Below are 56,102 nucleotides of genomic sequence, written 5' to 3' on the forward strand. Positions count from 1 at the left end.
GTTCTGGCGCGCACGCCGCGTCGTGTCGAGGGCGCACGGGCGCCCCTCTGAAGCGTTGGTCGTGCGACCGAAGTGTTCGGGTGACAGCACTCGGAAGGCTCACCGTCGACACCCGGCATGAGGCTGGTGACAATGCCGTCGTACCGGTCTACGGTAGGGAAAAAGGTGCCGGAGAAGTCACCTCTTCCGTCGGGTGACAACCGGTATCGGAAGCAGGAGGTTGCCATGGAAATCAACATCTTCGGACTCGGCGTGGGCATCACCGATCGCTTTCGGGAATATGCGACGGAGAAGGCCGCCAAGATCGCTTCGCTCGCGGAGCGAGCTCTCTCGCTGGAGATCAAGGTCTCCCGCCACAACGAGAAGTCCGGAGGTTCCAGCGGCGACGACCGCGTGGAGTTGACCCTCATCGGGCCCGGGCCCGTGGTGCGGGCCGAGGCGACCGCCGCCGACAAGTACGCGGCGTTCGACCTGGCGATCGGGCGATTGCTCGAACGTGTGCGGCGTGCCAAGGATCGCCGCAAGATTCATCGCGGCCAGCATCGACCGCCCTCGGTGCGCGAGGCGTCAACGGTCGGCCTCGGCCGAGTGGATGTCACGCCCGCCCCGGTCGCGGTGCTCGAACAGGTGCGCACGGGCGCCGTCCCGGTCGTGGCCGACCAGGAGAGCGCCGAGGAGGCCGAGGAATACTGCCCCGTGGTCATCCGCAAGAAGGTGTTCGCCTCTGTGCCGATGAGCGTGGACGATGCGCTCTATTACATGGAGCTGGTCGGGCACGACTTCTATCTGTTCATCGACGAGGAGTCGAACCGGCCGTCCGTGGTCTACCGGCGCAAGGGCTGGGACTACGGGGTGATCGCTCTCGATGAGAACGCAGAAGAGCTGCAGGAGGTGGCGACGGCCTCGCGCAAGCTCGGCCGCGGCTGAGCGGCGACGTCTGCCGGCCCGCTGATCGCCCGGCCGGCCGGCGGAGGGACGTCCGGCGCCGGGAGCACATCGTCGCTCCCGGCGCCGTTGTGCTCGCCCAGGGCACGCACAGCCGGTGTCCGGTGATCGTCAGGTCACAGCCCGGTAACATGGGAGCCGTCGTCGATCCCGAGAGGCGACCCGTCCGTCCGGACGACGGATGCCTGCGGGCATCCCCCACGAAACACTTGGAGTGCATCAGTGGCCTCAGTTCTCGAAAGGGTGTTGCGTGTCGGCGAGGGCCGCACGCTCCGGCGGCTCGAGGCGTATGCCCGTGCCGTGAACGCGCTCGAGGAAGACTTCCAATCCCTCACCGACGAGGAGTTGCGCAACGAGACCGCAGAGCTGCGGGAGCGTTACAGCAACGGCGAGTCTCTCGACGATCTCCTGCCGGAGGCATTCGCCGCCGTGCGCGAGGCATCCGTCCGCACGCTCGGCATGCGTCATTTCGACGTGCAGATCATGGGCGGCGCCGCTCTGCACCTCGGCAACATCGCCGAGATGAAGACCGGTGAGGGAAAGACGCTCGTGGCCACGACCGCGGCCTACCTGAACGCGATCGCCAGCCGCGGGGTGCACATCATCACCACCAACGACTACCTCGCCAGCTACCAGGGCGAGCTGATGGGCCGCGTCTTCCGCGCGCTCGGCATGACGACCGGCGTGATCCTCGCCGGCCAGACGCCCGACGAACGACGTGAGCAGTACCTCGCCGACATCACCTATGGCACCAACAACGAGTTCGGGTTCGACTACCTGCGCGACAACATGGCGTGGCAGGCGTCCGACATGGTGCAGCGCGGGCACTTCTTCGCGATCGTCGACGAGGTGGACTCGATCCTCATCGACGAAGCGCGCACTCCGCTGATCATCTCGGGACCCTCCAGCGGCGAGGCGAACCGCTGGTTCACCGAGTTCGCCCGCCTTGCGACGCGGCTCGTGGCGGAGGTCGACTTCGAGGTCGACGAGAAGAAGCGCACGGTGGGCGTGCTCGAACCGGGCATCGAGAAGGTCGAGGACTACCTCGGCATCGACAACCTCTACGAGTCGGCGAACACGCCGCTCATCTCGTTCCTGAACAATGCGATCAAGGCGAACGCTCTGTTCAAGCGCGACAAGGACTACGTCGTGATGAACGACGAGGTGCTCATCGTCGACGAGCACACCGGTCGCATCCTGATGGGCCGTCGGTACAACGAGGGCATCCACCAGGCCATCGAGGCCAAGGAGGGTGTGCCGGTCAAGGCCGAGAACCAGACCCTCGCCACGGTCACGTTGCAGAACTACTTCCGCCTCTACAAGAAGCTCTCGGGCATGACGGGTACGGCCGAGACCGAAGCCGCCGAGTTCATGTCGACGTACAAGATCGGCGTGGTGCCGATCCCCACGAACAAGCCGATGATCCGCAAGGACATGCCGGACCTCGTCTACAAGAACGAGGAGGCCAAGTTCGCCCAGGTGGCCCAAGACATCCAGGAGCGCAACAAGAAGGGCCAGCCCGTGCTCGTCGGCACGACGAGCGTGGAGAAGAGCGAGTATCTGTCGCGACTGCTCGCCAAGAAGGGCGTGCGGCACGAGGTGCTGAACGCGAAGAACCACGCGCGTGAGGCGGCGATCGTCGCGCAGGCGGGCCGTCTGGGCGCCGTCACCGTGGCCACGAACATGGCCGGTCGCGGTACCGACATCATGCTCGGTGGCAACGCGGAGTTCTTGGCCGTCGCCGAGATGAACGCGCGCGGCCTCAACCCGGTCGAGACCCCGGAAGAGTACGAGGCCGAGTGGGATGGCGTCTACGAGAACGTGAAGACGAAGGTCGACGAGGAGGCCAAGAAGGTCATCGACGTCGGCGGCCTCTACGTGCTCGGCACCGAGCGGCACGAGTCGCGCCGCATCGACAACCAGTTGCGTGGACGTTCCGGCCGCCAGGGAGACCCGGGCGAGAGCCGGTTCTACCTCTCGCTGACGGATGACCTGATGCGTCTGTTCAACGCGGGCGCGGCCGAGAGCCTGATGGGGCGCAGCAACGTTCCCGACGACCTGGCGATCGAGTCGAAGGTGGTGAGCCGCGCCATCCGTTCGGCTCAGTCGCAGGTCGAGGCGCGCAACGCCGAGATCCGCAAGAACGTGCTCAAGTACGACGACGTTCTCAACCGCCAGCGCGAGGCGATCTACGACGACCGCCGGCGCATCCTGGAGGGCGACGACCTGCACGAGCGCGTGCAGAAGTTCCTCGACGACGTCGTCTCCGAGGTCATCGACCAGCACACGGCCGAGACCAACCCCGATGACTGGGACTTCGACGCACTCTGGTCCGACCTGAAGGTGCTGTACCCGGTCGACATCACCATCGACGAGGTCATCGCCGAGGTGGGGAACAAGGGGCGGGTCAACCGCGAGTACATCAAGCGCGAGGTGCTCTCCGACGCCAAGCTCGCCTACGAGCGTCGTGAGGAACAGCTCGGAACGCCGGCCATGCGCGAGCTGGAGCGTCGCGTCGTGCTCTCGGTCATCGATCGCCGCTGGCGCGATCACCTCTACGAGATGGACTATCTGAAGGACGGCATCGGCCTGCGTGCGATGGCGCAGCGCGACCCGCTCGTCGAGTACCAGCGCGAGGGTTACTCGATGTACCAGCAGATGATGGGCGCCATTCGCGAGGAGTCCGTCGGGTTCCTGTTCAACCTCGAGGTCGAGGTGACCCAGGCGGCCGGCGAGATCACCGAGGTCGAGGCGAAGGGGCTCGCGCCCGCCGCGGACGAGCAGCAGAGGCTCAGCTACTCCGCCCCGAGCGACGACGGCAGCGTCGAGGTGCGCAACCAGCGCGGGCAGGTCGAGCGCGCGGCGACGGAGCGCGCAGAGCGTGCGCGCCGTCGTCAGCTTGCGGCACAGGAAGACGAGCAGGCCGCGCGAGAGCAGCAGACGGCCTCACGCGGCGCTTTCGGTCAGCGATCGGATGACGGCGCTGAGCCGATGAATCGTGCCGAGCGGCGTGCTCAGGAGCGCCGCCGCCGCTGAGAGGGTCGGATCAGAGCACGCTGATGGCGGATGCCCGCCAGCGCCGGTCGAATCCCTCCAGCCGGATCGCCACCGCGCGCACCCTCGCCGGATTCCGCACGATGACGGTCGCTTCGATCACGCCGTCGCGCGGCTCGCTGACATGCGTGCTCAGCACGCTGAGCGCGGGTCTGGCGGCCGCGACGCCCTTCACTCGTCTCGCTCGCTCCGCCAACACCGTGCGGTGAAGAAGCGACGTGAAGACGTCATCGGTCACCCAGCGGGTCAGCTGCTCGACGTCTCGTGCGCCCGCCAGCACCTCGAGGATGCACCGAGCCAGGTTCGTGAGGAGAGGTTCCGGATCCGGCAGCTCCACCCGGCGCGCGGGCTGTGCCATGAAGAAGTCGTCGCCGTCGGCGTAGACCGCCGGAGCACGAGCATCTTCACGCACGGATCCGCCCCGTTCGGGCAGCGGTTCCTGAGGTGAAAGCGACGACGACAGCTGACTCATCGGCTGGCTCCCTGCGGTCGGGTGCGGGGGAAGGCGAGACGCATGCCCCACCTTTGGGGGTGTTTGGCATGTCACTCAACCAGCGGTCAGACAGGAGAGTCCACGGCGTTCCTGCCCTGTTGACAACCCCCGGGGTCTGCGGCCCCAAGCCGGTATTCTGGCCGGTCATGCGCTGGGACAACCTCTTCGACGATCTGGAGAGCCAACTCGAGCACGAGCTGGGCGTCGAGGAGCTCGAGCTCCGCGTCGAAGAGGAGCGGCTGCGGCTCGGCAGACTCACGTTGCGCTCCCGGCTGCGCGCGGCATCCGGTGCCGACGATCGCGGGCCCGCGTCAGCAGCGCGCCGACCCGCCGGCGAGGTCCGTCTCTGGCTCGTGGACGGCAGCGTCGTCTCGGTGCGGCCGACGACGTTCGGGCGCGACTGGCTGTCGGGCGAGCTCGTCGGCGCTGCGACGGCCACGAACGCCCAGGCACGCGCGAGCGGTGCGATGGACGGGAGCCGCGCGATGGACGATACGGCCCGCGCGATGGACGCAGGCGCCGCGATGCGCGCGAGTGTCAGGGGCGGGGCATCCACCGGCCTTGTGCGAGTGCGGGCGCTCGTGCCGCTGCACGCCATCGCCTCGGTGGCGCTCGACGAGGAGGCGCTTGCCGACAGCCTCGACGGCGAGGCGGAGCAGGATGCCGCACCCGGCCAGCCTTCCGCGCCGCGCCTGATCGATCGCCTCGGTTTCGCATTCGCACTGCGCGACCTGGCGCGACGCCGCGCCGCGGTTACGGTGACGACGGCGCTGGGCGTGCTGCACGGCACCATCGACCGCGTCGCGAAGGATCACTTCGATCTCGCGCTGCACGAGCCCGGTGTGCCGCGCCGGGACAGCAACGTGCGAGGAATAAGGCTCGTCCCGATGTCGGCCGTCGTTCTGGTGCGTGCGTGACGAGCGATCCTGGCGCGCTGGAATCCTGAGCGGTGAAGCTGACCCTGAGCGGTGATGCGATCCTGAGCGCGATCTGACCCTGAGCGGTGATCTGGCGGGGATCGAGCGGCGCTCTACCGGCCGTCTTCCGGCCACACGATGCGACCACCGGACAGCTCCGGGATCGCCGCCAGATCCGACTGCTCCCACAAGGCGCGACGCCGCGTCTCCTCGTACATGGCCGCGATGTAGGCCTCGAGCTCGACGCGTTCGATGCGCCAGGCTCCGGGGCGGCCGACGCGGATCGCGGGAAGCTCGCCCGTCTCAATCAGGCCGACGACCTCGGAAGGCGCGACATTGAGCACTTCGGCGGCATCTGCCACCGTCAGGAAGCGCGTCACATCGTCCGGGCGGTCGGCGGCGGTCATGTCTCCGATTATGGCGGCACACCCGGGGGACAACCCGAGCATGTGGATAACTTTCCCACGACTTGCCCAGGATCGGCACCATGGGAGATCACGGCAGGTGCGCAGCAGACCCCGCAGCGCACGACAGCGCCGCACGACAGCGCAACATGACGGCAACGTCGCAGCACGAGGAGGAGCGATCGCGGATGGCACAGTCGACGGATCAGAGGGCGCGAAGATTCTGGATCGATCCGAGATTCGTTCTCGGCGTCGCGCTCGTCGTGGCGTCGGTCGTCGGAGTCAGCGCGCTCCTGGCGGTGCAGAACCGGAGCGTTCGGGTCTACGCGGCCCGCAGCACTCTCGTCGCCGGCGACCTCGTGCGAGCGGCCGACCTGCAACTCGTCAGCGTGCGCGTGCCCGCAACGTCCCACTACCTGGGCGAAGGCGCTCTCCCCGACGACGCGATCGTGGTGCGATCCGTGCCGAAGGGCGATCTGATCCCGCAGGCCGCTGTGACGGGGCAGACCGACGCGAATCTGACGAGTATCGTCGTCGCCTCCTCCGGACCGGTCGCCGGAGCGGTGGTGCCGGGGACGATGGCGGACGTCTGGTCGGCCGATGCCGCGGACGACGAGGACTACGTGCCCCCGGTGGTGCTGGTCTCCGGCGCCGTGGTCGTCTCGGTGGCCGACGACGACTCCCTCGTGGCGGGCCGAGGATCGGTCTCCGTCGAACTGCGCGTACCCGCCGGACGCGTGGCATCCGTGCTGCAAGCGATGGCGGACGGCCGGTCGTTGTCGGTCGTCCCCTCCAGCGCCCGAGGCGACGAACCCTCCGACACGGACGGGCCCACGCCGACCCGCACCCCGACGCCCACCGCGCCGGCGAGTGAGCGACCGAAGGGGAGCCGCGGATGACCGTGCTCGGCCTGTGCCTCGATCGACGGTCTCAGGAGCGGTTCGTCGCCGAAGCCGCCGCGTCGGGCTACCTCGTCGGAGCCCGCGTCGCCACCGGCCGCGAGTTCCTCGCCGCCATGGACGCCGCACAGCTCGACGTCGCCGTCGTCTCGGCGAGCCGCGGTCGCCTGTCTGCCGACCTGGTGGCCGCCTGCGATCGCGGGGGAATCCGACTGGTCGTGCTCGCCGCGGGCGAGAGCGAACGCCGGCACGCGCTCGCACTCGGGGTCTACGACGCTCTGGATGCCGCCAGCGACTGGGCGAGGATCGAGCCGTCCCTGCGCGGCGTGCGCGCCGTCCCCTCCCGGACCGGCGGTCCCATCGGAGCCGAGGAGCCGTCCCGCGTGATCGCCGTGTGGGGACCGGCGGGAGCGCCGGGACGCACGACGACGGCGATCACCATCGCCGCCGAACTCGCCGCGCTCGGGCACAGTGTCGTGCTCGCGGACGCCGACCCGTACGGCGGCGCGAGCGCACCGGCACTCGGCCTGCTCGACGAGGCGCCGGGATTCGCGGCGGCGTGCCGGCTGACGGCATCCGGCTCGCTGACTCACGACGAGCTCGTTCGCGTCGCGCAGCGCTATGCGAGCCCACGCGGAGCGTTCTGGGTGCTGACCGGCATCGGGCGTGCGGCCCGCTGGCCCGAGCTGACCGCCGACCGGGTCGAGGGCGTGCTCGCGCAGTGCCGCACCTGGGCCGAGTACACGGTGGTCGATGTCGGGTTCAGCCTCGAGACGGACGAGGAGATCACGAGCGACCTCTTCGCGCCGCGCCGCAACGCCGCGACGTTGACCGCGCTGCGCTCGGCGGATGACGTGATCGCGGTCGGCCTGGCCGACCCGGTGGGGCTGTCGCGGCTGTTGCGGGCCTACGGCGACCTCGTGGAGGCGGCGCCCGAGGCCAGACAACACGTGATCGTGAACCGGGTGCGAGCATCCGCCGTCGGTGCCGACCCGTTCGGCCAGGTGGCGTCGACCCTGCAGAGGTTCGCCGGGGTGCAGGCGGCCGCCATGGTGCCCGACGATCCCGCCGGGTTCGATCTCGCCGTGCTGACCGGCAGAACCGTGCGGGATGCCGCACCGAAGTCGCCCGCGCGCGCTGCCGTGCGCCGTTTCGTGGAGCGCGAACTGGCGCCCATCGTTCCCACCGAGCACGGCCGGCGTCGGCACGCGGCGCGGCCGCGCCCGGTGAGCGAGCCCGCGTGACCGAGGTGCGCTCACGGCACCACGGCGCGTCGCGCACGAGGCCGGTCACGCGCTGGGCCGGTCTCGCGTGCGAACCACCGATACGGAGCTGACCTGAGCGCGGGCTCCGCTTGGCGCTCGCCGGTGCACGGAGCAGTGGCGGCGCGCTCTTAGACTGAAGCGATGTCCACGCTCAGTGATCTCGTCGTCGCGCACGGCCGTTCGACCTCCGAAGATATCGAGTGGCTGCACCTTCTGGTGGGCGATTGCCAGTTGCTGGCCGACCTCGCGTTCGCCGACATCGTGCTGTGGGTGCCCACCGACGACGGATTCATCGCCGTTGCGCATTCCCGGCCTTCGAGCGCGGCGACACTGTTCTACCGTGACTTCGTCGGGCAGCCGATCCGCGCGGAGTGGCGCGCACTGGCCACCGAGGCGTTCGACGCCGGGGCGATCGTGGACTCGCACGCACCCGATTGGTACGAAGAGATGCCGACTCGGGTACGGGCGGTCCCGGTGTTCCGACGAGTGTCGGCATCCAGTGCCGAGGTCGTCCCCACCCCGATCGCCGTGATCACCCGCCACACGAACCTGAGCGAGGCGCGCACGCCGAGCCGGCAGGAGCTCACGTTCAACGCGTGCGCCAACGACCTCTTCGGCATGATCGCCACCGGTGACTTTCCCGATCTGGGTGCGCCGTCGGGGCCGCGCAGGGGAGCGCCGCGGGCATCCGACGGTCTTCTTCGCCTCGACGTCGACGGCGTCACCACGTTCGCCAGCCCGAACGCGTTGTCTGCTTTCAATCGCATGGGCTTCTCCGAGGAGCTCGAGGGGGAGTCACTCGCCGAGGTGACGACGCGCCTGCTGATGGGCAACACGGTGGTCGACGAGTCGCTGCCGTTGGTGGTGACGGGCCGCGCACCCTGGCGCACCGATATCGAGGCGCGGGGGGTGACGGTGTCGCTGCGCACCATCCCGATCCGCACACACGGGGAGCGCACCGGGGCGATCGTGCTCTGTCGCGATGTCACGGAGATGCGCCACCAGGAGCAGGAACTCATCACGAAGGATGCCACGATCCGTGAGATCCACCATCGGGTGAAGAACAACCTCCAGACGGTGGCCTCGCTGCTGCGCATCCAGGCGCGGCGGACGCACTCCGAGGAGGCGCGGGAGGCGCTCGGACAGGCCATGCGACGCGTGGCCGCGATCGCGGTCGTGCACGACACGCTGTCGGAAGGGCTCGCGCAGATCGTCGACTTCGATGACGTGTTCGACCGCGTTCTTCTGCTCGTCGCCGAGGTCGCGAGCACGCACAACACGACGGTGCACCCGAAGTCGAGCGGAAGCTTCGGCGAACTGCCGAGCGAATACGCGACGCCGCTCGCGCTGGCACTCACCGAGCTCGTCACGAACGCCGTGGAGCACGGGCTGGCGGGACGCTCGGGTGAGGTCGAGATCATCGCGGACCGCTCGCCGGACACCCTCACCGTCAAGGTGAAGGACAACGGCTCCGGTCTGCCGGAGGGCAAGGTCGGCGACGGGCTCGGCACGCAGATCGTGCGCACGCTCATTCAGGGCGAGCTGAGCGGGACGATCGACTGGCACACGATGGTGGGCACCGGAACAGAGGTCACCATCGAGGTGCCGCTGCGCTACCTGCGCAAGGCCTGACGAGGTCGGTCGACCACGGCGGCAGAGCGGGACTCCGGCGCGACAACCGGCGATTCACGTCGCAGTCACGGGTGACGGGGCGCCGAGGACGCCCAGGTTCGCGAACCGAAGCCCGGGGAGGGCGAAAGCTCAGGAAGCGCGGCGCGCGCGGGCCGCGCGGCGCTTGAGCGCGCGACGCTCATCTTCGGAAAGACCGCCCCACACGCCCGAGTCCTGGCCGGTCTCGAGGGCGTACTGCAGGCAGGCCTCGGTCACGGTGCACCGGGCGCAGACGGCCTTGGCCTTCTCGATCTGCTCGACAGCCGGTCCCGTGTTGCCCACCGGGAAAAAGAGTTCCGGGTCGGCTGTCAGGCAGGCGGCTTTGTCGCGCCAATCCATGAGGGTGCTCCTTCAGTTGCATGCGTCACACGACGCCGGGCGTGACCGAGTGGTCGGAATCGGGTAAGCGCCAAGTCTCGGAGCCCTGATCGGGGGAATGGATGCCGGACGCACAAGATCACGGATCTTGCTTTGCGTTGGACGTGAGTTCCTCAGAAACGGACACCTGCCCACCGCCCTGTGAGCGTCAAACTCGACCTGGAAATGCTCGCATACTGGTAGTGCCAAATCAAGAGTTTTCGAATGGGATAACGCTGTGAACACAGACCGGGAACAGTCGTCTGCGACGGACGGGAGCCGGCCGCAGGCATCCTTTCCGGCTCTCCTCGGATGCCTCGTCGCGCTTCTTGCACTCGAATCGCTGACGCTCGTGGGCCTCGTGGTGTGGCTGATCGTCGAGGCGGTGTCGTCGGCCGCGGCCGACACCGCGAGCGGCATCGCGCTGCTCGTGATCGCCGCGCTCTGCGCCGTGTGGGTGTGCCTGACGACCGCCGCGGCGGCACGACGTCGCTCGTGGATGCGCGGCTCCAGCATCACGTGGCACCTGCTCGTGCTGGCGGTCGCGATCGGGTGCTTCACCGGAGTCACCGCGGTGCCGCAGGCGGGCTGGGTGCTTCTGCTCGTCGCCGTGCTGGGCATCGGCCTGGTGCTGGTCCCCTCCGTCACGCGAGCGACTGCCGCCGACGTGCAGCCGGTGGGGACCGACGAGGAGTCGGCGAAGCAGCAGAGGCGCTGAGCGGCGATACGGCGTTGTTCAGGCCGCCAAGCCGAGCTTCTTGCGCAGGGACGCGACGTGGCCCGTGGCCTTCACGTTGTACAGCGCGAGGCGCAGAGTGCCGTCCGCGTTGACGACGAAGGTGGAGCGAAGCACGCCGGTCATCAGCTTGCCGTAGAGCGACTTCTCGCCGTACGCGCCGTACAGCTTGTGCACCGCGAGATCCGGGTCGGAGAGCAGCGGGAAGTTGAGCCGGTCGCGCTCGCGAAACTTCGTCAGCGTCGCCGGGTCGTCCTTCGAGACGCCGAGCACCTGGAAGCCGGCGGATGCCAGTGAGTTGATGTTGTCGCGGAAGTCGCAGGCCTCCTTCGTGCAGCCGGGCGTCATCGCGGCGGGGTAGAAGTACACGATCACGTCGTGACCGGCGAAGTCGTGCAGCGACACCTCCTCGCCGTCCTGGTCGAGCAGGGTGAAGTCGGGTGCTGCGTCGCCCGTGGAGAGGCGGAAGGAAGCCGTATCGGTCATGCAGTCCACGCTAATGGGCTGGCCGCGGTCCAGCGGCCGGTGCCGATCGTCAGCCGAACGTGGCCAGCAGCCGCTGCAGCGAGTCGAGCCGCGCGTGGCCGCGTTCGCCGAGCTCGCCGGCGTCGACCGCTTCGACGATGGCGCAGTCGGGAGCATCCGGCAGATGCGTGCAGCCGCGCGGACAATTCTCGGCGATGGCGGCGAGGTCGGTGAACGATCGGAGGATGTTCGCCGGATCCACGTGCCCCAGTCCGAAAGACCGCACCCCTGGCGTGTCGATGATCCAGCCTCCGCCGTGCGGCGTGCGCAGCCGCAGCGAGACCGTCGACGACGACGTGTGGCGGCCACGCCCGGTCACCTCGTTCACGTGGCCGGTCGCGCGGTCCGCTCCGGGGACGAGTGCGTTCACGAGCGTCGACTTGCCCACGCCCGAGTGACCGACCGCGACCGTGTCGTGACCGGCCAGAGCGCGGGACAGGGCGTCGAGCGGGATGCCGGCCGCGGCGTCCGCAGACCCTCCTGCCGTCGTCGAGAGGAAGACCGGAAGGTCGAGTCCGGCGAAGTTCTCCAAGAACGGTGCGGGGTCGGCGAGATCGGTCTTCGTCACGCAGAGCAGCGGCGCGATGCCGGCATCGTAGGCGGCGACCAGGTAACGATCGACGAGCCGCGTACGAGGCTCTGGGTTCGCCGCCGCGACCACGATGAGCATCTGGTCGGCGTTGGCGACGATGATGCGCTCGACGGCATCCGTGTCGTCGGCGCTGCGGCGCAGCAGCGTGTGGCGATCACGGATGCGCACGATACGGGACAGCGTGCCCGTCTCACCGCTGGTGTCGCCGACGATGTCGACCCGGTCGCCGGTGACGACCGGCTGTTTGCGCAACTCGCGGGCACGGGCGGCGATGGCTTCGTGCTCGTCGGGCGAGTCCTCGTCGACGAGCACGGTGTAGCGACCCCGGTCCACACCGAGCACGCGAGCCTCGACGGCGTCGTCGTGCTCGGGCCGTTGCTTCGTGCGCGGCCGGTTGCCCTTCGGGTTCGGACGCACGCGCACCGACGACTCGTCGTACTCTTCGTACGGCTCGTCCTCGTCGTCGGTGTCCCACCAGCTCACCCGGCCGACACCCCTCTCAGCCCGCCGCTGTGCCGACGTCGCCGTCGAGCATCGTCCGCCAGAGCTGCGTGAACTGGGGAAGCGTCTTGTGCGTGGCCTCGACGTTCTCGATCTGCACGCCCGGCACCGCGAGGCCGATCAGGGCGCCGCTGGTGGACATGCGGTGATCGTCGTAGCTGTGCCAGAGCCCGCCGTGCAGCGGCTGCGGCATGATGCGCAGGCCGTCGTCGAGTTCATCGACCTCGCCGCCGAGTGCGCGGATCTCGGTGGCGAGCGCTGCCAGCCGGTCGGTCTCGTGGTTGCGGATGTGGCCGATGCCCGTGATGGTGCTGGGCGAGTCGGCGAGAGCCGCGAGAGCAGCGACCGTCGGGGCGAGCTCGCCGCCCCTGGTGAGGTCGAGGTCGGCACCGTGGATGCCGTCGCCTCCGCGCACGGTCAGCGAACCGTTCGCGCGCTCCACGGTGGCGCCGAAGGAGGGCAGGATGTCGGCGAGGTGAGCACCGACCTGTGTCGTGGCATCCGGCCAGCCGATGATGGTGACGCTGCCGCCCGTGACCAACGCGGCCGCGAGGAACGGCGCGGCGTTGGAGAGGTCGGGCTCGATGTCGAGGTCACGGCCCTCGATGGGGCCGGGCTGCACGTTCCAGGAGCCGGTCGCCGCCGACGAGACGGGCACTCCGCGTCGGCGCAACGCGTCGATCGTCATCTCGATGTGCGGCAGGCTGGGCAGTCGCTCCCCGACGTGCGTCAGCTGCAGCCCCTGGTCGAAACGGGCCGCCGACAGCAACAGGCCGGAGACGAACTGGCTGGACGCCGATGCGTCGATCTCGATCGCCCCTCCGGCCACGCTGCCCGTACCGTGCACGGTGAACGGAAGCCCACCGCGGCGGTCATCGTTCACATCGACGCCCAGTGCACGCAGCGCCGCGATGATGCCGCGCATCGGTCGGGAACGCGCGGAATCGTCAGCGTCGAAGGTGGTCGGACCGAGTGCGAGCGCAGCCACGGGCGGCACGAATCGCATCACCGTTCCGGCCTGGCCGCAGTCGATAGTGGTGCTCCCCGTGAGCTCTTCGGGGGGCGTGATGCGCCAGTCCGCTCCGAACGGGCCCGAGCCCTCCACGTTCTCGATGCGGGCTCCGAGCGCGCGCAGCGCGGCGACCATGTTCGCGCTGTCTTTGGAGTGCAGCGGTGCACGGAGCAGGGAGGGGGCATCCGCGAGCGCGGAGAGCACGAGCTCGCGGTTCGTGATCGACTTCGATCCCGGCAGGCTCAGGCTGGCTCGCACCGGTTCCGTGGCGGTAGGCGCCGCCCACAATCGCTCCGGCTCATCGGGAGCTCGATCGCCGTATGGATCGAAGTCCGGAGAGGAATATTTCGAGATCAACATCGATTGACAACAGTACCGGCGCCGTGCGAATGGATGCCGATCACACGACACGAGAGGAGAGTGCGGCATGCCCGAGGCGCTGCTCGACGCACCTCTCGTTACTCCGCTCCTCCCGCTCCGGAGCCTGCGTGACGGGCATCCGTGGCACCAGGGGCGACGGGCGGCGGTCAGCCTAGACTGGGCCGTGATGTCGAATCCAACCGAGGAATCCTCCCCGAGCAAGGGCGACCTGTTCGAGGAGCAGGCGCTGCCCTTCATGGATCAGCTGTATGCGGCGGCGTTGCGCATGACGCGCAATCCGGCCGACGCGCAAGATCTCGTGCAGGAGACGTTCGTCAAGGCGTACGCGGCCTTCGGCCAGTTCAAGCAGGGCACGAACCTGAAGGCCTGGCTGTACCGCATTCTCACGAACACGTTCATCAACACGTACCGCAAGAAGCAGCGCGAGCCGTATCAGAACGCGATCGACGAGCTGGAGGACTGGCAGCTCGGCGGTGCGACCTCGACGACCTCGTCGACATCGCGGTCCGCCGAAGCAGAGGCGATCGATCATCTGCCGGACTCCGACGTGAAGAATGCGCTCCAGGGGATCCCCGAGGACTTTCGCCTCGCGGTCTACCTGGCCGATGTCGAAGGCTTCTCCTACCAGGAGATCGCCGACATCATGAAGACCCCGATCGGCACCGTGATGAGCCGTCTGCATCGTGGCAGGCGGTTGCTGCGGGAGCTGTTGACGGATTACGCGCGCGAGCGCGGTCTGAGTGCTGTGCGCAACAGCGACGCCGATCCCGAGACGGCGAGCACGAAGAAGACCCGCGCCGTGCAGAACACCGGGAGCACCAAATGAGCGACTGCGGTTGCACCAAGGCCAAGAAAGACCTGGAAGAGTATCTGCACAACGAGCTGCAGGCGGATGACGCTGCAGACATCCGCGAGCACCTCGAGAACTGCTCGGACTGCCAGAACGAGGTCCACGTCGGCGTCGTACTGACCGAAGTGGTGCAGCGCGCGTGCAAGGAGACGGCGCCCGAGGAGCTTCGGGTGCAGGTACTGGCCAAGCTGCGGAGCATCCAGGCCACGCACTGACGGGGCTTCGGTCCCGTGTCGCGGGTCGGACGGCGCCGCTTCGACGCGCGAGGCGTGCTCAGCGGGTCCGTGCCTTCCGGGCTCGGCGGCGCAGCACCAGTGCAGCCGCTCCCGCGATCAGGGCGATCAGCGCGAGAGCCAGAGGCGTCGCGAGGTTCGAGCCGGTCGTGGCGAGATCGCCGGCGGCGGCCGTCGCACCCCTTCCGGCGCCGGAGGCCCCGCCTTCTGCCGGCTCGGCGGCCGTGACGGTGAGGGAGGCGCTGGCGCTGGCGTCCCCCTGCGTCGCCACGACTTCATGCGCGCCGGCCGCGGTGTCTGCGGGGATGGTGGTCGTGATCGCGAGGTGACCGGCAGCATCCGTCGTTCCGGTGGCCAGCTGCACGGGGTCGGAGTGCAGTGTCAACGTCACGTCGCTGTTCGGCGAGAATCCGTCGAGCCTGGCGGTGATCCGGCCTCCAGCCGCGACGCTGGAGGCATCCAGCGCGATGGTCGGCGTGCTCACGCTCCCGGTGGGAAGGTCGATGACCCATCCCTGCTGCGCGAGCGGAGCCAGCACGACCGCGAGCGGGGTGCCGTCCATGTGCGGTGCCTCCTCGCCCCCGTAGGTGGTGACCGTGATCGGCTTCTGGTCGGTGCCGTAACCCCAGAACGGCGTGCTGGATGCCGCGCAGTCCGTTCCCGACTTCACGTGCACCGTCGCTCCCGGTGCGAGTTCCGTCTGACGGAACTGCTCCAGCGAGTTGAACGGGGTCTTCGCGCTGCTTCCGTCACCGGCGGTCGGTGCCGAGCAGTCGAGGTAGACGTCGCTCGCACGTCCCGGGTCGTCGGTGAGCGTCTGGTAGAGCGAGACGTTCGCCAGGGAGTAGACGCCCCGCGCCTTCGTGATCGAGACGCGGAACTTCTGGGCAGTGACGGCGGATCCGAGCGAGAGCGAACGGTAGACGCCGATCGTGCCCGCCTGCGCGATCGTCTTCCAGGCCCCGTCGACCTCTGCGTCGACGGTGAAGTGCTCGACGCTCTGACCGTGTGCGGAGGTGTCCTCACTCAGCGTGATCGTGTTGACCGTCCGCGCCGAGCCCAGGTCGATCGTGACCGAACTCGGGTCTGCGTCGGCGCTGGCCCATGAAGTGCGGCTGTTCCCGTCGGTGATTGCATTCGTCGTCGACCCGTCGGCGGTCGTGGCGGGAATGCCGAGGGCGTTGTCCTTCGTGTAGGTCTTGCGCAAGTCGGCGGCGAAACCGTCGATCGCCGTCACGCTGGAACCGGCGAAGGATCCATCGGTGGTGGGCGGCACGTTGAGCAGCATGATGCCGTTGTGGCCGGTGGAGACCTGGAAGCTGTTCAGCAACGACGATGGGCTCTTGGGCTGGTCGCCGGGATGTGCGAACCATCCGGCCGTGAGCTTCATGTCCGCCTCGGCCGGCCACCAGTGCAGCTTGTCGGCCTGGCCGGAGGTGACGGCGGCGATCAGCGAGTCGTCCGAGCCGAGCTCGCTGTCGGATGACGGGTTCACCGCCTTGATCAGGCCACCGTCGCCGGCATCCGAGATCGGCAGTACGCCCCACTCGTCGTCGCGGGCGACACCCTGCTCGTTGCCTACCCAGCGCACGTCGCGGCCGCCGACGGCGATGACGGCGTTCGGCTGAAGCTTGTGGATCAGGTCGTAGAAAGCGCCATAGTCGAAGATCTCGTCCTTCGTCGTGTTGCCCTGCGAGCCGTCGAACCACACCTCGTTGACGGTCCCGTACTCGGTCAGCACCTCGTAGAGCAGGTTCAGGAAGTACGCACCGTAGTCGGTCGCCTGGTAGCTGAAGGTGGGGATGGCCTTACCGGCGCGGTCATCGCCCGCGACGAGGGTCGGAATGGTGCGCTGCGTCGGCGTGCTGCCGTTGCCGTACACGCCGATGTTCTCTTCGTGGGAGTCCGCAGGGGAGAGATAGACCCCGACCTTCATGCCGTACTTCTTCGCGGCGTTCGTGAAGTCGCGCAGCACGTCACCCTTGCCGTCCTCCCACGGTGAGGACGCCACGCTGTAGTCGGTGTAGCGCGACGGGTAGAGAAGGAACCCGTCGTGGTGCTTGACCACGAGGATGGCCTGCCGGAAGCCGGCGTCCCGCAGCTGCTTGACCCAGGCATCCGCGTCGATCGGGCCCGTCGGGTCGAACCGTGCGGGATCCTCGGTGCCGTTGCCCCACTCCTGGTTGTAGAACGTGTTGATGCCGAAGTGCACGAACGCCGTCAGACGCAGTTCCTGCCAGCTCAGCTGCTGGTCGGTGGGCCGCACGAGCGTCGACTTCGCGAGGATGTTCGCGTCGCAGTCCGCGGACGTCACCGTGATGTAGTTCGCCGGGTCCAGCGTGATCGGGTCGCAGGTCTGCGACGTCAGGCTCTGATAGGTGAACGCGGATGCCTGGAAGTCGCCGTTCAGCACCGCGAACCTGGTCTTCTGCACGGTGCCGGAGAATCCGCGATCGGGGGCCTGTGAGGAGAACTCGTTGCCGATGCTGAGCGTGCCTGTGACAGCGCTGCTGCGCGTGGACTCAGCGGTGCCGGTGACGGTGGACAGCTCCTTGCCGTCGAGCCAGGCGATCACCCGCGTGGAATCGCTGCCCGGAACATAAGCGAGAGAGAGAATGTGCTGCTCACCCGATGTCGGGACCGCCGTGGTGGCGATGAAGTCCTTCCACGCACTGCCGATGTGAGCGCTGAACCCGTAGCGCAGCGATCCGTCCTGGTACCGCGCGAAGAGGTTGCCGCCCACGGCCACGAGTGTGGCGAGGCTTCCCTGATTCGCGGCCGGGGTGAACGCCGTCTCCACGACGAAGCCCGTGTCGAGCGATTCGTCGCCGAACACCGGGTCGGATGCCGTGAAGTCCAGCCCCTGCTTCCCGCCAGCCAGTGCCGCACCACTCGACGAGACCGATTCGGATCCTGTCCGCGAGGCGAGCGTTCCGTCAAGCGTCTCGTTCGGCGTGGCCGTGTACATCCCGTTCTTCACGACACCGCCGTACGAGACATCGAGCAGATCGGTCGTGACGGGTTTCGGCTGGAACTCGTAGGCGTTCGGCGAATATGCACCGGTTACGGCGGCCACACGCGCCTTCGAGACCGTCCCGACGAACCCGCGGTCGAGACCAGCCGGGTGCACGTCGTTGCCGATGCCGATGCGGTTCGCCACCGCGGCGTTGACGGCGGCCCTGGCCGAGGTCGACACGGTCGTGAGCTCGGTCCCGTCCAGACTCACGTGGAGTTCGGTGGACGTGTCGCCGGGCAGGTACTGCAGGGAGAGCACGTGGTCGGCGCCCACCGTGGGGTAGGTCGCCGTCGCCCGATGCTGGGTCCAGATGCCGTCGGAGACGGAGTCGAAGCCGTACTGCAGTTTGCCGGAGGAAGCGCGCACGAAGAAGTTGCCGTCGGCGGAGAACAGCGTCGCGAGGTCGGCGGGCGCCGCCGACGGAGCGAACTCGAGCTCCGCGAGGAAGCCCTGCGTCATCTCTGCCGAACCGAGGTCGAGCGAGTCGGGGGCGAAGTGCACGCCCTGCTCGCCGCCGGCGAGGGTGACACCGCCGCCCGCGACCTGGGCCTCGTCGCCCGTGACGGCGTTCAGCGCGCCGTGCATGATCTCACCGCCGGTCGTCGTGTAGGCACTCGTGCCGACGAACGATCCGGAGAAGCCGACGTTCAGGGCATCGGAGTCGGCCGCCGCGGCAGGCGAGGCAGTGATTGTGAGCGCAAACATCGAGACGCAGGCTACTCCGGTGGCGATGCGGGCGAGGATACGTCGGGACGATTTCTCTCGGAACGGTGTGCTCACGCGGACTCCAGTGTCGATCGTGCGGCAAAGATCGGATGTTTGGGAAGTCTAGGAGCGAGCAGCGGGCTCGTCAAGAATGTTTTCCATAACACGGCGCTCTGACGTGACCGATACCGCTGGTCGCTTGTGTGCGGCGAGCCAGCCGTCGCTCGACAAGAGAGCAGCAGCGCGGCGAGACGGCGGCTGCGAGCCGCTGCTTCGCCGCGCTGCTGCTGTCTCGCGGGAAGGGCCTGGGAACGAGCCGTCTACAGTGCGACGGCCGCCTTGACCAGTTCGGTCTGCTCCTGCGCGTGCCGCTTCGCCGACCCCGTTGCCGGGGAAGCGGACGCGGCGCGGGAGAACACGCCGAGGGGCGGCAGTCCGTTCTTCACCGCCTGCAGCGACACATAGCTCCAGGCGCCCTGGTTCTCCGGCTCGTCCTGCAGCCAGAAGAACTCCGCGTTCGGGTACTGCGACAGCACCGACTTGAGTGCATCGCCCGGGAACGGGTAGTACTGCTCGACCCGCACCACGGCGACCCTGTCGTTCGGGTTCTTGTCGAGCTCCGCCTTGACGTCGTAATACACCTTGCCCGACGTCAGGATGACGCGGGCCACCGCGCTCTTGTCGAGCCCGCGGACGTCGTCGATCACCGTGTCGAAGGTGCCCGAGGTGAAGTCTGCGACGTCGCTGGCCGCGCCTCGCAGTCGCAGCATCGCCTTCGGGGTGAAGACGATCAGCGGCTTGCGCGGTCGCGAGTACGCCTGACGGCGCAGCAGGTGGAAGTACGAGGCCGGCGTGGAGGGACGGGCGACGGTCATGTTGTTCTCCGCGCACAGCTGGAGGAACCGTTCGATGCGAGCCGACGAGTGGTCGGGCCCCTGACCTTCGTAGCCGTGCGGCAGCAGCAGCACGAGTGACGAGCGCTGGCCCCACTTCTGCTCGGCCGACGAGATGAACTCGTCGATCACGGTCTGAGCGCCATTCGCGAAGTCGCCGAACTGCGCCTCCCAGAGCACGAGCGCGTCGGGGCGTTCGACCGAGTAGCCGTATTCGAAGCCCATGGCCGCGAACTCGCTGAGCAACGAGTCGTAGATCCAGAACCGACCCTGGTTGTCGCTCAGGTTCGCCAGCGGCAGCCACTCCTGGCCGTTGACGCGGTCGTGCAGCACCGCCTGGCGCTGCACGAACGTGCCGCGGCGGGAATCCTGTCCGACCAGGCGTACCGGCGTTCCCTCCAGCAAGAGGGAGCCGAGAGCGAGCAACTCGCCCATCGCCCAGTCGATGCCGCCGCTGCGTGTCATCTCGACGCGCTTGGTCAGCAGTTGCTGCAGCTTCGGGTGCACGGTGAAGCCGGCGGGCTTGTTATCGAACGCCTGGCCGATGGTCTGGATGACGGACTCGGTGACGCCGGTGGTCTCGAGGTCGCCGCTCGCGGCATCCTGCTGCGCATCCGGACGCTCGAGGTCGTTGATCGCGTCGGGGTCTCCGGAGACCACCGGGATGGAGCCGGTCTGCGCCGCGTGCGTCTCCGCGAACGCGCGCTCGAGGCGCTCCTGGAAGTCCTTGTGCGCCTCCTCGTACTCCTCCTCGGTGATGTCGCCGCGGCCGACGAGAGCCTCGGTGTACAGCCGACGCACGGAGCGCTTGGCCTCGATGAGGTTGTACATCAGCGGCTGCGTCATCGACGGGTCATCACCCTCGTTGTGACCGCGCCGGCGGTAGCAGATGATGTCGATGACGACATCCTTCTTGAACTCCTGGCGGAACTTGTACGCCAGTTCGGCGACGCGCACGACGGCCTCCGGGTCGTCGCCGTTCACGTGGAAGATGGGCGCCTGGATGGTCTTGGCGACGTCTGTCGCGTAGACCGAGGTGCGGCCCTCGCTGGGCGGCGTGGTGAAGCCGACCTGGTTGTTGATGTTGATGTGGATGGTGCCGCCGGTGCGATAGGCCCGCAGCTGCGACATCTGCATCGTCTCGACCACGACGCCCTGACCGGCCATCGCCGCGTCGCCGTGGATGAGGATCGGCAGTGTGAGGAACGTGCCTGCGGGGCGCCGGTCCTGCTTGGCGCGAACGATGCCCTCGAGCACGCCGTCGACCACCTCGAGGTGCGACGGGTTGGCTGCGAGGTACACCGCGATCTCCTCGCCGCCGAGGCCCGTGAACGTGCCCTCGGTTCCCAGGTGGTACTTGACATCGCCGGAGCCGCCGACCGTGCGCGGGTCCTGCGCGCCCTCGAACTCGCGGAAGATCTGGCCGTAGGTCTTGCCCGCGATGTTGGTCAGTACGTTGAGGCGGCCGCGGTGCGCCATGCCGATGGCGACCTCGTCGAGACCGTCTTGCGCGGCTTCCTGCAGCACCGAGTCGAGCAGGGCGATGGTCGACTCGCCGCCCTCGAGGCTGAACCGCTTCTGGCCGACGTACTTCGTCTGCAGGAACGTCTCGAACGCCTCGGCCTCGTTGAGCTTGCGCAGAATGCGCAGCTGCTCGTCGTGGGTCGGCTTCTCGTAGGGCACCTCGACGTGGTCCTGCACCCACTTGCGCTGGGCGGGGTCCTGGATGTGCATGTACTCGATGCCGATGGTGCGGCAGTACGAGTCGCGCAGCACGCCGAGGATGTCGCGCAGCGTCATCTGCCGGCGGCTGCCGCCGAACCGGCCGGTGACGAACTCGCGATCGAGATCCCAGAACGTGAGGCCGTGGCTGGAGATCTCCAGGTCGGGGTGCGTGCGCTGCTTGTACTCCAGGGGGTCGGTGTCGGCCATCAGGTGCCCGCGCACGCGGAACGCGTTGATCAGCTCTTGAACGCGGGCCGTCTTGTCGACGGCGCTGGCGAGGTCGACGCTGATGTCTTCGGCCCAGTGGATCGGGTCGTACGGGATGCGCAGCTCCGCGAAGATGTCTTCGTAGAAGTCGCGCTGGCCGAGCAGCAGCTCGTGCACGACCTTGAGGAACTCGCCCGAGCCCGCGCCCTGGATGACGCGGTGGTCGTACGTGCTCGTGAGCGTGATGGTCTTGCCGATGCCGAGCGTGACCAGCGTCTTGTTGCTGGCCCCCTGGAACTCGGCCGGGTACTCGAGCGCGCCGGCGCCGATGATGCACCCCTGGCCCTTCATGAGTCGCGGCACGGAGTGGACGGTGCCGATGCCGCCCGGGTTGGTGAGCGAGACGGTGGCGCCGCTGAAGTCGTCGGCGGTGAGCTTGTTCGCCCGCGCGCGCTTCACGAGATCCTCGTAGGCGGCGAGGTACTCGCCGAATGTCAAGGACTCCGCACGCTTGATGGCGGGAACGAGAAGCGCCCGGGAGCCGTCCGGCTTCGGGACGTCGATGGCGATGCCGAGGCCGACGTGCGCGGGAGCGATCACCGACGGCTTGCCGTCGACGACGTCGTAGTAGACGTTCTGGCTCGGGAACTGCTTGAGCGCCTGGATGAGCGCCCAGCCGATGATGTGCGTGAAGCTCACCTTGCCGCCACGGGTACGACGCAGGTGGTTGTTGATGACGATGCGGTTGTCGATCATCAGCTTGGCCGGAATGGTGCGCACGCTGGTCGCTGTCGGGACCGTGAGGCTGACATCCATGTTGCTGGCGAGAGCCTTGGCCATGCCGCGCAGCGGTTTCACGACCGGCTGCGGCTCCTCCTCGGCGGCTTCGCCGGACTTCACGACGGATTGCGGCGCGGTCACCGGCGCATCGGCAGGAACGGGAGCGGGGCGCGGTGCCACCGATGTGGTGCGCGCGACGGGCTGAGTCGAGGGCGACTCGGAGGACGGCACGACCGGCGAAGCCGGGGCGGCCGGCGCAGACGGTGCCGCCCCTGCTGCGGCCTGCGAGACCTGCGCGGTGCTGGCGGGAGCCGCTGTCGCGCCCGCTGCTGAGTTCGCGGGCGCGGAAGGCGCCGGTGCGGAAGGAGTCGGTGCGGAAGGAGTCGCCGCAGCACTCGCGGGTTCGGACGGCGCGGCAGGAGCCGCATCCGCCGCCGATGCAGCGGCAGAGGCGTCCGTCACGGGCGCCGCGGGCGTCTTCGCCTTGCCGGGCGTGTAGGCCTCGAGGATGGGCCACCACGACTTGTCGACCGAATTCTTGTCGGCGATGTACTGCTCGTACATCTCGTCCACGAGCCACTCATTGGCTCCGAACTCTCCCGACGCTCCTTCGTCTGTTCCAACACCGGTCAACTGGCTCGACACAGCCGTTCGCCCACTCTCTTCGTTGATTGTCACAAGCACCGGATGCGGTCACTTCAGGGCACAGGTGACAGCCGTTCCGGCCAAGAGGAAAGCCTAATCGAATCGACACGACGCTGCCCGCGGAGCACCTGAGCGCAGGCACCCGGCGAGGCGGCTGGATGCCGGTGGTCGCCCGCTCTCGTCGCGCCCGTCCGCGGATCGGTGGCGCCGATCCACAGGTCGCGGGCGCCCGCACCCTGTGCGGGCGCGTCGACGGCGGCTCTGTCACGGTACGGTCACGATCCGCCGAGTTCCCGCTCGGGCAGCGGGGCTCTTCCCCCACCGGCAACGCGGCAGCGTCTCCCCAGGCACTATTTCAGGTCATACGGTGCCACATCGATATACCTGCGGCCTGATCGGATATGTCCTGAGTTAGAGACGGCCGAGACCGAGTCACAGACGGCCAGAGGTACTGGGGAGCCGGCACGATGATGCGCAGCGTGCCGGCCACACCGGTGCGTCGCGTGTCGGTGCGTCGCGCCGGCGTCGGGCCGGCACGGCCGGTACTGCGCCAGCACAGCCGGTACCGCCGCGACACAATGGACGCGAGACGAGGAGGCGCGGCGATGGTGGGGGAGACGGAACGGGAATCTGCCCGATCTGATGCTGCCGGACCTGATGCTGCCCGATCTGATGCTGCCGGACCTGATGCTGCCGGACCTGATGCTGCCGGAGCCATGACGGTCGGGTCCGATGCCGCCGGCGTCGAGGACGGTGCGCGTGCGACCGACGCGGGCGGGGCATCCCGCCTCGAGCCGGTGTTCGAGTCCGTCGGGGACTCCGTGTGCTGGCTCGAGCGCGTCTGCCCGGACTGCGGCGCCCTGATCGAGGAGCGGCTGCCGGCATCCTGCTGGCGTTGCGGCGCCACCGTCGGCTGAACAGCCGGGCAGCTCGGTGGGTCGGCTCCGCCGTGCGGTTCAGCTGACCAGAGCCGTAGACCGGACGAGGCCCACATCCGAGCCGCGGCCGGGTCAGTGGTGCGGCTCAGTCGGCCAGCGCCGCCGCGACCAGGGCGCGCAACTCGGGCACGAGCTCGCCTTCGAACCACGGGTTCTTGGCGCGCCAGCCGATCGTGAGCGGTGAGGGATGCACGATCGGCACGACGACGGGAGCGTTGTCGCGCCACGATCGCACGGTCTCCGTGACGGAGAGGGAGCCCTTCGGCGGCTTCGGCAGGTAGTACTTCTGCGCGTGCGCTCCCGCGAGGATGGTCAGCCGCACGTTCGGCAGCAGCTCGAGGAGCGGCGGATGCCAGCGATCGGCGAACGCACGTCGCGGTGGGGCGTCGCCCGAGCCCGATTTTCCGGGGAAGTAGAAGTCCATCGGAACGATCGCGAAGGCATCCGGATCGTGGAAGCGAGCCCGGTCGACACCGAGCCAGCCCAGGAGGGTGTCACCGCTCGGATCGTTCCACGGGATGCCGGTCTCCTGCGCCCGTCGCCCGGGTGCCTGCCCGACAAGCAGAATGCGTGAGGCGGGCGAGGCGGCGAAGACCGGCTCCCAGCCCAGAGCAGTGAAGTGCGCGTTATCGTCGTCGCCCATGATCGCGTCGCGCAGAGCGATGATCCCCTCGCCGACCACCGCGGGCGGCAGGGACGGAACTGGCGGGGACGGGACTCGCGGCGACAGGGCTTGCGGTGACGCGACTCGCGGCGACAGGACTCGCGGCGACAGGACTGGCAGTGACGGGACTGGCACGGAGGCAACTTCCGACGGAGAAGCTGCCGACGAAGGAACGACGGGGGACGGAGCGGCCGACGAAGGAACGACGGGGGACGGAGCGGCCGCGGAGGCGACAACCGGAGAGGGAATGACAGGGGAGGGCATGCCCGGGGATGCGAGACCCAGCGAAGTCGGGTCTGACGCGGTCGCGCTGGTCTCGGGCACGCCAGCAGGATAGCCCTCATGCCCGGGGCATCCGCCGGTCGGCCGCTGCCGGGACCGAATCGCCACGAATGGCTTAGCGTGGGCCTCATGCAGTTCTATGGCACGGCGCCGACGCACGACCTGACGTATTCCGACGTCTTCCTCGTGCCGAGCCGCTCGAACGTCACCAGTCGCCTCGATGTCTCGTTGGACCCCGAGGACGGCACGGGAGCGCGCATCCCGATCGTCTCGGCGAACATGAACTCCGTCACCGGCCCGCGGCTCGCGGCCACTCTCGCCAGGCGCGGAGGACTCGGAGTGCTGCCGCAAGACATGCATCCGCAAGACCTGGAGGCCGCGATCGACTGGGTCAAGGCGCAGCCGGTCGAGTTCGACTCGCCGTTCGTGATGAGTCCCGACGACAGCGTCGCCGATGCCCTCACCGCCGTGCCGCCGCTGGCCGGCCACGGCATCGTGCTGCACGACTCCGACGGCCGTTATGTCGGATGCCTCCCCGCCGGTGACCTCGCCGCCGCACTTGCCGACGCCCGCCTCGGCGAGCTGCCGCACGGTTCGCTGGCGTCGCTCGACGCGGAAGACGTGCCGAACGGCCGCGCCGCCTTCGACCTCCTCGACGCCGCCGGCCTGGACTTCGCCCCGGTGCTCGACCACGGCACCGTCATCGGCACGATCAGCCGCACGAGCGCCCTGCGCTCGACGATCTACCCGCCGGCGCTCGACGCGCACGGGCGGCTGAAGGTCGCGGCGGCGATCGGGATCAACGGCGATGTCGTCTCCCGTGCCCGCGCGCTCGTCTCGGCCGGCGTCGACACGCTCGTGCTCGACACCGCGCACGGCGACCAAGATGCCATGCGGCGCGCGATCCACGCCGTGGCGCGCCTGCACCTGGGTGTGCCGTTGGTCGCGGGCAACGTGGTGACCGAGCAGGCGGTGCGGGACCTCGTCTCGGCGGGGGCGGACATCCTCAAGGTCGGTGTCGGCCCTGGCGCCATGTGCACGACCCGCATGATGACGGCGGTCGGCCGACCACAGTTCTCCGCCGTGCTCGAGACATCGGCGACGGCGCGCGAACTCGGCGCGCACGTGTGGGCGGACGGCGGAGTACGGTACCCGCGCGACGTGGCGCTCGCACTCGCCGCCGGGGGAGCATCCGTGATGATCGGGTCCTGGTTCGCGGGGACCGTCGAGGCGCCGGGACGCCTGCAGACCGACCTCGAGGGGCGGCTGTACAAGGAGAGCTGGGGGATGGCATCCACCAAGGCCGTCGTGCAGCGCTTCGAGCGGTTGGATGCCTACGACCGGGCCCGCAAGCAGCTGTTCGCCGAGGGTATCTCGAGCTCGCGCATCTACCTGGACCCGCTGCGTCCGTCGGTCGAAGATCTGCTCGACATGATCACGACCGGGCTGCGCAGTTCTTTCACCTACGCGGGTGCGCGCACGCTCAAGGAGTTCCACGACCGGGCCCTGGTGGGCATCCAGTCGGCGGCAGGATACGAGGAGGGCAAGGCGCTGCCCGTCAGCTGGTGAGCCGCGAGGCAGTCGGCGGCCAGGCTCGATGAGTGCGTTCACTTTCTGGACTTGCGAGTCCAAAATGCTCCTCGTACTGTCCAATTCATGACCGAACGACTGAACGGCAAAACTGCACTGATCACCGGTTCCACCAGCAATATCGGCCGCGCCATCGCAAGACGGTTCGCCGCAGAGGGGGCGCACGTCGTCGTGTCGGGGCGCGACGCCCGGCGCGGAGCGGCTGTCGTCGCCGACATCCGTGCGGCCGGGGGTCTCGCCGACTTCGTGCGCGCGGACCTCGACGGCAGCGTGTCGGCGAGCCGTGCTCTCGCCGACGCCGCGCTCGAGCGCGCAGGCGGGCGTCTCGACGTCTTGGTGAACAACGCCGGTATCTACCCCGCATCGACGACCGCCACGGTCGACGAGGACATGTTCGACCGCCTCTACGCCGTGAACGTCAAGGCGCCCTTCTTCCTCACCCAGGCGCTCGCACCCAGCATGGCTGCGACGGGCGGCGGTGTGATGGTCAACCTCGGAAGCTGGGTCGCCCGCATGGGCGTGCCTGTCGGCGCCCTGTACGCGTCGACGAAGGGTGCGCTCGAGACGCTGACCAGGGCGTGGTCCGCGGAATTCGCCGCGGTCGGCATCCGGGTCAACGCCGTCTCGCCAGGCGTGATCCGCACGCCGGACCTCGCGGACGACGAGGACGAGCCGGGCGCCGCGATGATGCTCGGCACGCCGGCGGGAGCGGCGGGGCATCCGGATGCCATCGCCTCCGCAGCGCTGTACCTCGCCTCCGACGACGCCGCATTCGTGCACGGCACGGTGCTCGACGTCGACGGTGGCCGCATCGGGGTCGCTGTGGTGGCGGGGGAGCATGCCCGACGGGGAAATGAGGATTAGACCGTACGGTCCAGTCTGGTGTTAGGCTCCGCCGTGTGAAACTGACCGCCAAAGGGCAGGCGACGCGCACGCGCATCCTCGACGCAGCCGCGGAGTACCTGCGCGGCGAGGCCCCCGGCGGTGTCACTCTCGACGAGGTCCTTGCCGCGTCGCGCACGAGCAAGGGGCAGCTCTTCCACTACTTCCCGGGTGGCAAGGAGGAGCTGCTCTTGGCCGTCGCGAGACTCGAGGCCGAGCGCGTGCTCGACGATCAACGCCCTTATCTGGATGCGCTCGACTCGTGGGATTCCTGGGCGAAGTGGCGCGGCGCATTGATCCGCAGGTATCGGGCGCAGGGAACGCAGTGCCCGCTGGCGTCGCTGATGAGTCAGGTCGGCAACGTCGACGGCGCAGCCGAGGTCGCGACGGCACTGCTTCAGAACTGGCAGGCACACGTGAGGCGCGGCATCCAGCGCATGCAAGACAGCGGTCAGGTCTCGCTCGGGATGGACGCCGATCGGATGGCCGCCGCGTTCATCGCCGGCATCCAGGGCGGCGTCACGGTGCTGCGCACGACCGGCAGCACCTCGCACCTCGAGGCGATGCTCGACGTACTGCTCGCGCACCTTCGCGGCGCCCCGACCGAGCCGACCGTGCCCTTCGCGGCCTGAGGGGCCCGCCGCGGCCGTTACCTCCGCGCTGTCATTCGGTTCGCCCACGACCGTTCGCGGCGCGCACGCGCAGGTCGCGGGCCAGGTGATCCCGACGCTCGATCACGAGGCGGCGCAGCGCGGCCGGCGCATCCGGGTTCTCGGCCAGCCAGAGGTCGACGTCGTCGGTCGACTCGGCGCGCGGGAAGAGCCCGATGACGATGCGCTCGGCCAGCTCGATGCTGCGATGCTGCCACACGTCGATCAGCGAGGCGAAGTACTGGTCGTCGTAAGGGGCCGTCAGGTCGCGTCTGCCGCCGGACGCGAACCCGTGAATGGTCGCGTCGAGGTGGTCGTTGCTCAGCGTCGTGTCACCGAAGGCCGAGTGCCACGCCGCCGCCTTGACCTCCGGCTCGGGGCGAGCGGCCAGGGCTCGCAGCAGCGCCGTGCGTCCGGATGCCGTGTCGTCGTTGCCGAGTTCGGCGCGCAGCTCGTCGTCGCTCGCCGAACCCGTCGTCGCGAGCGCCGTCCACCACGACCAGCGCAGGTCCGGATCGAGCGCGAGCCCGTTCGGTGCGGGCGCGGCTCCGAGCAGTATCGAGCGGAGGTCGTCGGCGTGCCCGTCGTCGTACGCCGCGGCGTCCGCGAGCGCGCGCGCCCACGCCAGCTGCGAGTCGCTGCCCGGCATCGCCGCGCTCAGGCCCTCCCACACCGCCTCGAGCCTCGAGCCGCGCTGTTCGACACGAGCATCGCGCGGCACGTAGTGCTCGACGGTGAACTGTGCATGCTCCAGCGCCGAGGCCAGCAGCGCCACGTTCGTCTCGGCCCCGGCGTGGGCGCCCACGATGTTCAGGTAGCGGTCGGCGCGCAACTCGCCGTCGCGCACCGAGTTCCACAGTGACGACCAGACGAGGCCGCGCGCGAGGGCGTCGGGCATCGACGACAGCGATCGTTCCGCCGTGTCGAGCGAGCGGTCGTCGACCCGCACCTTCGCATAGCTCAGGTCGCCGTCGTTCACGAGCACGAGATCCGCTCCGGCGGCGTCCGGCAGCGGAACGGGCGCACCTGCCACGTCGAGTTCTTCGGATCGCGCGCGCACGAGCGAACCGGAGGCATCCGTCTCGTACCGCCCGATCGCCAGCCGGTGCGCACGGCCGTCCGACGGGACGAGCAGGGGCGCATCCTCGGTGCCCTCCACTCGCAATGTCGTCACACCCGTCGTCTGCAGCCACGCCCGAGACCAGGCGCGCAGGTCCCGGCCCGAGGTCGCCTCGAGCGCGGTCAGCAGGTCGTCGAGCGTGGTGTTGCCGAATGCATGCTCGCGGAAGTATCGGCGCGCGCCGGCGAAAAAGGCATCCCGCCCGACGTAGGCGACGAGCTGCTTCAGCACAGCGGCGCCCTTCGCGTACGTGATGCCATCGAAGTTCAGCTTCGCGGCCTCGAGGTCGACGATGTCGGCCACCACCGGATGCGTCGTCGGCAGCTGATCCTGCAGGTACGCCCACGCCTTGCGGCTGTTCGCGAACGAGACCCAGGCATCCGTGAACCTCGTCGCCTCGGCCGTGGCGAGCGAACCCATGTAGTCGGCGAACGACTCCTTGAGCCACAGGTCGTCCCACCACTTCATCGTCACGAGGTCGCCGAACCACATGTGCGCCATCTCGTGCAGGATCGTGGATGCCCGCCTCTCGCGCTGCGCGGCCGTCGCCTTGCCGCGGTACACGTAGCGCTCGGTGAACGTGACGCAGCCCGGGTTCTCCATGGCGCCGAGGTTGTATTCGGGCACGAAAACCTGGTCGTACTTGCCCCACGGATACGGATAGTCGAACTCGCCCGTGAAGAAGTCGAGCCCGGCGCGCGTCACGTCGAGGATCTCGTCGGCGTCCAGGTGCTCGGCGAGCGAGGCTCGGCAGTACACGCCGAGCGGCACCTCGATTCCGTCGCCGTGCCACATTCCGGTCACGTGATGGTACGGGCCGGCGACGATCGCCGTGATGTAGGTGGAGATCGGCAGCGTGGGGCCGAACGTCACGACCTGGGCCGTCTTCGTGCGTTCCGTCGCGAGAGCCTCGCGGTTCGAGAGCACACTCCAGCGACGCGGCGCATGCACGGTGAAGACGAAGGGCGCCTTCATGTCGGGCTGCTCGAAGCAGGCGAAGACGCGACGGGCATCCGCCGGCTCGTACTGCGTGTAGAGGTAGGTCTCGCCATCGACCGGGTCGGTGAAGCGGTGCATGCCCTCGCCCGAGCTGCTGTAGGCGGCGCGTGCCACCACCACGACGGTGTTCGTCGCGATCAGACCGTCCACCTGGATGCGCGCACCATCGTAGTGAACGGGAATCGCGCGCCCGTTCACCCAGACTGCGTCCACTCTCTCGCCGATGAAGTCGAGCCAGGTGGACGGCGTACGGGCGTCGAGCTCGAGCGTGGTGGTCGTCGCGAAGCCGGAGACGTCGGTGTCGGGTGCCTCGGTGAGGTCCAGCTCGACTCGATAGGAGCGGACGGTGACGTTCCGTGCGCGATCGGCGGTCTCGGAACGCGACAGATTGGCGGAGGTCATCACCCCATCGTTTCACGGCGGTTTCCCGCAGAGGCGAGAGTGCGCTCTCCTATAATCGGCAGGACAATGGATGACCCTCCTTCTGCGTGGTCCACGGCCCTTCGGCGCGTTCTGCGGCAACTCATGAGCTCGTCTAGCGCGGGCCCGGATGGTGCGAGCCCCACCCGTGGGGACCCGGTCGGCGCGCGCCGGGTGTCCGCGTCGGTCCGCCGCCGAGACGCTGACATGGTGCTGTCGTGATCGAGTGGATCATGCTCGCCGCCGGCCTCGTGCTGACCGTCGGCACCGGCTTCTTCGTCGCGAGCGAGTTCGCACTGGTCAACCTCGACAGGGCCGACCTCGAGGCGCGGAACGCGCGCGGGGAGACCCGGCTCGGCATGACCATCGCCGCGCTGAAGATCACCTCCACCCATCTCTCCAGCGCGCAACTCGGCATCACGCTGACCACGTTGCTCACCGGTTATCTGATGGAACCCGCGATCTCGGGGCTGATCGCCGGCCCGCTCGCCGCGGTGGGGCTCCCGGATGCCGCGGTACCGCCGATCGGCACGGCGATCGGCATCGTGGTCGCCACGATCGTGTCGATGATCCTCGGCGAACTCGTGCCGAAGGGCTTCGCGCTGGCGCTTCCGCGCGCGACCGCGAAGATCGTGATCCCGTTCCAGACCGTGTTCACCTCCGTCTTCCGGCCGGTGGTGTGGGTGCTGAACGTGAGTGCGAACGGCGTGCTCCGCGCACTCGGGATCGAGCCGAAAGAGGAGCTGTCGGGGGCGCGCAGTGCAGAGGAACTGTCATCCCTCGTGAGGCGCTCGGCCAGCGCCGGAGTGCTCGAGTCCGACACGGCCACGCTGCTCGGCCGCACGTTGCGGTTCTCCGAGCACACGGCATCCGACGTGATGACGCCGCGACCGCGTGTGGCGAGCGTGCGGCGACAAGACCCGGCGACCGACATCCTCACGCTCGCGCGTACCACCGGCTACTCGCGGTTCCCGGTGATCGACGACGACATCGACGACATCGTCGGGGTGGTGCACGTCAAGCAGGCGGTCGCCGTGCCGCTTCAGCGGCGGGCGCTCGTGCCGGCCTCGGCGCTGCAGACGGATGCCGTTCGCGTGCCGGAGACGATGACGCTCGACACCCTGCTGGGCGAGTTGCGCGGGCAGGGCTACCAGATGGCGATCGTCGTCGACGAGTACGGCGGGACGGCCGGGATCGCCACGCTCGAGGACCTCGTGGAGGAGCTCGTCGGCGAGGTGGCCGATGAGCACGATCGCGCCCGTGCCGACATCGTGCGCGGCGTGGGATCCATCACCATCTCGGGGATGCTCCGTCCCGACGAGCTGCAGGACCGCACCGGAATCGAGATTCCGGAGGACGGGCCGTACGAGACGGTCGCCGGTTTCGTGATGAACGAGCTCGACCGGCTCGCGGTCGTCGGTGATGAGGTGCGCGTGGACGGCGGAACGCTGCGGGTGGAGCGCCTGGACGGGCGCCGCGTCGACGCGCTGCGGTTCACGCCCGACGCACCGGAGGGCGTGGGCGCGGTCGAACTCGGCGCCGCACCCGGCAGCGAGAACCGCCCGCGCGGCGCGACCCGACACGAGCGCGAAGGAGGGCCGCAACATGCCTGATTGGGTGGGCATCCTGCTTCTCGTCGTGCTGCTGCTGGGCAACGCGTTCTTCGTCGGGGCGGAGTTCGCGGTCATGTCGGCGAGGCGCTCGCAGATCGAGCCGAAGGCGGAGCACGGCAATCGCTCGGCGCGCACCGCGCTGTGGGCGATGGAGCACGCCACGCTCATGCTCGCCACCACGCAGCTCGGGATCACGGTCTGCTCGCTGCTCATCTTGAACGTGTCCGAGCCGGCCATCCACCACCTGATCGAGGTGCCGCTCGGGCTCACCGGGCTGACGCCCGAGTGGATCGGCGGCATCGCGTTCGTCGTCGCGCTCGTGCTCGTCACCTTTCTGCACGTGGTGTTCGGCGAGATGGTGCCGAAGAACCTCTCGTTCTCGCTCCCTGATCGCGCCGCTCTGCTGCTCGCGCCGCCGCTCGTGGGCATCGCCCGCGTCTTCCGGCCCGTCGTCGTGGCGCTCAACGCCATGGCGAACGGCATCGTTCGACTCTTCGGCGTCACGCCCGTCAACGAGGCGGTCAGCACGTTCACGCTCGACGAGGTCGCCACCATCGTCGACCAGTCGACCCGGGAGGGCATGCTCACCGACCGCACCGGCACGCTCAGCAACGCGTTCGAGTTCTCGGCGAAGAAGGTCGAGGATGTCGGTCTCGCGCTGAACACGCTGGTCTGCCTCCCCGAGACCACCACCCCGTCGCAGATCGAGCGCACCGTCGCCAAACACGGCTTCTCGCGGTACGTCATCGTGGATGCCTCTTCAGCGCCGATCGGCTACATCCACCTGAAAGACGTTCTCGACCTTGAAGCGGACGAATACACACGTCCCATCCCGACCGGACGCATCCGCAAACTGGTGCCGCTGGCGCCGGAGTCCGACATCGAGGACGCGCTCGCCGTGATGCGCCGTTCCGGCGGCCACGTCGGCCGGGTCGTCGGCACAGGCGGCGCAACGCAGGGAGTCGTGTTCCTCGAGGACATCATCGAGGAGCTGGTCGGAGAGGTGCAGGACGCGACGCGGCGGAGGTGAGGCGAAGCGGCGCACTGTTCGCGCGCGTCACCGCCAGCGGGCGCGCAGGTACTGGCCCGGCCAATAGTCGACGTCGACGCCGAGCTCGTGCGCGGCGCGCAGCGGAAAGTGCGGGTCTCGCAGCAGCTCACGGGCGAGGGAGACGGCATCCGCCTGCCCCGATTCCACGATCTCGGATGCCTGCGCCGGCTCCGTGATCAGCCCCACCGCCGAGACGGGCAACCCGGTGAGCTCCTTGATCCGCGCGGCGAACGGCACCTGGTAGCCGGGCGAGAGCGGGATGCTTGCCGGCACGTTGCCGCCGGTGGAGACGTCGAAGAGGTCCGCGCCGGCATCCGCGCACCACTGCGCGACGGTGGCGCAGGCATCCACGTCCCAACCCGTGTCGGCCCACTCGCTGGCGGAGAAGCGCACGAACAGCGGCAGTTCGCCGATCGCCTCGCGCACGGATGCCACGACCCGCAGCAGCAGGCGCGCCCGGTTCTCGAGGCTGCCGCCGTAGGCGTCGGTGCGGTGGTTGCTGGCCGGCGAGAGGAACTCGTGCAGCAGGTAGCCGTGCGCGGCATGCACCTCGACCATGCCGAAGCCGGCCGCGACGGCGCGACGCGCGGCGTCGGCGAACGCGCCCACGATGCGCTCGATGCCGGCCGCGTCCAGTTCCTGCGGCGTCGCCAAGCCGTGATACGGCACGGCCGACGGGGCGAGCGTCGACCAGCCGCCGGCATCCAGCGGGATCGAGCCGTCGCGTCCGTTCTCACCCCAGGGCGACCACGTGGACCCCTTGCGGCCGGCGTGCGCGAGTTGGATGCCGGGCACAGCGCCCTGGCCGGCGATGAAGGCGGCGATCGGAGCCCAGGCATCCGCCTGCTCGTCGTTCCAGATGCCGGTGTCGCGGTCGGAGATGCGGCCCTCGGGCGCGATGGCGGTGGCCTCCGCGATCACGAGCGAGCTGCCGCCGGCGGCGATCGATCCCAGGTGCACCAGATGCCATGAGGTTGGAACGCCGTCGCGCTCCATCACCGAGTACTGGCACATCGGCGCGGTGAAGATGCGGTTGCGCAGCCTCACACCGCGCACGTCGAGGGGATCGAAGAGGTGGTCCACCGAGAGATCCTTTCGGGAGCGATGTGCGTGAGGGGCGCGGGACCGCCGCCGGCGTGGACTGCGCGCCGGCGAGACCCCCATTTTTCGGTGGCGGGCCTATTCCAGCGAAGCCAGGAACGCGCGCAGGTCGTCGGCGCCCGTGAAGACGTGGCCCGTGATCCCGATCGCCTCGGCGCCGGCCACGTTCTCGGCCTTGTTGTCGATGAACACCGCGTGATCGGCATCGATTCCCAGCTCGTCGAGCACGTGCCGGAAGATCGCGGCGTCCGGCTTCACGAGCAGCAGCTCGCCCGAGACGAACACGCTCTCGAACAGCGATCCGATGAGACCCTGCCGGAAATAGCTGCCGAAATCGGCGCCGGCGTTCGACAACAGCGCGAGCCGCGTGCCACCGTCGCGCAGGTCGACCAGCACGTCGATCGTGCCCGTGTCGACGCTGAGCCAGCCGCGGAAGTCGGTGACCCAGAGCAGATGAAGAGTGCCTTCCGACCACTGCGCGCCCGTCTCGGCCTCGATTCGGCGCCAGTAGTCGTGGATGCTCAGCCTGCCCTGATCCAGTACGTCGCGGTGTCGCCAGTACGCAGGCCAGAACGTGTCGGCGTCGACTCCGGCCACGTCGAGCAGCGCTTGTCGATCGGCTTCGCTGGGCGACAGCGAGATGACCTCGCCGTAGTCGAAGATGACCACTCGATCGGGAAGGGAGATCGGCATGCAAGGACCTTTCATCGTGCGCCGCATCGGCCCGTGGCACCGCGGCGCAAGGGGTGGAGTCGGCTCGCAGTCAACCTATCGTGAAGACATGACTGCTCACATTGCGTCCGGGAACGACACGGGAGCCGATGCGGGGTCCGGCGCCGGCGTCGGCCGCCCGTGGACCCTCGCCGACTGCCGCGACTGGATCTTCGTTCCCGGCGCCTCCGACGACAAGTACTCCCGCGGCGTGCTCGGTGTGGTCACCGGTTCCGACGAGTACCCGGGGGCTGCCGTGCTCGGTGTGGAGGCGGCGGCGCGTACCGGGGTGGGCATGGTGCGCTACGTCGGCGACGATGTGCCCGCCGCGCAGGTGCTGCAGCGGCGGCCCGAGACGGTGACCGCATCCGGGCGCGTGCAGGCGTGGCTGCTCGGATCCGGAATGGATGCCGCGCACCGCGACCCGACGAACGCGCACCGCCTGCACGCCGCGCTCTCCGATGGCGTGCCGTGCGTCATCGACGCCGGCGCGCTCGACCTGATCGGCCAGGCGAGCGGCCCGGTCGTGATCACGCCGCACTACCGCGAGCTGGCGCGGGTGCTCGCTGCGGCCGGCGCTTCGCCGTCCGCCGAGTCCATCGCCCAGGATGCCCGGGGCTGGGCGCGCCGCGCCGCCGACGCCACCGGCGTCTCGGTGCTGCTCAAGGGACACGTGACCCACGTGTGCGCCCCGGGCGGCGAGGTGATCGACGTCTCGACGGGGCCTCGTGCGGGCTGGCTCGCCACGGCCGGCAGCGGCGACGTGCTGGGCGGCATCCTCGGTGCGCTCGTGGCGACGCACGCGGCACCGGTTGCGGAGCAGGGGCACGACGCGCTGGCCGCGCTCGCGGCGACCGCCGCGGCGCTGCACGGCGCGGCGGCAGGTGCCGCGAGCGAGCGGAACGGCGGCGGCCCCATCACGGCGCTCGACGTCGCGGACGCGATGCCCGGTGTCGTCGGTGCCGTGCTGTCGAGCTGAGCGGCTGTCGAGCTGAGCGCTGGCGCGCGGAACGGCCCGCGCGGGAGGTCGCGACGGGCGCGCACAGCGGATGCAGAAGCATCCGCTCGATAGCATGAACGACTATGGCGACGGACACCGCGAGCGAGGGCGTTGCCGACACCACCGGAACCTCACGCGGTCGCCTCGCACGCGTGTCGCGCAACCCCTCTGCACTGTGGGGCGGGTTCGTGCTGGTGCACCTGGTGCTCTGGTCGACCGCGCTGCTCGGCGCCGGAATGCCGCTCGGCGATGTCACCATCGTGTACCGGCCCTGGGCGGAGTACGCGCAGCACGGCGAGAGCTTCATGGGCGTGACCACGCCCTGGGTCTACCCGCTGGTCGCGATGGTGCCGATCCTCATCCCGATGCTCGCCGGCGCCGCCCACTACGTGCCGGCGTGGCTGGCCATGGTCACGCTGTTCGACGCCATCGCATTCGCGATCCTGATCGCGCGCGGGCGGCGGCGGGCGCTCGCGGCAGCATGGTGGTGGCTGGCGTTCCTGCTCGTGCTCGGGCCGATCGCCGTCGCCCGGCTGGATGCCGTCTCCAGCGCCATCGTGATCGTCGCGATGGTCTGGCTCGTCGCCCGCCCTCGCGTGGCATCCGTTCTGCTGGCCGTCGCGACCTGGATCAAGGTGTGGCCGGCAGGAGTGATCCTGGCCATCGTCGTCGCGTTCCGCCGCCGCTGGCTCGTCGTCGGATACGGCGCGCTCACCAGCGCCCTGATCGTGATCGTGGCGTTGGCGTTCGGCGGCATGGCGAACGTGTTCAGCTTCATCACCCAGCAGACCGACCGCGGCCTGCAGATCGAGGCGCCGATCACGGCGCCGTGGCTGTGGGCGGCCGCGCTTCACCTGCCGGGCAGCTCGATCTACTACGACACACAACTGCTCACGTTCCAGGCCACCGGCCACGGGATCGATGCGGCCATCGCCGCCATGACGCCCGCTCTCGCGGTGGCGGTCATCGCGATCGTGCTGCTCGGCCTGAGGGCGGTGCTGCGCAAGGCGCCCACCGCCCGGGTTCTGCCCGAACTGATGCTCGCCGTGGTGACCGTGCTGATCGTGTTCAACAAGGTGGGATCGCCGCAGTACATCGACTGGTTCGCCGCCCCTGTCGTGCTCGGCATCCTGATGCAGGGCAGGCGGTTCCTCGTGCCCGCCGTGCTGGTCGGGGTGACGGCGGCGCTGACACAGGCGTTCTATCCGTACCTGTACGTCGAGATCCTCTCGCTGAACGCCTGGATGCTCGCGGTGCTGACCCTGCGCAACCTCATGCTGGTCGTGGTGCTCGGCTGGAGCGTGGCAGCACTGTGGAGGACCGGCAGCAGCGCCCTGCGGGGCCGTGACGCAGACTGAAGACATCCCCGTACCCCTGACGAAAGGAAATCCTCATGCTCGTCGCTTTCTCCGTCGCTCCCAGCGGCGCCGGTCGCGAGGGCGACTCCGTGCACGACGCCGTTGCCGCTGCGGTGCGCATCGTGCGCGAGTCCGGCCTGCCCAACCGCACCGATTCCATGTTCACCACCATTGAGGGCGAGTGGGACGAGGTCTTCGACGTCGTCAGGCGCGCCACCGACGCCGTTGGGCAGTACGGCTCACGGGTCTCTCTGGTGCTGAAGGCCGACATCCGTCCCGGTCACACCGGCGAGATCACCGGCAAGGTCGAACGTCTCGAAGCCGCGATCGAGGCGCCGGAGGACTGACCCCTCCCTCGCGCGAACGGCTCAGTCGTTCTGCAGCAGGATGCCGTCTTGAATGGCGCGCTTGCGCAGCGCCACCTTGGTACCGACGTCCACGCCGGCCACGCGGTACTTCTCGCGGATGCGCTTGAGGTAGCTCTTGGCGGTCTCGTCCGAGATGCCGAGCTTGAACGCCACGGACTTCACGGGCTCGCCGGCGCCGTAGAGTGCCATCACACGGCGTTCCTGGGCGCTCAGCTTGGGGGAGCCGGTCGAACTCTGGCTGAGCGCGACATCCAGCTCCTCGGAGATGAACGAGTCGCCGCGCACCGCCGCACGGATCGCCTCGACGATCATGTCGGCGTTCTCGCTCTTGACGATGTACCCCTGCGCGCCGGCCGCGAGCGCCTCCCGCACCACGTTCGGGTCGGAGTACGCGCTCATCAGCATGGTGGGAACGCCGGCCGCCTTGAGCGCCTGCAGCTTGATGGAGATCGGGATGTTGTCCTTGAGGTCGAGGTCGAGCAGCACGACGTCGACGGGGAACGCCTCGTGCGTGAGCAGCTCGGGCCAGGTGGCCACTGCCGCGACCATCTCGATGTCGTCGGCCGCGCTCCTGATCCATTCGGTGAGCGCGCCGAGCAGCATGCGGTGATCGTCGACGATCGCGACCTTGATGGGCGTCTGCGCTTCTTCGTTCACGTGTCTCTACCTTCTTCCGCGCTCGAGGCTCCACGACCGCGTCGCACGCGCGAACTCATCGGTCCGCCGCTGCGTCGACAAGGCAGTCGACCTCAATCCGCACCATAGCGGAATGTCCGGACTCGACGTACGGCCCGACCCTGCGAATAGCTTGCCATGCCGCGGGATCGACCTGGCGTCGCGGAACGCCGGTGACGCCGATCACGACCTTGAGGCTGTGCACGTGAGGGCCGGCATCCGCCTGCCTCGTGAGGCTGATGCTCAACGAGGTCGCTGCCTTCGGTGCGCTGCCGACCAGCAGCCAGATCGCGGAGAAGAGGCCGTCTCGCTGCCGGGCCGAGAACGAGGCGGCCAGGCCGTCCGGGTCGTTGATGGTCGTCACCGGGTCGAGCACCGCGGACTCCGTCACGGCGTGGTGCAGCCACGTCTGCCTGCGGTCTTCGACCAGGTGCAACCTCAACTGCGTCGCGAGAGAGGATGCCCGTGCCGCGGTCTCCTGATCGAGCGGCAGTCGTTCGCGTCCCGCCGCCACGTCGTCGAGCAGGCGTTCCGCGGCGAAGTCGAGCCGTTCGAGCTCTTCCGAGGCGAGCATTCCGACCGCGTAGTCGCTGCTGGTGGTGCTCTGCGTCTGCGCGATCTCGGAGTGGAACTGCACGATCGAGCGGAACGAGCGCACGAGCGCCACGCCGACGATCGGCGCGGTGCAGGCGAGGAACAGAAAGGCGAGTCGTGGCGCGACGGACGGCACGTTCGTCACCTGCAGGCCCAGCACGACGATGAGCACCAGGGCGAAGACGCCCGTGGCCAGCAGGATGTCGCGGGGTGGCCTGGTGGTCACGGCCGCGAGCAGCAGACCCCCGACCCCGATGCACGTGACCGGCAGCACCGCGGTGGGTCCCGGCGACCAGGCCCCGTACAGATCGAGCGCGGTGATGACCGCGCAGCCGGCCATGAGCGCCACGAACCGGCTCTGCTCGACCGGGACGTCTCGCGCTCCGGGCATGATCCAGATCAGCACGGCGATCACCACGAGAAGGGCGATGGCGGCCAGCCCGGCCCAGAGATGCGGGTAGAAGCGGCTGAAGTAGGCGAACCGCAGGATCGAGGCGGCCACGAGGGCGTCTGCGATGACCATCGTCCCCACGCGCAGGCGGCTCACTCCCGTGTAGACCTGAGAGGCGCGCGCATCCAGTCTGCTGCTCATACCTTCGGCACCTCCAAGACGACGGTGGTGCCGGAGCCCGGAGCGCTGAACAGGCGGGCGTTGCCGCCCACGTCGCGCACGCGCGCCACGATCGACTCGGTGAATCCCAGCCGGCCCGGCGAGACGGCACCCATGTCGAACCCCACGCCGGAGTCCGTCACCATGGCCCGCACCGTGACGTCGTCGTCGGTGATGGTGACGTGGGCCTGGGACTCGCCGGAGTGACGGCGCACGTTCTCAAGGCATTCTGCGAGAGCGAGGAGGAAGGCATCCAAGGTGTCGGCGGGGAGCATCACGTGACCGGTGCCGTGCCAGGCGACGTCGAGTCCCATGCGTTTGAAGCGCTGCTTCACGCTTTCGAGCGTGTTGCCCAGCGTCGACTCCTGCACCTGCCGGAGTGTGTAGTCGCCGGAGGAGGTGGGGTCGGGGGTGTAGCCCATGCGCAGCTGTCGCAGGAGCGCTGCGTCGTCGGCGGCCTGGGCGCGCAGGGCCTGTTCGCCGACGCCGCGACCGGAGTGGGCGAGCAGAGTCAGCGTGGCCAGGACCGTGTCGTGCAGCAGACGGGCGCTCTGCCTGCGGCGCGCCTCGAGCTCGCTCGCCTGCCGCTCGATGCGGTAGGCGTCGCTCATGCCCTCGATGCTCTCGATGGTCTGCGGAACGACCCGCGAGACCCAGACCGAGATCCCGGTCGAGAAGACCCAGGTGCCGCACGTGACGAAGAGCACCGTCACCACGTTTCCGTGCGTGGACGGCACCGCGAGCAGCGAGGCGACCAGCATGGCGACGAAACCGACGGCGAGGATGACGCGTCGGCGGGGATCCGCGCCGAGTAGGAACGCCGTGCTTCCCGACGCCGCCGCGAACATGGCGATCACCGACGTGGGCGCGGATCCGCTCGTCGTACCGCTGAGGCCGACCGCCGCGACTCCGATGACCGACGCCGCCAGCACGACCGCGACCGGCACCGGCGATGGTCGCCGCTGCATGTATGCGCCGGCGGCGATGATCAGAAGGCAGAGCGAGAGCGTGCCGAGGGTCGACTCGAGATCGGGAAGAGTGCCGGGGAGTACCGTGCAGAGAGCCGCGGCGCATCCCGCGAGCACCGCCACCGTGCTGGAAGCCAGACCGAGCATGCGGTCGCGCTCTTCGACGGTACGCGTCATCGATCCTCCGGCTGTGCGGCGCTCGGGCCCCTCGGTCGCGAGCGCACTACAGACAGAATATGGCGTGTCGAGCGCCTGGCCCCTCCGGCCACCGGCGGCGTCGGGACATCGTCGGGCCCTTCAGGACTCGAGCAAGCGAGTCAGCGGAGGACCGATCAGGTCGTCCTCGATGAGGAACGCGTCGTGCCCGAACGGCGAGTGGATGACGAGCGGGTGCGGCCCGTGGATGCTCTGGGCCAGGCCCGCCGCGATGATCCGCTGCCCGTCGACGCTGTACAGACGGTCGCTGTCGATGCCGAGCACGAGCGACGTGGCATTCACCCGGGCGAGGGCGGCGTCGACGCCGCCTCGTCCGCGACCGATGTCGTGCGACGTCATGGCGTTGACGACGGTGATGTAGCTGTTCGCGTCGAAGCGCCGGGTGAACTTGTTCCCGTGGAAGTCGAGGTACGACTCCACGGCGAACCGGCCGCCGGCCCCGAGCGGGCTGATGCCGCTCTGCCAGCTGCGCTGGAACCGCTCGTTGAGTTCGTTCGCGCTGCGGTAGTTCAGCAGCGCCATGCGGCGCGCGAGCGCGAGACCGGCGTGCGGTCCGTCGCCGTCGTCGGCATCGTAGTAGCGGCCGGCGCGGAACAGCGGATCGGTGCGGATCGCTTCGATCTGCAGCGAGTTCAGCGCCACCTGGTCGGCGGTGGAGAACGGCGGCGCGGCGATCACGGCCACTCGCGCCACGCGTTCCGGGTATGCGACAGCCCACTCGAGAGCGTGCATGCCGCCCATCGACCCGCCGATCACGGCGGCCCAGCGGTCTATGCCGAGCACGTCGGCGAACGCCGCCTGCGCATTCACCTGGTCGCGCACTGTGGTGTACGGGAAGCGCGGCCCCCACTCGAACCCGTCGGGAGCGAGAGAGGCGGGACCGGTCGAGCCCTGGCATCCGCCGATCATGTTGGGCGCGACGACGAACCAGCGATCCGTGTCGATCGCGAGTCCGGGACCGATGATGCCGTTCCACCATCCGGACGTCGGATGCCCCGGCTCGGCCTCGCCCACCGCGTGGCTGTCACCGGTGAGAGCGTGCAGCACGAGCACGGCATTGCTGCCGTCGGCATTCAGCGCGCCCCAGGTCTCGTACGCGATGACGACGTTCGACAGCGTGCGGCCGCACTCGAACGCGAGCGAGCCGATCGGCGCGAACGCGCGGCGCCCCGCAGGATCGCCGTCGCGCCACGCCCCGGTGGCGCGGGGCTTGCCGAGCAGCGAGCGGGCCTGCGCGTCGGTGATGAAGCTCGACGGCACCGTGTCTTCTGAGGTCTGCCAGTCCATGGTGAGGTCAATTCTCCCCGGTGCGTCACCGTGATCCGCGCCGTGTTACGCGTTCACCCTCCGGAGCCGACGCCGCGGGCACACGACCGGGCGTACGGGGGCAGCAGAAAGGACCCGGACGATGCCGGGCCCTTTCCTGCGATGCCTGTGACGTGCGACGCCTGTGACGTGCGACGCCTGTGACGTGCGATGCCTGTGACGTGCGATGCTCAGACGGAGACGCTGTCGGACTGCGCGGCGCGCGCTGCGGCGAGTCCGCTCTCCAGGTCGGCCTTCAGGTCGTCGATGTTCTCGATGCCGACCGAGAGGCGCACGAGTCCCGGCGTGACGCCCGCGGTGAGCTGCTCCTCGGGGGAGAGCTGCGAGTGGGTGGTCGACGCCGGATGGATGACCAGCGAGCGCACGTCGCCGATGTTCGCGAGGTGGCTGAACAGCGTGAGGTTGTCGACGAGAGCGCGACCGGCCTCCACGCCGCCCTTCAGCTCGAACGACAGCACCGCTCCGACACCTTTCGGCGCGTACTTGTTGGCCGCGGCGTACCACGGGCTGGTGGGGAGCCCCGCGTAGTTCACCGAGGCGACGTCGGGGTGGCTCTCGAGGAACTCGGCGATCTCCTGCGCGTTCTGCACGTGGCGCTCCACGCGCAGCGAGAGCGTCTCGATGCCCTGGATGAGCAGCCATGCGCTGTTCGGAGCGATCGCCGCGCCGAGGTCGCGCAGCAACTGCACGCGCGCCTTGATGATGTACGCGAGGCCGTCTCCGACCGCTGCCGTGTAGCTGACGCCGTGGTACGACTCGTCAGGCTCGGTGAGACCCGGGAACTTGTCGACGTGCTTCGACCACTCGAAGGTGCCGCCGTCGACGATGATGCCGCCGATGGTGGTGCCGTGGCCGCCCAGGAACTTCGTCGCGGAGTGCACGACCACGTCGGCGCCGTGCTCGAAGGGGCGCACCAGGTACGGCGTCGCGATCGTGTTGTCGACGATGAACGGAACGTTTGCACCGTGCGCGATGCCGGCGATCGTCTCGATGTCGAGGATGTTGACCTTCGGGTTGCCGACCGTCTCGGCGAAGAGCAGCTTCGTGTTCGGGCGGATGGCGCGACGCCACTCGTCGGGGTCGTCCTGGTTCTCGACGAACGTCGTCTCGATGCCGAGCTTGTGCAGCGTGTACTTGAACAGGTTGTACGTGCCGCCGTAGATCGAGCTCGACGAGACGATGTGGTCGCCGGCCTGCGCGATGTTCAGCACGGCGAGTGTCGACGCGGACTGACCGCTGGCCAGCAGAAGCGCGCCGGTGCCGCCTTCGAGGGCGGCGACGCGCTCCTCGACGACCGCCTGCGTCGGGTTCTGGATGCGCGTGTAGATGTTGCCGAACTCGGCCAGGGCGAACAGGTTCTTCGCGTGGTCGGAGCTGTTGAACACATAGGACGTGGTCTGGTAGATCGGCGTCGCCCTGGCGTTGGTCGCCGGGTCGGGTGCCGCGCCGGCGTGCACCTGTTTCGTTTCGAACTGCCACTGGGCGGAGTCGGTCATGGGTCTCTCCGATCGGTTGTGCTTCTGATGTCTCGAGGGCCGGCGCATCATCGCGCTGGCGGTCCACTCAGGGTAGGCGGGGGCATCCGTTCGCTCAAAACCCGCGAAACACGACGTAACCCGTCATTTCACGCTTTCTGGATGCCCCGGCTCGCGGCCCACGGGAGGCTCGCTCTCGGCGAGTGGCCCGCCCGGTGCGGCCTTCGCGTCCCTCGCCGGTGGCTCGCTCATGGGTGGCTCGCTCACAGCCGCCCCGCTCTCCTCTGGCACGCTCTCCGCTGGCGTGCTCTCCGCCGGTCCGCTCCCCGATAGCGCGCTTTCCGCCGGTCCGCTCCCCGCTGGCGCGCTCTCCGCAGGCACGAGCAGCGTTCCCTCGGGTACGGGCACGTCGGGAACGGTGGCCGGCGGGACCTCCTTGAGCGCCTGTCTGCGGAACAGCCACGGATAGTCCGGCTCGATGACCCAGTGGAACGCCTTCTTGATGAACGGCTGCGACAGGAACACCGAGATCGCGATGGCGAGCACGATCACCCCCGCCAGGACCCACGGCGACGTCTGGTGGGCGAGCACACCGGATTCGCGCAACGGGTAGAGGAAGAAACTGTGCAGCAGGTAGATGTACAGGGTGGCAGCGCCCCATGCCGTGAAGACGACACGTCGCCGCGGCACGAGCGTGAGGAACGCGAGTGTCAGGGTCGCGCCGAGCGCGATCATGCCCAGGCGCACGGCGCCCGCCCACCACTGGTCGTAGCCGAACGAGTCGTACTGCTCGTCGTAGAGCAGGAACCGGCGGATCAGCAGCTCGCGCCAGGTGCCGATCCCGGCGCCGAGCACGACGAGCACGAGCGTGAACAGCGCAATGGAACCCGCGCGCCAGCGCCACACCACGGCGGACCGCAACCGGAACCAGCGCTTGGTGAAGTCCCAGTGCCGCAGCTTCCAGCCGAAGACGAAGAACGGCAGCAGGCCCGCCGTGCGCGAGAGCGCAAGCGTGCTGCCGACGCTGTCGAGATAGCCGGCGGCCACGGAGATGAGCAGCGCGAAGAGGAGCGGGTAGCGCAGCATCACGAGGTAGGGCAGCGATGCGCGCCAGATGCCGAGCGCGATCAGGAACCAGAGCGTCCAGCTCGCCGTCGTGTAGTCGAGGCTCAGCTTGCCGGTCACCGCCCAGTTGATCAGGCTCCACACCGTTTCGAACACGATGTAGGGGAACACGATGTCGGTGAAGAGACGCTTCAGACCCCGGTACCCGGGAGGCTGCGCCTTCGCGAAATATCCGGCCACCGTGACGAACACGGGCACGTGGAACAGGTAGATGAAGAGGTAGAGCGTGTACGCGCTGTCGGAATCCGCGATCAGCTTCGTGATCGCGTGGCCGATCACCACCAGGGTGATGGCCAGCCAGCGGGCGTTGTCCCATCCGGCGACCCGGGCCTTACGGGGCGTCGTCGTCGTGATGCGTTCGGCGATCGTCATCCGATACAGGGTAGGCGTCCCGCGTTTCGCGCGCCGCTCCTTGACGAAGCGGGGCCGGGGTGAGAACGACGCGACGCGCACGGGCGCGCGAATGCGAACTATCGACGCGAAGACGCGACGGCCAGCAGAATGGAGGGCATGGCATCCAAACGAGCGGTGGTGACGGGAGCGAGCACAGGCATCGGCGAGGCGACGGTGGCGCTGTTGCGCGAACACGGCTGGGAGGTGGTCGCCGTCGCCAGGCGCGCCGACCGGCTCCGAGCCCTGGCGGACCGCACCGGCGCCGAAGCCTTCGCCGCCGACATCACGCAACAGTCCGAGGTGGACGCGCTTCGCGACCATCTGGCCGCGACCGGCGGTGTGCAGGCGCTGGTCAACAATGCGGGCGGCGCTCGCGGCCTCGACTCGGTGGAGAAGTCGTCGATCGACGACTGGCGCTGGATGTACGAGGTCAACGTTCTCGGCACGAAGCGCATGATCGCCGCGTTGCTGCCCCTGCTGCGGGAGAACGCGGATGCCGTGGGCCACGCAGACATCCTCAACGTCACCTCGATCGCCGGTCACGCCGTGTACGTCGGCGGCTCCGGCTACAACGCGGCGAAGTTCGCCCAGCACGCGCTCACGGAGGTTTTGCGGCTGGAGCTCAACGGCGAGCCGATCCGAGTCATCGAGGTGGCGCCGGGCATGGTGCAGACGCAGGAGTTCTCGCTCTCACGATTCAATGGCGACCGAGACCGCGCCGACGCCGTTTACGCCGACGTACCGGAGCCGCTGACCGCCGACGACATCGCGTACACCATCGTCGACGCGCTCGAGCGCCCGCGGCACATCGATCTGGATCTCGTCGTGGTCAAGCCCGTCGCGCAGGCGGCGTCGCATCGCATGCACCACGGCGAGCTCCGCGTCGCGCGGGACTGACCGTGCCCGCGACTGCGACCGCAGACCGTCTTGCCGCTCGTGAACACGCGGTCGCGCAGTGGGAGCGGATCAGCACGTGGCCGTTCTTGGTGCTGTCCGTGGCGTTCATCGTGATCTACAGCATCCGGTGCCTCGACGCCGAGATGGCGCGTCGGGACCCGATCGAGGTCAAGGGCGTTCTGATGGCGATCTGGGTGATCTTCATCGTCGACTACGTCGCCCGTCTCGCGCTCTCGACCGACCGGCGTCGTTTCGTGAGGCACAACATCCCCGATCTGCTGGCCGCGCTGGTGCCGGTCTTCCGCCCGTTCCGAGCGATCACAGCCCTGCAGCGCGTCAAGTTCTTTCGCGCGCGCACTGGTGCGGCGGTGCGGGCTCGTCTCGTCTCGTACTCCGTCGCTTTCGTCGTGCTGTGGGTTTACACCATCTCGGTCACCGTCGTCGCAGCGGAGCGCGGAGCGCACGGCGCCACCATTCGGAGCCTGGGCGACGCGCTGTACTGGTCAGCGGTGACGATCTCGACGGTAGGTTACGGCGACATGGTGCCCGTGACGACGACGGGGCGGGTGCTGGCGGTTCTGCTCATGCTGAGCGGTATCGTCATCGTCGGTGTGACGACGGCGACGGTGGTCTCCTACATCTCCGACGCTGCGCGCCACCGCAGCACGGGCCCCCATGACGAGGAAGGCGAGCGATGAGCGTGCATCTGGTCGGAGGCGGCCACCGGGAAGGCACCGAGCGCGAGGTCTACGGGCCGTTCGTCGGCGAGGCTATCACGAAGGCCGGCGACGAGCCGGCCGTGATCGCCGTGCTCACGGTGTGCGAGGGTGCGGATCCGCACCACGGAGAGGAGCTCTCCCGCGCGGTGCTGGCCGCAGCGGCCGGGCGGCCGGTGGACGTCGCGGCGACCGTGGTCGACCACGGAGAGAGCGTTCCGGCCTCCGCGATCGAAGGGGCGCACGGCATCCTCGTCGGGGGAGGCCTGACCCCCGCGTATCTGGCGGCGCTCGCACCGCTGGCTCCGCAGCTTCGCGCGGCGGTCGAGTCGGGCATCCCGTACCTCGGCTTTTCGGCGGGTGCCGCCATCGCGCCCGATCGCGCGCTCGTCGGGGGGTGGCGCATCGACGGCGTGGAGATCGGCCAGGAGCAGGCTGGCGAAGACCTCGACGAACTGACGATCCAGGAGGGCCTGGGGCTCATCGACGTGACGGTCGACGTGCACGCGGTGCAGTGGGGGAACCTGAGCCGCGCGATCGCCGCCGTCGACTCGGGCGCCGTCGGCGAGGTGATCGCACTCGACGAGTCGACCTTGCTCATGGTGGGCACGGGCCCGCTGCGCACCGCGGGAGCGGGCAGCGTGTGGGCGGTCACCAAGGACGAGCGGGGCGTTCTCGTGCGGAGCATGCGCTAGTCGTGGCGAAGACTCTCGCGCAACTGGCCGAAGACGGGTCGATGGATGCCGGCTGGGCAGCGGCCCTCGAGCCGGTCGCCTCGGATATCGCCGCCATGGGGGATTGGTTGCGCAAGGAGGTCGCCTCGGGGCGGCGGTACCTGCCGGCCGGGGCGAACGTGCTCCGCGCGTTCCGGTACCCGCTCGCCGACGTTCGCGTGCTGATCGTGGGGCAGGACCCGTATCCGACGCCGGGGCATCCGATCGGCCTGTCGTTCGCGGTGGAGCGCGACGTTCGACCGATTCCGCGGAGCCTGCAGAACATCTACCGTGAGCTGCGCAGCGACACGGGCATCGAGCCGCCGCCGCACGGCGACCTCACGGCGTGGAGCGAGCACGGGGTGATGCTGCTCAATCGGGTGCTCACGGTGCGGCCGGGAGCTGCGGCCTCGCATCGCGGCGTGGGCTGGGAGCGTGTGACCGAGCACGCGATCCGCGCCCTGGTTGCCCGTGATGCTCCCCTGGTGGCGATTCTCTGGGGGAGGGATGCCGCGAATCTGCGCCCGCTGCTCGGCTCGACTCCGGTGATCACCTCGCCGCACCCCAGCCCGCTGTCGGCCAACGGCGGCTTCTTCGGATCCAAACCGTTCAGTCGCGCCAACGAGCTTCTCGTGCGGCAGGGCGCTCAGCCGGTCGACTGGCGCCTGAGCTGACGCCCTGTCTCGCGCTCTCTCCACCCGGTCCCTGTCGCGCGCTGTCTCCACCCGGCCCGTGTCGGCCACTGTCTCCACCCGGCCCGTGTCGGCCACTGCCTCCACCCGGCCCGTGTCGGTCGGCGGCGGCAGCGAAAACAGCAGAGATCGCGCTCTCGCACCGAAAACAGCACGATAGCTGCTGTTTTCGACGAGAACTGTTGTTTTCGCGGCAGCTGCCGTCGGCGAAGACAGTCACCGGCGAAGACAGTCACCGGCGAAGACAGTCACCGGCGAAGACAGCCGACGGGCGAAGACAGGCGCCGCCGGCGAAACAGACACGCAACATGACGCGGTTAGCCTGGTGCGATGCTGCAGGAGGAATACGAGAAGCGTCGAGTGCTGCCGCGGCACCTTCGCAAGCCCGAAGCGCCCGAGACGCCGTTCTCGTACGAGATCCGGGACGCCGTCGCTGCCGATCTCCCGCACATCCGCGAGATCTACAACTACTACGTCACGAACAGCACGGTGACGTTCGATGAAGACACCATGTCGCTGGCGCAGTGGAAGTCGAAGTACGACTACCTGCGCAAGATCGGCATGCCGTTTCTGGTCGCATCCTCGCCAAGCAGCCAGATCCTCGGCTACGCGCTGGTGAGCCCGTGGAAGCAGAAGAAGGCATACCGGTTCACGGTGGAGAACTCGATCTACCTGGGGCAGGCATCCACCGGCAAGGGCCTCGGCACGGCGCTGATGAGGGCGCTGCTCGACGCCTCGAAGCAGGCGGGCCTGAAAGAGATGATCGCGGTCATCGCCGATCGGGGCGCGGATGCCTCGATCGCCATGCACACCCGCTTCGGTTTCACCGAGATCGGCCGCATGGGACACGTCGGCTTCAAGTTCGGCCGGTGGCTCGGCACGATCTTGATGCAGAAGAGCCTGAAGTGATCCGTTGATCCGTTGATCCAGAGACCCGGCGACCGCCGAGTCCGACCGTCGCCCAGGTTCCTCGTTCTGTGTCGCACAAGAGCGCGTTATCGGGTCGTTATCATTCCCGGCCGACGCGGATCGGATGCCGGTGGCCGGCGCTACGGTGATCTCACGGCCATCATCGGCAGCCCGAACGGGCGGTCGCACAGGCGCTGTACGAATCGGGGCCTGCCGGCATCCACCACTTCGGATGCGGGCAGGCCTCGTCCAGCTCGCGGCAGGTCGGGCGGCGCTCCGGCCGGCCGACCCGCCGGATCACTCGCGGGCCGCGGCCTTGCGCAGCACGAAGAAGCCGGCCACCCCGGCGATGACGGTCGGGATCAGGAACCAGGCGATGACGCCGACCGCACGTACCTGCAGGAACCAGGCTCCGACCGAGGGCCACGAGTCCGTCAGCGTGGTGATCGCGATGAAGGCGACGGCCAGCACAGCGACGATGGCACCCAGCGCGTAGAGCCCGTTGGCGCGCCACCGCACGAACACGCTTCCGGAAAGTGCTCCGAGCGCGAAGCAGAACAGGAACGCGCCGAAGCACGAGAACAGTCGCACACCGAGCGAACCCGTGCCGAAGTACATGTTGCTGAACATGTGGGCGCCCATGCCGTAGCCGTTCGTCCAGTCCTCGATGTACGACAGAATCGTGCACAGCAGGGTCAGGATGACGCCCTGGATGAGGAACGCCAGAACGGTGCCGAGGTAGTAGTCGCGACGGGTCACAGACAGGCCGAGCGCGAACCGGAATGTGAGGTTCATGGCCTGCACGGCGGCGACCGCGAAGTACACGTAGATATAGAAGGTCGCTCCCGACCATTGCGTCCCGGTCAGCTGTTCGTGCGTCGAGGCGAAGATCGAGATCCAGATCACCAGGTTCACCGCGAAGATGAACCCGAAGATGATCCAGGGCAGAGCGAACATCGTGAACCGGTTCGCGTAGTGCACTCGCACCACGTTCCAGATGCGGGCTCCTGTCCCGGGGATGCTCCGGCGGTCGGTCAGGGAATCGGCGGCAGTGACGGCGGTCATGTTCAGGCCTCCTGTTCGGCGTAGTCGGCGGCGGTGGCGTTGGTTTTGCGCACGATGAGCTGCTGCAGGGAGACGGGAGCGAGCTCGAGGCCCGCTCTGACGGCATCCTGCCGCTCATCGGCATCCAGACGCTCGATGGTCACGGAGGCGAGCCCTCCGACGCCCTCCCGGTGCAGTACACGGCGATTCGCGACGAACGCGTCGACGGCACCGCGCGGGCCGACGACGGTCGTCGCCGATTCGCGGGCTTGCTCGGCGGACTCATCCATGAGGATGCGTCCGCGGTCGATGACGACGATGTGCTCGAGAATGTTCGCCACCTCGTCGATCAGGTGCGTGGAGAGGATGATCGTGCGCGGGTTCTCGGCGTAGTCCTCCAGAAGCCGGTCGTAGAAGATCTGGCGCGCGACGGCATCCAGCCCGAGATACGGCTCGTCGAAGAACGTGAGCGGTGCGCGGGAGGCCAATCCCACGATGACGCCCACCGCGGAGAGTTGCCCGCGGGAGAGTTTCTTGATGCGGCGGTTCACCGGCAGCTGGAAGTCGTCGATGAGCCGGGCGGCGAAATCGGCGTCCCAGTTCTCGTAGAACCAGGGTGCGCAGGTGAAGACGTGCTTCGGCTTGAACTCGTCGGGGTACTTCTGGCTCTCCTTGATGAACGAGATGCGCGAGAGCACGTGAGCGTTCTCGACCGGGTTCTCGCCGAACACCCGGATCTCGCCCGCGGTGGCGAAGTCCTGGCCGGTGACGGTCTGCATGAACGTGGTCTTGCCCGCGCCGTTGCGACCGAGGAGGCCGGTGATCGCCCCCGGCGGGATGGTGAGGTCGATGTCGTCGAGCGCTGTCACGTCGCCGAATCGCTTGGTGAGGCCGCTGACCTCGACCACGGCGGTCGTGTCGGTCATGATGGTTCTCCTTCGTCGGTGAGTAGTTGGGAGAGCTGGGCGGGAGAGATGCCCAGCTTCTTCGCTTCCGTGATGAGCGGAAGCACGTAGTCGGTGCGGAAGCTCTCGCGGCGCTTGGCCAGCAGGCGCTCCCGCGCTCCGGCGGCGACGAACATGCCGATGCCGCGCTTCTTGTAGAGGATGCCGTCGTCGACCAGCAGCGTGACGCCCTTGCCGGCCGTCGCCGGATTGATGCGGTGGAAGCTCGCGAACTCGTTCGTCGACGGCACCTGGCTCTCTTCCGCGAGGGCGCCGCTGATGATGTCGTTCTCGATCTGCTCCGCGATCTGCTGGAAGATCGGCTTGCCGTCGTCGATCACGGTCCTCCTTGGTTCATTAGTAGAGTAACTAACCGATGTGGCTGCGTCAAGGCCCGCGTAGGCTGCGGGAGAGCGCAGGCTGCGGGAGAGCGCAGGAGCCCTAGGCTCGGGGAATGGCCGAACTGCATGAGCTGACCGCGCTCGCCCAGTGGGAACTGCTGCAGAAGAATGAGGTGACGCCGCGCGAGCTCGCGGATCACTACCTCGGGCGTATCGAGGAACTGAACCCCCGGGTCGGGGCCTTCGTGACGGTGACTCCGGAGGCCGCACGCGAGCGAGCGACGCAGGTGGCGGCATCCGTTCCCCGTTCGGCGACACTGTGGGGCCTGCCCTTCGGTGACAAGGACCTCTGGCGCCGAGCCGGCGTTCCGGCCGGGTTCGGGTCGCGGCTGCTCACCGGCTACGTGCCCGACGAGTCCGACGAGATCGTGCTCGACCTGGATGCCGCCGGCGCCGTCAGTCTCGGAAAGACCGGAGCGCCGGAGTTCGGCCTCCCGTCGTACACCGAGACGCTGGTCGCGCCTCCGGTGCGCACCCCGTGGGACCTTTCCCGCGGTGCCGGCGGATCGAGCGGGGGAGCGGCGGCGGCCGTGGCCTCCGGCATGCTGCCGTTCGCGCCGGGATCCGACGGTGGAGGGTCCATCCGCATCCCGGCCGCGGCCTGCGGCGTCGTCGGGCTCAAACCCTCGCGGGGTCGTGTGCCATCGGGCACCGGGTTCGAGTCGCTCGGCGGATTCGTGGTCGACGGGCCGATCGCCCGCACCGTTGAGGATGCCGCACTTCTGCTGGACGGCATGATCGCGCGCCGAGATGGTCGCGTCGACCACCGGTTCGCGGTGCGTGCACCCGGGGACGACTCCGCCTTCCTCGGACACGCGGTGCGTGGTGAGGGACGGTATCAGCTCGGCGTCATGACGACGAGCGCGTGGGACCTCGACTACGAGATCACGCTCGAGGCGGAAGCCCGCGCCGCGCTCGACCTCGCTGTCGCCGAGTTCGCCGCGCTCGGCCACGGCGTCGAGGAGACGGCGCTGAGACCCGACCCGACGTACGCGCCCGCCTTCACCACCATCTGGAAGGCCGGCGCGGCACGCATCCCGGTCGAGGGCCCCGCGCTCGAGCTGGTCGAACCGCTCACGCGCTGGCTCGTCGAGCAGGGCCGCGCCGTCGGCGCTCGCGAACTGGGGGACGCGCTCGCCGCACTCACCGCGTTCGAGCGCTCGCTGATCCGACAGCTGTCGTCATTCGACGCGGTGCTGACGCCGGCGCTCGCGCAGACGCCTCGCCCGATCGGCTGGTACGACAGCGAGGATGCCGAGCTCAACTTCGCGCAGCAGGTGCAGTACACGCCGTTCACGTCGATGATCAACGTGAGCGGCCTGCCCGCGATCACGCTGCCGGTGCACGTGAGTGACGATGGGCTGCCGATGGGGGTGCAGCTCATCGGACGCCCCGGTGGGGAGGCCGCGCTGCTCGCGCTCGGCGCACAACTGCAGCGGCGGCTGCGCTGGCAAGACCGCCGCCCGCCGGCGTGGTGACGCCGGCCGCGGCGGCGTGAGCGCCTGTGCACAGGGCAGGGGATGCCTGGGGAAGCGCTCGGAGGCATCCTCGGGCGTTAGCGCTTTTAGGTAAGGCTCGCCTTATACTGAAGACACGATGTACCGACCCGACCATGCTGCCCACACCGGCAAGACCGCTCACCACGGCGACCGCGTGCAGTTCCTCGTGACCGGCGACGAGACGTCGCTGGCAGAACTGCAGAGCGAGCTGGCGCTGCTGCCGCTGTGTGCCACGGGCCGCGTCTTCGTCGAGGTTCCGGAACCGAAGGATGTCTTCGAGCTGCAGGTACCGATGCGCATGACCGTCACGTGGTTGCCGCGCTCGGTGCGCGGTGGTCGTCCGGGCACCGGCGAGCGATGCGCTCCCGGTCAGGCGTTGCGTCGCGCCGTGCGCGCCTGGAGCGCCGAGATGCTGTGCGACGGAGCCGGCGACACGAAGGCGATCCTCACCGGTGATTTCCGCGGCGTCAGCGAGGTCTTCGAGTTGCTGACGATCGGCGCGGGCATGCCCGACGCGCAGGTCAGCGCACCCGAACAGTTCCGGCTGCACCGGTCGTAGGCTCTCCGGTCGTCTCGCTGTGCGAAACGCAAGTCAACGGTGTGGTCTTTGCGTCGCCGCATTCACCTGACGGCCCTGGCAATCGTCTCGCGATGTCGGCGAACGTGTGCCGCCGCGTTCGACCAATAGCCGCCGTGCCCGTCCGCTGCCATGCTCGCCCACGGTTCGGCGCCGCTCGTACGGCTCTCGGTGAGCAGGTCCCGCATGGCCTCCGTCCGCTCGACCATGGCGGGCACGACACGGGCGCGCTCCTCAGGCTCTGCGCCGTATCCGCGGAGGACGGCTCGGAGAAGCAGGATCGAACCGTCCAGCTCGTGCTCGTGATCAAGCTGCGCGAAAGCACGCGCCGCGTACGCGAGGTCGGCGATCCTCGTCGTCGGTCCGGCGCCGTCCCAGTCGATGAACGCCCAACGTCCGCCGCCGCGGATCAGGTTCCACGGGGCGAGGTCGTTGTGTCCGATGATCTCGTCACCGGGGCGGCGCATCGCGGTCTCCCAGACATCGGCGTCGCTGCGCACGAACGACGCGGACGCCTCGTGAAGCTCCCGGATGCTCGCACCGACCCGCTCCACGTCCGACCCGGTCATCGGCAGTTGCATCATCGCTTCGGCGCCGGGGACGAACTCGAGAATCTGACGCCCTCCGTCGTCTCGACCACGCGGCTCGGGAACAAGGTCTCCGACGGCAGCGCGCAGGTGTGTCAGAAGGCGTTGAACGCTTCCACTGGGTGGCGTCCACGGCTTGCGCACGGTCTCTCCGACGCGCACGACGAAGGATGAGGCGTTGCCGCCGGTGAGAGGGATCTCAGCCGATGTCACCGGCCCTGCGCCCAGTCGCTGCGCAGCAGACCCATCACGACGATGTCCTCGTAGCGCCCGCGGACCCACGCGTGCTGTCGCTGGCGTCCCTCGACGATGAAGCCGGCCTTCTCGTACGCCCGCACGGCTCCGACGTTCGACTCGATCGCCTGAAGGTGGACGCGGTGCAGGTTGCACCGCACGAACGCGAACTCGACGATCTGCGCGATCGCTTCCGTCCCGATCCCGCGTCCGCGGGCCTCTGGCAGCAAGGCGATGCCGACCTCGGCATGGCGGGCGAGCACGTCGAAGTCGAAGAGCGAGATGCTCCCGACGGCCTCGCCGTCCGCCTCGATCACGAAGCGCACCGCCGTTCCGGCGGGCTCCGCGTCCGACCGCGCGCGGCGAGCATCGAACGCACCTCGCGACAGCGGCGCCGGCGTTTCCGGGCCGCGCTCCTCCCACGTGTCGAGGTCCGACACGAGCGCGAACAGCATGTCATCATCGGCTTCGGTGCGAGGCCGAAGAACGACGTGGGCGGAAGAAGACATGGGCACGACGCTACTCGCGCTCAGCGCCCGACGACGAGCCGAAGCGACCCGTCGAAGAACGGCGACCGGCGCAGGTCGCCGTGGCGTGCATCCCACGTCCCGGATTCGAGGTCGCGGCTCAGGTGTGCGACGAAGCGTTCTTCGACCGCCTCGCCGACGAAGCTCCAGGCCGAGTTCGCGAGTCGTGCACCGGGGTCGAGAAGAGCCTCCGGCCGGCCGTAGTACGCCTCGCCGAAGCCGTCCGTGCAGTCGAGCGGGATCGGCACGGGCGTGGCCGTCACCTCGCCGCCGAGTGAGCCGGCGATGCGCTCCGGCGCGGGATAGCGCGACGCCTCGGTCGCGATGACCTCGGGCGCGTATTCGGCGAGCCAGAAGCGGTCCAGCGCCGCCGGGTCGCAGGTGAGGATCACGACGGGTCCGCACGTGACACGGCGCAGCTCGCGAAGGCCAGCCTCGAGGTCGCCCCACTGATGCACGGTGAAGGATGCCAGTGCGCGTCCGACCTGGATCGGCGCCGCCCTGGATCGGGCGTCGCCCGCGCGTTACCGTGAAGGCAGGCCCGCCGCAGCCGCCGCCTGCCGAGCCGGCCGTCCCTGCGATCCGCGGCGCGGAAAGCCATGACCTATCTGCTGATCAACAAGCTGACGACGCAACCGGGCAAGCGCGACGAGGTGACACAGATCCTGCTGACGTCGGGCGCGGCCTTCGACGATCAGGAAGCGTGCCTGATGTCCCTCGTCAGTCACGACACGAACGAGGACGACGTCGTCTGGGTGCAGGATGTCTGGACCGATCGCGCGGCGCACGAACGCGCGATGGCCGATCCGCGCATGCAGGAGTATGTGCGGGCGGCCATTCCGCTGCTCGCGGGAATGCCCGAGCAGCACGAGATCGTCGTGGCCGGAGGCAAGATCCCCTTTGACCTGGGCTGAGTTGACCTGGGCTGAGCCGGGCCGAACCGGACCGAGTCCATCTCGCCGAGCTGTGGCGCTGGGCTATGCGCTCACGCCGACCAGCAGCGCACTCATGTCCCAGAGGTCGCGCCCGAGCTGCGGATCGCGGGCTCGTCGATTGGTCCTTCCGTACGGCCGGTAGCGGTCGAAGTACGTGCCCGACGCAGCGGGAACGACCGCTTCGCTCGCGAGAGCGATCAGAGGCCCGGCGCCGTCCGCGGCCGTGCGCCCATAGTGCCCACCGGTCACCGCCTGGCCGAACCTGATCAGCGACGACTCCGCACCGAAGCGGGTGACGATCGTGCCCGGATGGAACGAGTACGCGCTCACGCCGGTGCCCGTCAGCCGCTCGGCGAGCTCTGCGGCGAACAGAATCGCGGCGATCTTCGACGTGCCGTACGCCTGCCAACCGCCGCGCCATCGCCGCGCTTGCCAGTCGAGGTCGTCAAGCCGCAGCGCGCCGAACAGGTTCGCCATGCTCGCCGTTCCGAT

The 56,102-nt window shown here is 68.8% G+C and carries 52 protein-coding genes (2 of these 52 running past the window's edge); 27 read left to right on the plus strand and 25 right to left on the minus strand.

Features of this window, described 5'->3' with window-relative positions; all coding sequences use genetic code 11:
- The 3 genes from H623_RS20150 to secA all read left to right on the plus strand — a co-directional run.
- Positions 1–51, plus strand: partial view of a ComF family protein gene (locus tag H623_RS20150; protein WP_157560993.1) — the final stretch only. Its footprint begins 750 nt before the window's first position; only the last 51 of its 801 coding nucleotides appear in the window; the start codon falls outside the window, past its left edge; its stop codon occupies positions 49–51.
- 174 nt (positions 52–225) lie between these two features.
- Positions 226–927: a ribosome hibernation-promoting factor, HPF/YfiA family gene (gene hpf, locus H623_RS0114235; RefSeq protein WP_022901598.1), complete on the plus strand. Its 702-nt coding sequence runs from the start codon at positions 226–228 to the stop codon at positions 925–927.
- A gap of 240 nt (positions 928–1,167) precedes the next feature.
- On the plus strand, positions 1,168–3,981 hold the full coding sequence (secA, locus tag H623_RS0114240; RefSeq protein ID WP_022901599.1) for a preprotein translocase subunit SecA: 2,814 nt from the start codon (positions 1,168–1,170) through the stop codon (positions 3,979–3,981).
- A 10-nt stretch (positions 3,982–3,991) separates the two neighbouring features.
- Here secA and H623_RS0114245 read toward each other — a convergent pair whose 3' ends face one another.
- On the minus strand, positions 3,992–4,471 hold the full coding sequence (locus tag H623_RS0114245) for an Rv3235 family protein (protein WP_245558999.1): 480 nt from the start codon (positions 4,469–4,471) through the stop codon (positions 3,992–3,994).
- Positions 4,472–4,638: 167 nt separating this feature from the next.
- Between H623_RS0114245 and H623_RS21225 the strand changes: the two genes are divergently transcribed.
- Positions 4,639–5,409 (plus strand): hypothetical protein, encoded by a 771-nt coding sequence (locus H623_RS21225; protein WP_026940379.1) that lies wholly within the window; start codon positions 4,639–4,641, stop codon positions 5,407–5,409.
- Between the two features lie 113 nt (positions 5,410–5,522).
- On the opposite strand, the gene H623_RS0114255 is transcribed toward H623_RS21225, so the two are convergent.
- Positions 5,523–5,816, minus strand: coding sequence for a helix-turn-helix domain-containing protein (locus H623_RS0114255; protein ID WP_022901601.1), 294 nt, complete (start codon positions 5,814–5,816; stop codon positions 5,523–5,525).
- 185 nt (positions 5,817–6,001) lie between these two features.
- Here H623_RS0114255 and H623_RS20165 point away from each other — a divergent pair, with 185 nt between their 5' ends.
- From H623_RS20165 to H623_RS0114270, 3 genes are all read left to right on the plus strand, one after another.
- Positions 6,002–6,712 (plus strand): hypothetical protein, encoded by a 711-nt coding sequence (locus tag H623_RS20165; RefSeq protein WP_051143256.1) that lies wholly within the window; start codon positions 6,002–6,004, stop codon positions 6,710–6,712.
- On the plus strand, positions 6,709–7,956 hold the full coding sequence (locus H623_RS20170; protein WP_022901603.1) for a CpaE/TadZ family protein: 1,248 nt from the start codon (positions 6,709–6,711) through the stop codon (positions 7,954–7,956). The genes H623_RS20165 and H623_RS20170 overlap by 4 nt, the downstream gene beginning before the upstream one ends.
- Positions 7,957–8,118: 162 nt before the next feature.
- On the plus strand, positions 8,119–9,609 hold the full coding sequence (locus tag H623_RS0114270; protein WP_022901604.1) for a sensor histidine kinase: 1,491 nt from the start codon (positions 8,119–8,121) through the stop codon (positions 9,607–9,609).
- A 129-nt stretch (positions 9,610–9,738) separates the two neighbouring features.
- Here H623_RS0114270 and H623_RS0114275 read toward each other — a convergent pair whose 3' ends face one another.
- The gene (locus H623_RS0114275; protein WP_022901605.1) at positions 9,739–9,987 is read right to left on the minus strand and encodes a WhiB family transcriptional regulator; all 249 of its coding nucleotides are present in this window, start codon (positions 9,985–9,987) and stop codon (positions 9,739–9,741) included.
- Between the two features lie 256 nt (positions 9,988–10,243).
- Here H623_RS0114275 and H623_RS20175 point away from each other — a divergent pair, with 256 nt between their 5' ends.
- On the plus strand, positions 10,244–10,723 hold the full coding sequence (locus tag H623_RS20175; protein WP_022901606.1) for a hypothetical protein: 480 nt from the start codon (positions 10,244–10,246) through the stop codon (positions 10,721–10,723).
- A gap of 18 nt (positions 10,724–10,741) precedes the next feature.
- On the opposite strand, the gene bcp is transcribed toward H623_RS20175, so the two are convergent.
- The 3 genes from bcp to aroA are packed head-to-tail and all read right to left on the minus strand — an operon-like array spanning position 10,742 to position 13,731.
- Positions 10,742–11,227 carry a thioredoxin-dependent thiol peroxidase gene (gene bcp / locus H623_RS0114285; RefSeq protein ID WP_022901607.1) on the minus strand — a complete coding sequence of 162 codons (486 nt, stop codon included), beginning with the start codon at positions 11,225–11,227 and terminating at the stop codon, positions 10,742–10,744.
- Between the two features lie 49 nt (positions 11,228–11,276).
- A complete protein-coding gene (gene rsgA / locus H623_RS0114290) occupies positions 11,277–12,341 on the minus strand; it encodes a ribosome small subunit-dependent GTPase A (RefSeq protein ID WP_022901608.1) in 1,065 nt (354 codons plus the stop codon).
- Positions 12,342–12,357: 16 nt separating this feature from the next.
- Complete coding sequence (gene aroA / locus H623_RS0114295; RefSeq protein WP_026940380.1) at positions 12,358–13,731, minus strand: 3-phosphoshikimate 1-carboxyvinyltransferase; 1,374 nt, start codon at positions 13,729–13,731, stop codon at positions 12,358–12,360.
- A 187-nt stretch (positions 13,732–13,918) separates the two neighbouring features.
- Here aroA and H623_RS20180 point away from each other — a divergent pair, with 187 nt between their 5' ends.
- Positions 13,919–14,578 carry a sigma-70 family RNA polymerase sigma factor gene (locus tag H623_RS20180; protein ID WP_157560994.1) on the plus strand — a complete coding sequence of 220 codons (660 nt, stop codon included), beginning with the start codon at positions 13,919–13,921 and terminating at the stop codon, positions 14,576–14,578.
- Positions 14,575–14,817: a zf-HC2 domain-containing protein gene (locus H623_RS0114305; RefSeq protein WP_022901611.1), complete on the plus strand. Its 243-nt coding sequence runs from the start codon at positions 14,575–14,577 to the stop codon at positions 14,815–14,817. Before H623_RS20180 ends, H623_RS0114305 begins: the two co-directional genes overlap by 4 nt.
- Before the next feature lie 58 nt (positions 14,818–14,875).
- Here H623_RS0114305 and H623_RS20185 read toward each other — a convergent pair whose 3' ends face one another.
- Both H623_RS20185 and H623_RS0114315 read right to left on the minus strand, forming a co-directional pair.
- Positions 14,876–18,556 (minus strand): alpha-L-fucosidase, encoded by a 3,681-nt coding sequence (locus H623_RS20185; protein WP_022901612.1) that lies wholly within the window; start codon positions 18,554–18,556, stop codon positions 14,876–14,878.
- Positions 18,557–18,876: 320 nt separating this feature from the next.
- Positions 18,877–22,725, minus strand: coding sequence for a multifunctional oxoglutarate decarboxylase/oxoglutarate dehydrogenase thiamine pyrophosphate-binding subunit/dihydrolipoyllysine-residue succinyltransferase subunit (locus tag H623_RS0114315; RefSeq protein ID WP_425402098.1), 3,849 nt, complete (start codon positions 22,723–22,725; stop codon positions 18,877–18,879).
- Between the two features lie 797 nt (positions 22,726–23,522).
- Here H623_RS0114315 and H623_RS20190 point away from each other — a divergent pair.
- Positions 23,523–23,723: a hypothetical protein gene (locus H623_RS20190; protein ID WP_022901614.1), complete on the plus strand. Its 201-nt coding sequence runs from the start codon at positions 23,523–23,525 to the stop codon at positions 23,721–23,723.
- 106 nt (positions 23,724–23,829) lie between these two features.
- Here H623_RS20190 and H623_RS0114325 read toward each other — a convergent pair whose 3' ends face one another.
- Complete coding sequence (locus tag H623_RS0114325; RefSeq protein WP_022901615.1) at positions 23,830–24,426, minus strand: uracil-DNA glycosylase family protein; 597 nt, start codon at positions 24,424–24,426, stop codon at positions 23,830–23,832.
- A 393-nt stretch (positions 24,427–24,819) separates the two neighbouring features.
- Here H623_RS0114325 and guaB1 point away from each other — a divergent pair, with 393 nt between their 5' ends.
- The 3 genes from guaB1 to H623_RS0114340 all read left to right on the plus strand — a co-directional run bounded on the left by guaB1 (position 24,820) and on the right by H623_RS0114340 (position 27,794).
- A complete protein-coding gene (gene guaB1 / locus H623_RS0114330; protein WP_026940382.1) occupies positions 24,820–26,259 on the plus strand; it encodes a GMP reductase in 1,440 nt (479 codons plus the stop codon).
- Positions 26,260–26,346: 87 nt separating this feature from the next.
- The gene (locus H623_RS0114335) at positions 26,347–27,144 is read left to right on the plus strand and encodes an SDR family NAD(P)-dependent oxidoreductase (RefSeq protein ID WP_022901617.1); all 798 of its coding nucleotides are present in this window, start codon (positions 26,347–26,349) and stop codon (positions 27,142–27,144) included.
- A gap of 35 nt (positions 27,145–27,179) precedes the next feature.
- Positions 27,180–27,794, plus strand: a complete 615-nt coding sequence (locus H623_RS0114340; protein ID WP_022901618.1) for a TetR/AcrR family transcriptional regulator — start codon at positions 27,180–27,182, stop codon at positions 27,792–27,794.
- Positions 27,795–27,825: 31 nt separating this feature from the next.
- On the opposite strand, the gene pepN is transcribed toward H623_RS0114340, so the two are convergent.
- Positions 27,826–30,333, minus strand: coding sequence for an aminopeptidase N (gene pepN, locus H623_RS0114345; protein WP_022901619.1), 2,508 nt, complete (start codon positions 30,331–30,333; stop codon positions 27,826–27,828).
- 236 nt (positions 30,334–30,569) lie between these two features.
- On the opposite strand from pepN, the gene H623_RS20195 reads away from it, so the two are divergent.
- Both H623_RS20195 and H623_RS0114355 read left to right on the plus strand, forming a co-directional pair.
- The gene (locus tag H623_RS20195) at positions 30,570–31,964 is read left to right on the plus strand and encodes a hemolysin family protein (RefSeq protein ID WP_022901620.1); all 1,395 of its coding nucleotides are present in this window, start codon (positions 30,570–30,572) and stop codon (positions 31,962–31,964) included.
- Positions 31,957–32,994, plus strand: coding sequence for a hemolysin family protein (locus H623_RS0114355; protein WP_022901621.1), 1,038 nt, complete (start codon positions 31,957–31,959; stop codon positions 32,992–32,994). The genes H623_RS20195 and H623_RS0114355 overlap by 8 nt, the downstream gene beginning before the upstream one ends.
- Before the next feature lie 27 nt (positions 32,995–33,021).
- On the opposite strand, the gene H623_RS0114360 is transcribed toward H623_RS0114355, so the two are convergent.
- Entirely contained in the window at positions 33,022–34,098 is a 1,077-nt protein-coding gene (locus H623_RS0114360) for an NADH:flavin oxidoreductase/NADH oxidase (protein WP_022901622.1), read from the minus strand.
- 96 nt (positions 34,099–34,194) lie between these two features.
- Positions 34,195–34,809, minus strand: a complete 615-nt coding sequence (locus tag H623_RS0114365; protein ID WP_022901623.1) for an HAD family hydrolase — start codon at positions 34,807–34,809, stop codon at positions 34,195–34,197.
- Positions 34,810–34,897: 88 nt separating this feature from the next.
- Between H623_RS0114365 and H623_RS20200 the strand changes: the two genes are divergently transcribed.
- From H623_RS20200 to H623_RS0114380, 3 genes are all read left to right on the plus strand, one after another.
- Complete coding sequence (locus H623_RS20200) at positions 34,898–35,806, plus strand: ADP-dependent NAD(P)H-hydrate dehydratase (RefSeq protein ID WP_022901624.1); 909 nt, start codon at positions 34,898–34,900, stop codon at positions 35,804–35,806.
- 104 nt (positions 35,807–35,910) lie between these two features.
- On the plus strand, positions 35,911–37,185 hold the full coding sequence (locus tag H623_RS20205) for a glycosyltransferase 87 family protein (RefSeq protein ID WP_022901625.1): 1,275 nt from the start codon (positions 35,911–35,913) through the stop codon (positions 37,183–37,185).
- Between the two features lie 35 nt (positions 37,186–37,220).
- Positions 37,221–37,532 carry a thiamine-binding protein gene (locus H623_RS0114380; protein ID WP_022901626.1) on the plus strand — a complete coding sequence of 104 codons (312 nt, stop codon included), beginning with the start codon at positions 37,221–37,223 and terminating at the stop codon, positions 37,530–37,532.
- Positions 37,533–37,553: 21 nt separating this feature from the next.
- Here H623_RS0114380 and H623_RS0114385 read toward each other — a convergent pair whose 3' ends face one another.
- From H623_RS0114385 to H623_RS20215, 6 genes are all read right to left on the minus strand, one after another.
- On the minus strand, positions 37,554–38,210 hold the full coding sequence (locus H623_RS0114385; RefSeq protein WP_022901627.1) for a response regulator: 657 nt from the start codon (positions 38,208–38,210) through the stop codon (positions 37,554–37,556).
- 55 nt (positions 38,211–38,265) lie between these two features.
- A complete protein-coding gene (locus tag H623_RS20210; RefSeq protein ID WP_022901628.1) occupies positions 38,266–39,414 on the minus strand; it encodes a hypothetical protein in 1,149 nt (382 codons plus the stop codon).
- The gene (locus H623_RS0114395) at positions 39,411–40,577 is read right to left on the minus strand and encodes a sensor histidine kinase (protein ID WP_026940384.1); all 1,167 of its coding nucleotides are present in this window, start codon (positions 40,575–40,577) and stop codon (positions 39,411–39,413) included. The genes H623_RS20210 and H623_RS0114395 overlap by 4 nt, the downstream gene beginning before the upstream one ends.
- A gap of 120 nt (positions 40,578–40,697) precedes the next feature.
- The gene (gene metX / locus H623_RS0114400; RefSeq protein WP_026940385.1) at positions 40,698–41,903 is read right to left on the minus strand and encodes a homoserine O-acetyltransferase MetX; all 1,206 of its coding nucleotides are present in this window, start codon (positions 41,901–41,903) and stop codon (positions 40,698–40,700) included.
- 209 nt (positions 41,904–42,112) lie between these two features.
- Complete coding sequence (locus H623_RS0114405) at positions 42,113–43,438, minus strand: bifunctional o-acetylhomoserine/o-acetylserine sulfhydrylase (protein ID WP_022901629.1); 1,326 nt, start codon at positions 43,436–43,438, stop codon at positions 42,113–42,115.
- A gap of 123 nt (positions 43,439–43,561) precedes the next feature.
- The gene (locus tag H623_RS20215) at positions 43,562–44,914 is read right to left on the minus strand and encodes an acyltransferase family protein (protein ID WP_022901630.1); all 1,353 of its coding nucleotides are present in this window, start codon (positions 44,912–44,914) and stop codon (positions 43,562–43,564) included.
- Positions 44,915–45,052: 138 nt separating this feature from the next.
- Here H623_RS20215 and H623_RS0114415 point away from each other — a divergent pair, with 138 nt between their 5' ends.
- From H623_RS0114415 to H623_RS0114440, 5 genes are all read left to right on the plus strand, one after another.
- A complete protein-coding gene (locus H623_RS0114415; protein WP_022901631.1) occupies positions 45,053–45,832 on the plus strand; it encodes an SDR family oxidoreductase in 780 nt (259 codons plus the stop codon).
- A 2-nt stretch (positions 45,833–45,834) separates the two neighbouring features.
- Positions 45,835–46,530 (plus strand): potassium channel family protein, encoded by a 696-nt coding sequence (locus H623_RS20220; protein ID WP_022901632.1) that lies wholly within the window; start codon positions 45,835–45,837, stop codon positions 46,528–46,530.
- The gene (locus H623_RS0114425; RefSeq protein ID WP_022901633.1) at positions 46,527–47,243 is read left to right on the plus strand and encodes a Type 1 glutamine amidotransferase-like domain-containing protein; all 717 of its coding nucleotides are present in this window, start codon (positions 46,527–46,529) and stop codon (positions 47,241–47,243) included. The genes H623_RS20220 and H623_RS0114425 overlap by 4 nt, the downstream gene beginning before the upstream one ends.
- Positions 47,244–47,245: 2 nt before the next feature.
- Positions 47,246–47,935, plus strand: a complete 690-nt coding sequence (locus H623_RS0114430; protein WP_022901634.1) for a uracil-DNA glycosylase — start codon at positions 47,246–47,248, stop codon at positions 47,933–47,935.
- 348 nt (positions 47,936–48,283) lie between these two features.
- Positions 48,284–48,862: a GNAT family N-acetyltransferase gene (locus tag H623_RS0114440; protein WP_022901635.1), complete on the plus strand. Its 579-nt coding sequence runs from the start codon at positions 48,284–48,286 to the stop codon at positions 48,860–48,862.
- A 297-nt stretch (positions 48,863–49,159) separates the two neighbouring features.
- Here H623_RS0114440 and H623_RS0114445 read toward each other — a convergent pair whose 3' ends face one another.
- The 3 genes from H623_RS0114445 to H623_RS0114455 are packed head-to-tail and all read right to left on the minus strand — an operon-like array spanning position 49,160 to position 51,191.
- Positions 49,160–49,927, minus strand: a complete 768-nt coding sequence (locus H623_RS0114445) for a hypothetical protein (RefSeq protein WP_022901636.1) — start codon at positions 49,925–49,927, stop codon at positions 49,160–49,162.
- A gap of 2 nt (positions 49,928–49,929) precedes the next feature.
- Entirely contained in the window at positions 49,930–50,832 is a 903-nt protein-coding gene (locus H623_RS0114450) for an ABC transporter ATP-binding protein (RefSeq protein WP_022901637.1), read from the minus strand.
- Positions 50,829–51,191 (minus strand): GntR family transcriptional regulator, encoded by a 363-nt coding sequence (locus tag H623_RS0114455; protein WP_022901638.1) that lies wholly within the window; start codon positions 51,189–51,191, stop codon positions 50,829–50,831. The genes H623_RS0114450 and H623_RS0114455 overlap by 4 nt, the downstream gene beginning before the upstream one ends.
- 113 nt (positions 51,192–51,304) lie before the next feature.
- Here H623_RS0114455 and H623_RS0114460 point away from each other — a divergent pair, with 113 nt between their 5' ends.
- Positions 51,305–52,729, plus strand: a complete 1,425-nt coding sequence (locus tag H623_RS0114460) for an amidase (protein ID WP_022901639.1) — start codon at positions 51,305–51,307, stop codon at positions 52,727–52,729.
- Between the two features lie 118 nt (positions 52,730–52,847).
- The gene (locus H623_RS0114465; RefSeq protein ID WP_022901640.1) at positions 52,848–53,309 is read left to right on the plus strand and encodes an SIP domain-containing protein; all 462 of its coding nucleotides are present in this window, start codon (positions 52,848–52,850) and stop codon (positions 53,307–53,309) included.
- 62 nt (positions 53,310–53,371) lie between these two features.
- Here the strand turns inward: H623_RS0114465 and H623_RS0114470 are convergent, their stop codons facing one another.
- The 3 genes from H623_RS0114470 to H623_RS20230 are packed head-to-tail and all read right to left on the minus strand — an operon-like array spanning position 53,372 to position 55,133.
- Positions 53,372–54,127: a phosphotransferase gene (locus H623_RS0114470; protein WP_026940386.1), complete on the minus strand. Its 756-nt coding sequence runs from the start codon at positions 54,125–54,127 to the stop codon at positions 53,372–53,374.
- Positions 54,124–54,657, minus strand: a complete 534-nt coding sequence (locus H623_RS20225; protein WP_084486054.1) for a GNAT family N-acetyltransferase — start codon at positions 54,655–54,657, stop codon at positions 54,124–54,126. The genes H623_RS0114470 and H623_RS20225 overlap by 4 nt, the downstream gene beginning before the upstream one ends.
- A 20-nt stretch (positions 54,658–54,677) precedes the next feature.
- Positions 54,678–55,133 carry a hypothetical protein gene (locus H623_RS20230; RefSeq protein WP_022901641.1) on the minus strand — a complete coding sequence of 152 codons (456 nt, stop codon included), beginning with the start codon at positions 55,131–55,133 and terminating at the stop codon, positions 54,678–54,680.
- 141 nt (positions 55,134–55,274) lie between these two features.
- On the opposite strand from H623_RS20230, the gene H623_RS0114485 reads away from it, so the two are divergent.
- Complete coding sequence (locus H623_RS0114485) at positions 55,275–55,589, plus strand: putative quinol monooxygenase (protein ID WP_022901642.1); 315 nt, start codon at positions 55,275–55,277, stop codon at positions 55,587–55,589.
- A gap of 63 nt (positions 55,590–55,652) precedes the next feature.
- Here the strand turns inward: H623_RS0114485 and H623_RS0114490 are convergent, their stop codons facing one another.
- Positions 55,653–56,102, minus strand: partial view of an SDR family NAD(P)-dependent oxidoreductase gene (locus H623_RS0114490; protein WP_026940387.1) — the 3' portion only. Its footprint extends 405 nt past the window's final position; only the last 450 of its 855 coding nucleotides appear in the window; the start codon falls outside the window, past its right edge; its stop codon occupies positions 55,653–55,655.

This window comes from Humibacter albus DSM 18994 (genome assembly GCF_000421825.1).
In the GTDB taxonomy this organism is placed as follows: domain Bacteria; phylum Actinomycetota; class Actinomycetes; order Actinomycetales; family Microbacteriaceae; genus Humibacter; species Humibacter albus.

What these genes read in the sequence shown, in the direction of transcription:
- hpf (WP_022901598.1), top strand. Translation starts at nt 226, where the DNA reads ATGGAAATCAACATCTTCGGACTCGGCGTGGGCATCACCGATCGCTTT.
- H623_RS0114245 (WP_245558999.1), bottom strand. Translation starts at nt 4,471, where the DNA reads ATGAGTCAGCTGTCGTCGTCGCTTTCACCTCAGGAACCGCTGCCCGAA.
- H623_RS21225 (WP_026940379.1), top strand. Translation starts at nt 4,639, where the DNA reads ATGCGCTGGGACAACCTCTTCGACGATCTGGAGAGCCAACTCGAGCAC.
- H623_RS0114255 (WP_022901601.1), bottom strand. Translation starts at nt 5,816, where the DNA reads ATGACCGCCGCCGACCGCCCGGACGATGTGACGCGCTTCCTGACGGTG.
- H623_RS20165 (WP_051143256.1), top strand. Translation starts at nt 6,002, where the DNA reads ATGGCACAGTCGACGGATCAGAGGGCGCGAAGATTCTGGATCGATCCG.
- H623_RS20170 (WP_022901603.1), top strand. Translation starts at nt 6,709, where the DNA reads ATGACCGTGCTCGGCCTGTGCCTCGATCGACGGTCTCAGGAGCGGTTC.
- H623_RS0114270 (WP_022901604.1), top strand. Translation starts at nt 8,119, where the DNA reads ATGTCCACGCTCAGTGATCTCGTCGTCGCGCACGGCCGTTCGACCTCC.
- H623_RS0114275 (WP_022901605.1), bottom strand. Translation starts at nt 9,987, where the DNA reads ATGGATTGGCGCGACAAAGCCGCCTGCCTGACAGCCGACCCGGAACTC.
- bcp (WP_022901607.1), bottom strand. Translation starts at nt 11,227, where the DNA reads ATGACCGATACGGCTTCCTTCCGCCTCTCCACGGGCGACGCAGCACCC.
- aroA (WP_026940380.1), bottom strand. Translation starts at nt 13,731, where the DNA reads ATGTTGATCTCGAAATATTCCTCTCCGGACTTCGATCCATACGGCGAT.
- H623_RS20180 (WP_157560994.1), top strand. Translation starts at nt 13,919, where the DNA reads ATGTCGAATCCAACCGAGGAATCCTCCCCGAGCAAGGGCGACCTGTTC.
- H623_RS0114305 (WP_022901611.1), top strand. Translation starts at nt 14,575, where the DNA reads ATGAGCGACTGCGGTTGCACCAAGGCCAAGAAAGACCTGGAAGAGTAT.
- H623_RS20185 (WP_022901612.1), bottom strand. Translation starts at nt 18,556, where the DNA reads ATGTTTGCGCTCACAATCACTGCCTCGCCTGCCGCGGCGGCCGACTCC.
- H623_RS0114315 (WP_425402098.1), bottom strand. Translation starts at nt 22,725, where the DNA reads ATGTACGAGCAGTACATCGCCGACAAGAATTCGGTCGACAAGTCGTGG.
- H623_RS20190 (WP_022901614.1), top strand. Translation starts at nt 23,523, where the DNA reads ATGACGGTCGGGTCCGATGCCGCCGGCGTCGAGGACGGTGCGCGTGCG.
- guaB1 (WP_026940382.1), top strand. Translation starts at nt 24,820, where the DNA reads ATGCAGTTCTATGGCACGGCGCCGACGCACGACCTGACGTATTCCGAC.
- H623_RS0114335 (WP_022901617.1), top strand. Translation starts at nt 26,347, where the DNA reads ATGACCGAACGACTGAACGGCAAAACTGCACTGATCACCGGTTCCACC.
- pepN (WP_022901619.1), bottom strand. Translation starts at nt 30,333, where the DNA reads ATGACCTCCGCCAATCTGTCGCGTTCCGAGACCGCCGATCGCGCACGG.
- H623_RS0114355 (WP_022901621.1), top strand. Translation starts at nt 31,957, where the DNA reads ATGCCTGATTGGGTGGGCATCCTGCTTCTCGTCGTGCTGCTGCTGGGC.
- H623_RS0114365 (WP_022901623.1), bottom strand. Translation starts at nt 34,809, where the DNA reads ATGCCGATCTCCCTTCCCGATCGAGTGGTCATCTTCGACTACGGCGAG.
- H623_RS20200 (WP_022901624.1), top strand. Translation starts at nt 34,898, where the DNA reads ATGACTGCTCACATTGCGTCCGGGAACGACACGGGAGCCGATGCGGGG.
- H623_RS20205 (WP_022901625.1), top strand. Translation starts at nt 35,911, where the DNA reads ATGGCGACGGACACCGCGAGCGAGGGCGTTGCCGACACCACCGGAACC.
- H623_RS0114380 (WP_022901626.1), top strand. Translation starts at nt 37,221, where the DNA reads ATGCTCGTCGCTTTCTCCGTCGCTCCCAGCGGCGCCGGTCGCGAGGGC.
- H623_RS20210 (WP_022901628.1), bottom strand. Translation starts at nt 39,414, where the DNA reads ATGAGCAGCAGACTGGATGCGCGCGCCTCTCAGGTCTACACGGGAGTG.
- H623_RS0114395 (WP_026940384.1), bottom strand. Translation starts at nt 40,577, where the DNA reads ATGACGCGTACCGTCGAAGAGCGCGACCGCATGCTCGGTCTGGCTTCC.
- metX (WP_026940385.1), bottom strand. Translation starts at nt 41,903, where the DNA reads ATGGACTGGCAGACCTCAGAAGACACGGTGCCGTCGAGCTTCATCACC.
- H623_RS0114405 (WP_022901629.1), bottom strand. Translation starts at nt 43,438, where the DNA reads ATGACCGACTCCGCCCAGTGGCAGTTCGAAACGAAACAGGTGCACGCC.
- H623_RS20215 (WP_022901630.1), bottom strand. Translation starts at nt 44,914, where the DNA reads ATGACGATCGCCGAACGCATCACGACGACGACGCCCCGTAAGGCCCGG.
- H623_RS0114415 (WP_022901631.1), top strand. Translation starts at nt 45,053, where the DNA reads ATGGCATCCAAACGAGCGGTGGTGACGGGAGCGAGCACAGGCATCGGC.
- H623_RS0114425 (WP_022901633.1), top strand. Translation starts at nt 46,527, where the DNA reads ATGAGCGTGCATCTGGTCGGAGGCGGCCACCGGGAAGGCACCGAGCGC.
- H623_RS0114440 (WP_022901635.1), top strand. Translation starts at nt 48,284, where the DNA reads ATGCTGCAGGAGGAATACGAGAAGCGTCGAGTGCTGCCGCGGCACCTT.
- H623_RS0114445 (WP_022901636.1), bottom strand. Translation starts at nt 49,927, where the DNA reads ATGACCGCCGTCACTGCCGCCGATTCCCTGACCGACCGCCGGAGCATC.
- H623_RS0114450 (WP_022901637.1), bottom strand. Translation starts at nt 50,832, where the DNA reads ATGACCGACACGACCGCCGTGGTCGAGGTCAGCGGCCTCACCAAGCGA.
- H623_RS0114460 (WP_022901639.1), top strand. Translation starts at nt 51,305, where the DNA reads ATGGCCGAACTGCATGAGCTGACCGCGCTCGCCCAGTGGGAACTGCTG.
- H623_RS0114465 (WP_022901640.1), top strand. Translation starts at nt 52,848, where the DNA reads ATGTACCGACCCGACCATGCTGCCCACACCGGCAAGACCGCTCACCAC.
- H623_RS20225 (WP_084486054.1), bottom strand. Translation starts at nt 54,657, where the DNA reads ATGTCTTCTTCCGCCCACGTCGTTCTTCGGCCTCGCACCGAAGCCGAT.
- H623_RS0114485 (WP_022901642.1), top strand. Translation starts at nt 55,275, where the DNA reads ATGACCTATCTGCTGATCAACAAGCTGACGACGCAACCGGGCAAGCGC.